The organism is Streptomyces sp. DSM 120436 (genome assembly GCF_055778765.1).
In genome coordinates, this window is sequence record NZ_JBSKBS010000001.1 from 4,721,753 (window position 1) to 4,776,668 (window position 54,916).

Here is a 54,916-nt window from a genome sequence, read left to right on the forward strand (position 1 = left end):
CCTTCCCGCACACCTCGACGGGCGCGGACAGGAAGCGGAACACGATGCGCCGCGGGCCGTCCGCCGCCGGCGGCAGCGACCAGTCGACGGCCTCCCGCCGTACGTCCTTCAGCACCGCGGCCTTGTCGTGCGGCGCCGCCGCGTCGATCGCCGCACCCACGGCGGGGTCGTGGTCGTCGACGAGCAGCTCGACGCCGGTCAGGTGCTTGAGGGCGTTCAGCTCGGTGCGCGTACAGGCCGCGTGCTCGGGGCCGCGCCGGCCCAGCACCACCACCTCGCGCACCTTGCTGCGCCGCAGCTCCGCCAGCGCGTGCGGGGCGGTCGCGGTCCCCTCGAGCGCCGCCGGGTCGGACACCAGCAGGCGTGCGGCGTCCAGCGCGACGTTGCCGTTGCCCACCACGACGGCCCGTCCGGCCGACAGGCCGAAGGCGTCCGGGGCGACGTCGGGGTGCCCGTTGCACCAGGCGACGAACTCGGTGGCGGCGACACTGCCCGGCCGGTCCTCGCCCGGGACGCCGAGCCGCCGGGACTCCGGCGCGCCGACGGCGTAGATCACCGCGTCGTGATGGGCGGCCAGTTCGTCCGCCGTCACACCCTCGCCCACCTCCAGGCCCAGGCACAGCCGCACCCGCGGGTGGGCGAGGAAGCGGGCGAAGCTCTCGCCGACCTTCTTGGTGGACGGGTGGTCGGGCGCGACCCCGTACCGCACCAGGCCGCCGGCGACCGGCAGCCGGTCGATCAGCGTCACCTCGGCGGGGGTGTGCAGCAGCAGGTCCCGCGCCGCGTACATCCCGGCCGGGCCGGTGCCCACGACCGCGACCCGCAGCGGCCCGAAGTCCGGCGGCAGCACCCGGTCGAACGACGGCGCGCCCCACGCGTGGAGCACGGGCCCCCGGCCGGCCCGCTCCGGCCGGTGCTCCCCGGTCTCGAAGTAGGCCGCGTTGATACGGGCGTACTCCCGCTGCGCCCCGGTCAGCCGGTCGACCGGGAAGACGGCGTCCACCGGGCAGGCGTCCGCGCAGGCGCCGCAGTCGATGCAGCTCTTCGGGTCGATGTGCAGCATCTCCGTGCTGCCGAAGGCGCGTTCCTCCGGCGTCGGGTGGATGCAGTTGACCGGGCAGACGGACACGCACGTGGCGTCGTTGCAGCAGGTCTGGGTGATCGCGAAGGCCATGGTCGTCCGCTCCGCTGAGGGCCCGGTGGGGCAGGCTGTACGTGGTCAGATGAGGTGGGCGCGCCGGTAGAAGAAGAGCGCGGGCCGGGTGAGCAGCCCGCACGAGGACAGGAACTCCATCAGGCCCGAACAGCTCGCCCGCACCATGGACTTGTGGTGCTCGTTGGCGCGGGCCTCGCGCAGCGCGCGCTTCTCGTCCAGGCCGGCGTTGGCGTACACCTTCCGGTTCACCATGCTGGTGACGATGACGTACGCGGCGATCGCGATCATCACGGCGTGGACGCGGCGGCGCACGCGCCCCGCACGGGCGAGGTGCTTGCGGGTTTCCTCGCGCGCGAACATCATGTGCCGCGACTCCTCGACGACATGGATGTTGTTGATGGTGCGGACGAACGGGACGACCCGCTCGTCGCGCATCCAGTCGCGCTGCATGACGTCGAGGACCTCCTCGGCGACCAGGATCGCCGCGTAGGCGGCCTCGCCGAAGGCGGTGGTCTTGAACAGCCGGCCCAGCTCGACCGCGACCCGGCCCGGGCGGTAGGCCGGGGCCCCGAGCTTCTTCGCGCCACGGGCGAACATGATCGAGTGCCGGCACTCGTCGGCTATCTCGGTGAGTGCCCACTGGAACGTGTCGTCCGTGGGGTCCTTGGAGTAGATGTCCCGCAGGATCATCTGCTGGAGGATCATCTCGAACCATATGCCGGTGCAGGCGACGGACGCCGCCTCCTGCCGCGTCAGCTCCTTGCGCTGGGCATCGCTCATCTCGTTCCAGTACGCCGTGCCGTAGAGCGTGCTCCACTCCGGGCTGGCGCCGTGGAATTCCTTGTCCAGCGGGGTGTCCCAGTCGACCTCGGTGAGCGGGTCGTAGGAGAGCTGCGCGGACGAGTCGAGCAGCCGGCGGGCCACGCCGTCGTCCGAGGGCCGGTCCGGGTGCTGTGCCCGGGAGGTGGTCAGGGCCATGCCGGGGCCTCCTCGAGTCGAGTCCGTACGCCATTACCGCGGGTAACCCACCCGCTTGCTGACGAACTGTATAGCAAGAACTTTCGGGTTCCCAGTCCTGTACCTGTCAAGCTCGTGTGAAGGCCCGCACGGCGCGTACGCCGTGCGGGCCGGAGTGGGACGGAGCAGGCGTCCGGTCAGAGACCGGTGACCTTGCCGCTCGCCGAGACCTCGTAGACGAGGGTGAGCGTGCGGTGCCCGCCCGGAGGGAGCCGCACCTCCCAGCGGGCGATGCCGTCCGGGTCCACCGAGTCCGGAGCGGGCGAGCAGTCGTCCCGCCGGACACGCACCTCCACCGCCGAGACCTCGGAGACCGGGACGCGCTCCCGGACGACGACCACCCGGTCCTCCCGCTCGTCCGGCGCGGAGAACCGGGACAGACGCAACCGCACGGTCCGGGTGAGCACGGTCCGCTGGGTGAGCCCCGTGGTGTCCCGGGTCTCCTCCGTCTCCCGTACGACACGGTGGTCGTCCCGGCTGCCGAAGGCCAGCTCGACCGCGGCTCCCGGAGCGGTGAAGTCCAGCGTGCCGCGCCCGACGAACCCGCTGCCGCGGATCAGGTCCACCGGCCCGGCCAGCAGCGCGTGCCCGGACCGGTTGTCACACCGCACCACCTGCGTGACCAGCGGGGAGAGCTCCGGGGCGCAGGCGTACTCGCTGCGCGCGGCCGTGGTGAAGGACGACACCGGCACCCGGTGGGCGCGCCCGTCGGCCGGCACGGATACCGGGCCGGGGGCGTGCAGGACGCGCACCTCGCCGCCGTCGTCCACACCCGGCAGCCCGAGCACGGGGGCCGGGCCCAGGTCCGCGACGTCCTCCTCCCGCAGGTCCACGCGGACGGTGCGGCGCTCCTCGGGGGAGCGGTCCTGCAGCGTCAGCCGGTCCTCACCCAGCACCGGCGGCTCCGTGGCCGCCGAGGAGCGCGCCGTGGACAGGGTCAGCCGTACGCCGGACCAGTCCTCGCCGGTGCGCTGCCAGACCATCGCCTCCGTCTCCAGGGTGAGCGTCTCCCCGTCCAGCGTGGCCCGGTAGGCAGGCCGCCACAGTGCGCACGGGGTGAGATGGCTCAGCCGCAGCTCCGCCGGTCCCGCACCGGACGCCTCCACGGTCAGCTCGACGTGCCCGGCCAGTTCGGCGGGCTCCGTCTCGGCCTCGGCGAGAGCCTGTTCGGCCTCGCGCAGGTCGTCGGAGAGGGCCGACAACCGCGCCTCCGCCGCGCGCAGCCGCTCGGCCTGCTGCTCGCGCTCCTCGTCCACCCGGTCCAGCTCGCGGGCCCAGCGGTCCCGTTCGGCCTCGCCGGCCCCGGCGCCCTCGCCGATCTCCCGCAGCAGATCGGCGGCGAGCCGGCCGAGCGCGTCCCCGCGCGCCTCCAGCCGGTCCCGCCGCTGCTCCAGCACCAGCCGCTCCTCCTCCAGCGAGGCCACGCGGCGGCGCAGCGGCGAGTCGTCGTCGGCGGGCTCCGGCCCGCGCGGCGTCCACGCGCGCACGATCCGCACGTCCAGCACGGTCGCCGGGAAACCGGCGGTCAGCTCGGCGTGCAGGGTCCGGTCGACGGCCAGGGCGCTCACCGGTCCCAGCCTCAACCGCTGCGTGCCGCTACGCAGCCCGAGCGTCGCGGTGCGCTCGACGTGCGCGCGGTCCTCGGTGCAGGTGACGGCGGTGACGGGGAGGGGGATCAGGGCGATCGGCTCCGATGACGTGGTCATCTCTGTGTCAGCTCCTGCGGTTGCCGCCGGTCAGGGCCTTGCCGGCCGGGATCCTGATCTCGTAGCCGCCGTCGAGGACGGTGGTGCCGCCGGCCGGCAGGTCGACCCGCCAGATCCGGGTGCCCGGGGCGTGCCGCTCCCGGTCCGCGGTGTCCTCGGGCACGGTCCAGTCGGCCCGTTCCTCGATCCGCACGTCCGCCTCGGAGGTGACCGGCACGCGCTCGCGCACCTCCACGCGGACCGGTGCCGGGAGCCGGTTGGCCAGCTCCACGTGGACGCGGTGGTCGAGCACGGTGACGTTGTTGCGCAGGCCCGCGGTCGACTCGGTGAGGTGCGTCCGCCGGGTCACGCCGATGGCCTCCGCCGGACCCAGCCCCAGCCGGCGCGCACCGCCCGGAGCGAGGGTGGGCAGTGCGGCGGTCGACTGGTACTCCCCGTCGACGCTCACCTCCACCGGGCCGGCCAGCAGCGCCTGGTCCGTGGCGTTGGACAGCACCAGCGTCGCGTACACGGTCTGCTCCACCGCCGGCACGCAGACGTACTCGGTGCGCAGACCCACCGGGATCTCGCCGACGGTGACGGTGTGCCAGGTGCCGTCCGACGGGATGTCGGCGGGCGCCGCGGCGTCGTAACGGTGGTCGAAGGAGCCCGCCGACTCGCGGGGCCGTACGGCGTGCCCGGGCAGCGGCAGCGTGGCCGGCTTCTCGGCGCGCCGCCGGTACTCGGCGGTCACCGCGTCGAAGTCCGAGCCGGGGAAGAGCAGGCCCCGGCGGTCCCGCGGCTCATCCGGCCCGCTCAACACCAGTGCCGCGTAGTCGAGTTCGGCGTCGTCCGGCCGGGGCGGCCCCGGCTCGGGCGCGAAGGGGACCGCACCCGCGGCCTCCGGTACGGCCGCACGGACCTCTCCGCCCGCGCGGGACACGGCGGCCGCGCGGGACACGGCGGCCGCGCGGGCGCCGGAACCGGGACGGGCCCGGGGCCGCGGCCGGTCCGGGACGGGCGCGGAACCCGGCGCGGCCGGGCCGCCGAAGCCCTGGGGCGCCGCGCCGTAGGCGGCGCCGGGGGCGGGCAGGGCGGAGGGCGCAGGCGGAGGCGGGGGAGTGGGCGGAGCACCGTGGGCGGCTCCGACGGCGCCGCCCGCCACCGCTGCTGCGAACACATCCGGTTCCGGCCGGGGGCCCGCCGCGTCGTACCCGGCGAACAGGTCGGTCAGCCCCGCCGGGGGCTCGCGCCACCCGGACGGGGCGGGCGCGGGCTGGCTGCGGCCGATACGCACCGACCGCAGCCGCGGCAGACCGGTACGGCGGCGCAGATCGGCGGTGGCGAAGGCGATCCGCACGCCCGTCCAGTCCTCACCGGACCGCTGGGCGACCGAGGCACGCAGCACCAGCCGTCCGCTGTCCTCACCCTGACGGTGGGTCAGCCGGTACGCCGGCGCCCACACGGCGCCGGGCACCCCGTACTCGATCTCGATTTCGACCTCGGTCTGCGTCTCACCCGGGTCCTGCAAAGTCAGCACCGCCGTGTACGAAGCGGCCACCCCGGACGCCGGCGCGTCGGTGCTCGCGCGCTCGATCCGGTCGTGGGCGAGCTCCATCTCGTGCTCGACACGGCGGAGTTCGTCCTCCAGCTCACGGAGCCGGCCGTGCAGGACCGTCAGGCGCTCGTCGACGAAGTCGGCCAGCTCCAGCCAGGCGTCCACCGGGGTGCGGCGGTGCGGGTCGTCCCGCTTGCGGCCGGGCGGCACCGGACGCAGCCCGCCGACCTCCTCGATCCTCGTCAGCTGCCGGTCGCGCCGGGCCCGCGCGACGTCGTACGCCTCACGCAGCCGGTCCACCTCACGCCGCGCCTCGTCCTCCGCGTCCGCGTCCACGGGCTCGGCGTCGATCTCCGCCCGCGCCTCGGTGACGCGCACCCCCGGCGCACCGAGGACGCGGGCGCGCAGCGAGTGGGGGTCGAGTGAGCGCGGCAGTCCCGTCACCCGTACCTGTCCGCCCGCCGGGACCGCGCCCCGGGCAACGCGGCGGCACAGCGCGCCCTGTGCGTACACCGTCACCGCTTCGAGTGCCGACTCCCACCTCGGTGCCGTCCCAGCCGTCATGTGCTCCCCCGCGCAGCCGTGTGCGTACCGAGGGCAGCCTACGCGGTGACGGCCCGGGCCGTGTCACCGGACAAGGCACCAGTACGTGCCGTGGTGACCGATCCCGATCCGGCTCTCGTGCGGCACCAGGGCGGGGTCGGGCCGGCCCACGGCCGCCATGGCGCAGGCGGGGTCCCCGACCGTGCCCGCGGCGGCCATGCGCCGGGCGGCGTCGGTCGCGGCGCGGGAGGTGTACCAGGTGGTCGTCACGGTGGCGGGGGCACCGGTCGGCTTCGGGGTGGCCGGAGGCTTCGGCTCGGTGGTGGTGGGGGCGGGCCCGGCGGTCGGCTTCGCGGTCGCCCCCGTCGACGCGGGCTCGGGTGTGGCCCTCCCGGCCGGCCGCTCCGGTGCGGAGGAGGCCGACGGGTGAGCAGTGCCGGACGGCTGGGGGACACGCGTCTCAGTCCCCGGCGGCGCAGGAGGAACACGGGTCTCGGAACCCGGCGGCGGAGGGATGCGCGGTCCGGGTGGCGTCGTCGTGGTCCCGGGGACCGCTGTTCCGGGGGTCGCTCCCGGAGGCGTGGAGGGCGCGGCCGGTTCGGGAGCCGCCGACCGGCGCGGGGCCTCGGGCGCCGCGGACCGTACCGGGGCCCGGGGTGCCTCCGGCGTGCCGGTGCCCGTTCCCGCCCCGCCCGTGGAGGCGGGTGGCGGAGGCACGAGCCCCGGCCCCCGGCTGGGCGGCGCGGCCTCGGAGGTGTCCTGCCCCCGCGGAGGCTCCGGCCGGGTGCTCGCACCGCCGTCCGGCACGGCCGGTCCGGTCCCGGTCCCCTGGTCCGGCACGCCCGTCGGCTGCGTCCGCCCCTGCCCCGGAGGCGACGGCCGCGTCCCCGGTCCTCCGCTCGGCTCGGCCGCCCCGCCGGGACGGGACGCCGTCGGAACGGGCGCCCCCGTGCCCGTCGGAGTCGCCTCCGCCGTGGACGGCGGGGAGGTCTCGGAGGTCGGCGTCGGCAGCGGGTCCAGCGTCGGGAGGGCCAGATCGGTCGAGGCGGACGGCCGCGGGCTCGGGGTGCCGTCGTCCTGCGCCACCCACACCCACACGCCGACGCCGCCCAGGACCAGGGCGGCGGCGCCGCCGGCGATCCACGGGGCACGCCGGGGCGGGCGACGGTGACGGTTCATGGTCCCCACTGTCCTACGCACCCCGACGAGCCGCCTGTCGCATGCCCCCGCTGCCGCCCCGCCCGTCCGCCCGGTGCGCTCGTACGGGTGACGGACACCGCCGACCGGCCGTCCCCGCACGGCCGGCACGCGTACCCCGCTCCCTTACCTCCGAGGTCATCGACCCCGCCCCCGGCCCGGTGCCACGATCACCGCGTACCACGACCGACCGACGCACCGTGGAGGACACCATGACCGCCTACGCCATCGCCCACCTGCGGCCGGCCGCACCGCACCCCGACATCGCGGAGTACATGGAGCGCATCCCCGCCACGCTGGAGCCGTACGGCGGCCGCTTCCTGGTGCACGCCACCGGGCACGAGGTGAAGGAGGGCGCCTGGCCCGGACACGTGGTGGTGATCGCCTTCCCCGGGATCACCGAGGCGCGGGACTGGTGGGACTCGCCCGCCTACCGGGAGATCGCACCGCTGCGCTCCCGGCACATCGAGGGCGACATCATCCTGATCGACGGCGTCCCGGACGGTTACGACCCGGCTGTCACGGCGGCGGCCATACGGGAGGAACTCGCCGCCACCGACTGACCCTGGCGCACCTGCGGGTTCACGACGACCGCACGCCTGCCGAACCGGGGCGCGGCGGTCCACAGCACGGTGAAGGACGCCGGGACGCGCTCCCGGCACGACTTCCGGATCAGTGAGCCGGCCGCACCACGCGCGTGCGCCGGCACGAGGTGTCGCACCACTCCGTCACCGCGCAGGAAGGCGGGTACGGCCTCGGACCCACGTCGGAGGGCGGCACCAGGGTGCGCCTGTCCGACGTGCTCGAAGGACACGGCGTCGGCAAGACGCTGCTCCCGCCGGCGGCGGGAGCAGCGCGCCGGGGCGTCCCCGCGTTCGGCCGCCGTATCGAGGAAGCCGCCGAGGCCTCGGCCTGACCGGGCAGCCGGACCGCCGCATCCTGCCGGGGGTCAGGGGACCAGCACCCAGACCGCCGTCATCAGCAGGAGGACGCCCAGGGCCGGCGCCGGAAGGCCCAGGATCGCCGTCACCACGCCCCAGCGCGTCCGTCCGCGCGGCACCTGTGCGCCGCCGGCCCGTGTCATGCCGCCTTGTGCCGCGTCCACGAGCTCACCTTCCGGTCAAGGCAATGACAGGCAGGCTGGTCCCTTCCGCGCTCACCCGGGTGCGGCCACCGCGTCCCCCGGCCGGCGTAGCGAGCCGGCGGCCGGCATGCCGTCACGGCTCCGGGTGGCATAACAGTGGGCCCATGACATCGAGACGAACCGCCCCTCAGGTCACCGAGCGCCGTGCGTCCGGAATGCGTGTCCGGGCCGCTCTGATGGTCCTGGCCGCCGCGACGGCCCTCGGCACGACCACGACCGAGGCCGCCGCCTCCTCCTCCGCCCGCCCCGGAACCGACTGGGACGCCATCGCCCAGTGCGAGTCGGGCGGCGACTGGAAGGCCAACACGGGCAACGGCCACTACGGCGGACTGCAGTTCTCGCAGTCGAGCTGGGTCGCGGCCGGCGGACTCACGTACGCCCCGCGTGCCGACCTCGCCACCCGCAAGGAGCAGATCGCGGTGGCCGAACGCCTCGCGCGGATCCAGGGCATGTCCGCGTGGGCGTGCGCACACGCGGGGCGTTAGACCCGCGCCGCGCGTCGGACACCCGCGCCGCGCGTCGGACGTACGCGGCGCGCCATGAGCCCGATGCCGGCCCTCACGCGCCCGGGACCGGGCCCCCGGCGGCGGGGACCGGGCCTCCGGCGGCCGGGTGCTGCGGCGCGGGCGGGAACGCGGATCCCGCCATCGCCTTGGCGTTCTGAGCGGCCGTCAGCCTGCGGACGAACAGCAGGGCCAGCACCGCGGAGACGAGGTCGAGGACCGACCCGGCCATCAGCCACCCCGCGGCGTCGAGGACCGCCTGCGGGTCCTCGGCCGCGTCGTACTTCTCCGAGGCGAGCCGGTCGAAGAGGCTCGACGCGATCCACATGCCCCACCAGGCGTTGAGCAGGCGGTGGTGCCGCAGCTCGGACGCGTAGGGGTCGGGCTGGCTGGCCCGCAGGACGTCCCGGGCGATGCCGCGCGGGATCCACAGGTTGGCCAACGGGATGAACCAGCCGCCGATCGCCCAGCCCGGCGTGCGGCGCTGCGTGTCCGGCGCGAACACCTCCGCGTTGTGACGCACCCGGTGGAACCAGATGATGAACAGCGTCGCCGTCCCGACCACGCCGATCAGGTACAGCAGGCTGGACGAGGCGACCGCCGTGTCCGCCCGGTCGACCGCGCCCATGTCGACGTCGCCCGCGCCGCCGGAGGTCACCTCACCCATCACCGACCGCATGTACGCCGCCGCCCCGAAGTGCATCACGTCGGCGACGATCACGACGGCCAGCAGCGCGGTCACGGCGTGCGCGAGACCCAGCGGTGAGCGCAGCACCGGTCCGGGCCCGGACATCGGTTTCACGGGCACGGGTGAAAAAGCCATGAAGGCCCCCCTGGGAAGTGCGGTGGAGTTGCGGCGCGCCCTCCCCGGGAACGCCGCGAGATGATCACAAACGAGTGATCGGCTTCCGGACCCTACCCCATCGCCGGTGCAGCGTGTCCATGACTATTGCGCGCGACGGCACGAGGCCGCCGTCGAAGCGCGCTTGAGTCTCCCCCCGGGGGAGGCCCCACGGTGGCGGACATGAACGACACCGAACTCGAAGGACGCGTCGCCGTGGTCGCCGGCGGCAGCAAGGGCGCCGGACTGGCGACGGCACAACGGCTCCGGCAGGCGGGAGCCCAGGTCGTCACCATCGCCCGTACGAAGCCGGAGGCGGGCGACGCCCTCTTCGTCCAGGGCGACCTGGGCACCGCCGAGGGTGTGGCCGCGTCCGCCGCGGCCGTCGCCGGACATGTCGGCGTCCCCGACGTCCTCGTGCACATCGTGGGCGGCTCCGGCTCCCCGGCCGGGGGCTTCGCGGCTCTCGACGACACGCTGTGGGAGCGCGAACTGGAACTCAACCTCCTGTCCGCCGTCCGCCTCGACCGGGCCCTGCTCCCCGGCATGGTGGCCCGCGGCTCGGGCGCCGTCGTCCACGTCACCTCCATCCAGCGCCGGATGCCGCTGCACGACTCGACCCTGGCCTACGCCGCCGCCAAGGGCGCCCTGACCACCTACAGCAAGGGACTCGCCAACGAGGTGGCCCCGGCGGGCGTACGGGTCAACTCTGTCGCACCCGGCTTCATCCGCACCGACGGCGCCGAGCAGCTGCTCGCCCGCCGGATGAGGGAGGGCGGCATCACCCGCGAGGCCGCCCTCGACGACCTGATGAGCGTTCTCGGCGGCATCCCCCTCGGCCGGCCCGCCGAGCCGGAGGAGGTCGCCGAGGTGATCGCCTTCCTCGCCTCACCCCGCGCCGCCGCGGTCGCCGGTGCCGAGTACACCGTCGACGGCGGCACCGTCCGCACCGTATGAGCCGGACACGAACGGCCGCCGGCACGGAGGAGGGAACCATGCGCAGCACCCCGCGGAGCGGGACCACCGGCGAGGCCCGGTCCTTCGTCGAGGAGTACGTCGCCGCGGCCGCGGCCGCCGGCCGCGCGCGGTACCTCGCGCTCTTCGACGACAATGCCGTCGTACGCGACGAAGGCCGCACCCACCGGGGACTCACGGAGGTGCGCCGCTGGCGGGACCAGGTCCCGCCCGTGGAGTACGACGTACGGGAGGTCACCGGCACGGCGGCCGCCTGCCGCGCTGTCGCCGAGGTGTCGGGGGACTTCCCCGGCAGCCCGGTGACGCTCCGCTTCGCGTTCGAACGTGACGCGCGGGGAAGGATCACCCGGCTGGAGATCACCCCCTGACCACGCACCGCCACCCCGGGACCGGACCCGTACCGGCCGGTCCCGGGCCCGGACCCGGCCGCCAGGAGCATCACCATGACGGAGCGACTCACCATCGGGGAGTTCTCCCGCATCACCCACCTCAGCATCCGCACGCTCCGCCGCTACCACGAGCAGGGCCTGCTGGTCCCCGCCGAGGTCGACCCGGTGACGGGCTACCGCTACTACTCGCCCGAGCAGGTCCGCCCGGCCCAGACCGTCCGGCGGTTCCGCGACCTCGACCTGCCCCTGGCGGACCTGCGGCGCTTCCTCGAGGCGGAGGCCGGCGCCCGCGGCGGGGCGGCGGACCGGGACACGGCCCGGCAGGTCGTGACCGCCCACCTGCGCCGGCTCGAGGACCGGCTCGGCCGCACCCAGCGCGCCGTCGAAGCGCTCCGCGAACTCCTCGACCCCGGCGCGGAACGGACGGTGACCCTGGAGGTCCTCCCGCCCCAGCGGGTCCACGCCGTGTCCCTCGACGTCCCCGAGGGAGCCGGCCTGGACTGGTACGACACGGCGATGCGTGACCTCGACGCCGCCGTCGGACACCGCCCGGTGCTCCCGCCGGGCGGCCGCTACGCGCACGAGCTGTTCACCGAGGGCCACGGCCACGCCACCGTCTACCTCCCCGCCGAGACACCCCTGCCCCCGGGGGCCCCGGCCACCGTGCGCGAGCTGGACCTGCCGAGCAGGACGGCCGTCGTCGCCACCCACTGCGGCCCGCACGACGACCTCGACCTCACCTACGGCGCCGTGGGCTCCTTCGCCGCGCGCCACGGCCTGCGCGCGCAGAACCTCGTCGAAGAGGTGTACCTGGTGGGGCCGCGCGACACGGACCAGCCGGAGCGCTGGCGCACCCTCGTGGCCTGGCTGACCGACCCCGACCGCACCTGACACCGAGACCGGCTTGCGGTCCCCGGTTCAATGGCCCCGTACCTCACAGGAACGACGGAAGGCACGCCGGGCCACGCACACCCGCGATGTCGACCAGGAACTCGTGGCGGCCGCGACGCACGTCGCCCGCACCCGCTGCCGGGGCGACAACCACACCATGGCCGCGGCGGCCCGCGCCACGGACGGCCGGATCGTCACCGCCGTGAACGCCTGTCACTTCACCGGCGGTCCCTGCGCCGAACCGGTCGTCGTCGGAACGGCCGCCGCACAGGGCGCCCACGACCTGGAGACGATCGTCGCCGTCGGCGACCGCGACCGGGGAGTCGTCCCGCCGTGCGGCCGCTGCCGCCAGGTCCTCCTCGACTGCTTCCCGGCCCTGAAGGCCGTCGTGGGCACGGCCGACGGCCTCCTCGCCGTCCCCGTCGCCGGCCTCCTCCCGCACACCTACGTCTGGGCCGACCACCAGCTCGACCCCTCGTCGTGGTCCGAGCCGAACATCGGCGACCCGCGCGGTGTCCCCGAGGGCCGCGGCGTCACCGGAGTGGAGGTCAGGGACGTCCACGCCGTCGGGGACCCGGACCCGACGGAGGCGGGGGAACGGCCCGCACCGACGAGCCCGGCGGCCACCGACGCCCCCGCCCCTCACAACCGCTCGCGCACCCACTCCGGGTCGGGATTCACGGACGCCTTCCCGTCCGGCAGGACGACCGTCGGCACCGTCTCGTTCCCGTCCGCGACCGCCCTCACCGCCGCCGCGGCGGCCGGGTCGCGCCAGATGTCGACCCAGTGCGCCCGGTGAGCGTCCCGGCCCAGCCGGCAACGCAGCCGCCTGCAGTACCGGCATCCCGGCCGCCAGTAGATCACCGGACGCCCGTCCTCCCGGCTGCGGCGCCGCGCCTCCTCCCCGCCGAGGGAGGCCGGGAAGACCAGCGGTGAGTTCACCACCGCGAACGCCAGGCACGCCAGCAGGGCCGCGATCGCCGGGACGGTGCCCCCGTCGGCGAGCAGGCCCGCCGCGCCCAGTGCCCCGGCCGCCGCGAGCAGCAGCGGCAGCAGCCATCCCCGTAGCAGCTCGTGCCCCTAGGACGACTCGCGGACGACCAGCTCCGTGGGCAGGGTGATCTGCTGCCGGGGCCCGTCGTTCAGGGTGATGTCGGTGAGGATGCGGGCCATCGTGCGGCCCAGTTCCTCCACCGGCTGACGCACCGTCGTCAGCGGCGGGTTGGTGTGCCGGGCGAGCACCGAGTCCTCGAAGCCGACCACGGCGACGTCGTCCGGCACCCGGCGCTTCCGCCGGCGCAATTCGGCCAGCGCACCGACCGCCATGAGGTCGGACGCGGCGAACACGGCGTCCAGATCCGGGGCGCGTTCAAGAAGCAAACGCATGGCGCGGCCGCCGCTGTCCTCGGAGAAGTCGCCCGCCTCGATCAGCGACTCGTCCGCCGCGACGCCCGCCTCCCGGTGCGCCGCGCGCCACCCCGCGAGGCGGGCACGGCCGACGTCCATGTCCTGCGGGCCGGTGATCGTCGCGATCCGCCTGCGGCCGCGGCCCAGCAGATGCCGTACGGCTTCGACGGCGCCCCCGGCGTTGTCGGAGTCGACGTAGCTCAGCTGCTCGCCCGCGTCGCGGCGGCCGGCGAGCACCGTGGGCAGGCCCGTCTCCTCGAGGATGCCGGGCAGCCGGTCCCCGGCGTGGACGGAGACCAGCAGCACGCCGTCCACCCGGCGGGTGGCCACCGACTCGGTGAGCTGGTCGCGTTCGGCCTGGTCGCGCACCAGCACGAGCTGCAGTTGTGTGCCGCTCTCGCCGAGCGCGCCGCTCACGCCGCGGATCAGCGCGGCGAAGAACGGCTCCGAGCCGAGCCGGCTCTCCGACTCGGGGATCACCAGGGCGACGGCGTTGGTGCGGTTGGTGACCAGGCCCCGGGCGACCGAGTTGGGGACGTAGTTCAGTTCTTTGATCGCCGCGAGGACCCGGGCCCGCGCCTCGGCGCTGACCAGGGCGGAGCCGTTGACGACGCGGGAGACCGTGGTGCGACCCACGCCGGCGCGGGCGGCGACGGTCTTGATCGTGGGACGGCGGTTGCCGGTCATGCACTCCCCCCTCAGCGGCCGCGGCGGCGTTCTCTGCCGCGGAGGTGACCTGCGGCAATTCTTGCAGACGCCTGCCTCGGCGGATCACCCCCAGGGTCCGGGAGGCGAACGGATGCCCTGCCTCGCACTCAGAAGTTGCTTTCAAGTTATTGACAGATTGCGTCGCTGCTACAAGTCTTCGTCACGCGGTGGGAACGTGCCCACCCAGAGTTGGGCACGTTCCCACCTCGACCAAGATCCGCTGTAGTCATCGCAGAACTCGTCACTCCGATGTGTCAGCGCCGTCGCTAGGAGGAGATCCATGGGCACTCTCGGTTCGTTGCGCAGGAAGGCGGTGGCGACAGCCGCGGCCGTCGGCGCGCTCTCGCTCGTCGTCGGCTGCAGCGGCGACAGCGACTCGGTCACGGGTGGCAGCAAGGACGGCGACAAGGTCACCATCACCATGGGCATGTTCGGCGTCATGGGGATCAAGGAGACCGGTCTGCTCGAGGAGTACGAGAAGAACAACCCCGGCGTCACGATCAAGGCCGAGATAGCCGGTGACGAGCAGACCTACTACACCGCGCTGCAGACCAAGCTCGCCGCCGGCAAGGGCCTGAAGGACATCCAGGGCATCGAGATCGGCCGCGCCAAGGAGATCACCGAGACCCGGGCGGACATGTTCGCCGACTTTGCGGACATCGAGGGCACCGACCACTTCCTGCCCTGGAAGCAGTCCCAGATCACCACCGAGGACGGCAAGGTGCTGGGCCTCGGCACCGACATCGGCCCGATGGCCGTCTGTTACCGCAAGGACTACTTCGAGAAGGCGGGCCTGCCCACCGACCGCGAAGAGGTCGGCAAGCTGTGGGCGGGCGACTGGAAGAAGTACGTCGAGGTCGGCCGCACCTTCAAGAAGAACTTCAAGGGCGACGGCGTCGCCTACACCGACTCGGCCAGCGGCCTGTTCAACGCCATGGTCTACGGCTACCCCGAGCAGTACTACAACGAGCAGGGCGAGCTGATCCACGACAAGAACCCGGCCGTGAAGGAGGCGTGGGAGCTGGCGTCGGACGCCGCCGACGAGGACCTGACCGCCAAGCTGCGCCAGTTCCAGCCCGGCTGGGACCCCGGTCTGTCCAACGGCACGTTCGCGACCGCGGTGTGCCCGGCCTGGATGCTGAGTCACATCAGCGAGAAGGCCGGTGAGGTCAACAAGGGCAAGTGGGACGTCGCCCGCGCTCCGAAGGGCGCCAACTGGGGCGGTTCCTTCCTCGGCGTGATCGAGAAGAGCCCGGTGAAGGAGGAGGCGCAGAAGCTCGTCGCCTGGCTGACCGCGCCCGAGCAGCAGGCCCGCATCTTCAAGGACCTCGGCAACATCCCGTCCTCGCAGAAGGCCCTCGAGGACCCGACCGTGAAGGCCGTGAAGAACGAGTACTTCAGCGGCGCGCCGCTCGGTGAGATCTTCGGCGCCGCGGCGCAGGAGATCCCGGACAAGCAGGTCCTCGGCCGCAAGGACGGCACCATCAAGGACACCTTCTCCCAGGGCCTGGCCCTGGTGGAGCAGGGGACGCCGCGTGACGAGGCATGGAAGACCACCGCGGAGCGCATCCAGAAGGCGGTCCGCTGACCGTCGCCCCGCGGCCGTCCCGGGCCCGCTGCCCCCAGCGGGCCCGGGACGGCTCCCCATCCGTTCTCAGGAAGGAAGTCCGGTGGCCACCTCCACCACCAAGGTCCTGGCCGGCGAGGAGCCGCCGGGCCCGTCCCGCTCGCGGGACGGCAAGGAGACCTCACAGCGGCGCGGCGCCTGGCTGCACCGCCTCGACGTCAAGGGCGCCCCGTACGCGTTCGTCGCCCCGTTCTTCGTCGTCTTCGCCGCGTTCAGCTTCTACCCGCTGATCTACACCTCGTGGATCTCCCTGCACGACGTGGAACTGGCCACGCTCGACGTCATGGAGTGGGTGGCGTTCGACAACTACGTCGACCTGTGGGGCGATTCGCGGTTCTGGAACGCCCTGCAGAACACCATCACCATCGGCGTCATCTCCACGGTGCCGCAGCTTCTGATGGCCCTGGGCATGGCGCACCTGCTCAACTACCGCATGCGCGCCTCGCTGTTCTTCCGCGTCGCGTCGCTGGTGCCGTACGCCACGTCCGTCGGTGCCGCCGCGCTCGTCTTCACCATGATCTTCGAGCGTGACTTCGGCATGATCAACTGGGCGCTCGGCGCGGTCGGCGTCGACCCGGTGAACTGGGAGGCCGACAAGTGGCCCGCCCAGGTCGCGATCTCCACCATCGTCATCTGGCGCTGGACCGGCTACAACGCCCTGCTCTACCTCGCGGCCATGCAGGCCATCCCCGCCGACCGCTACGAGGCCGCCTCCCTGGACGGCGCGTCCCGCTGGCAGCAGTTCCGGCACGTCACCGTGCCCGGCATCCGCTCCACCATCGTCTTCACCATCGTGCTCTCCACGATCGGCGCCACCCAGCTGTTCGGCGAGCCGCTGATCTTCGGCCAGGGCCCCAACGGCGTCACCGGCGGCGCGGACAACCAGTACCAGACGCTGGGCCTGCTGCTGTACGAGGAGGGCTGGAAGAACTACCAGATGGGCCGCTCGGCGACCGTCGCCTGGGCGATGTTCATGCTGCTGGTCCTCGCCTTCGTGGCGCATCGACTGATCAAGCGCCTGCGCTCCCGTACGTCCTGACCTGGAGACGCCATGACCATCCACAGCCTCCCGGCCCGGACGGACGCACCGGCCCGGACCGAACCCGAGAAGCCGGCCGGCCGCGGCGGCCGCCGTCTGCTGCGCGAACGCGCCGGGCGCACCCACCACGCCGGGCCGCTCGCCTACATCCTGCTCGCCGTCATGGCGGTCCTGTCCATCTTCCCGCTGTACTGGACGATGGTGGCGGCCTCCACCGACAACACCCGGGTCAGCCAGACCCCGCCGCCCTTCCTGCCCGGCCCGAACCTGTTCAGCAACCTCGCCCGCGCCTGGGACGAGGCGGCCATGGGCAAGGCGATGATCAACAGCACGATCGTGGCCGGGGTGATCGCCCTGTCCACGGTGTTCTTCGCGACGCTCGCCGGGTTCGCCTTCGCCAAACTGCGGTTCAAGGGCCGCAACGTCCTGCTCATGCTGGTGATCGGCACCATGATGGTGCCGCCGCAGCTCGGTGTCGTCCCGCTGTTCATGATGATGTCGGAGCTCGGCTGGTCGCAGCAGCTGCCCGCCGTCATCTTCCCCACCCTGGTCAGCGCCGTCGGCGTGTTCTTCATGCGGCAGTACCTCTCCGAGGCGCTGCCCGACGAACTCGTCGAGGCCGGCCGGGTCGACGGGGCGCACTCGCTGCGCATCTTCTGGAGCATCGTGCTGCCCGTCGCACGGCCCGCCATGGCCGTGATCTTCATGATCACGTTCGTGCACGCCTGGAACGACTTCTTCTGGCCGTTCGTGGTGCTCGACATGACCAACCCGACCGTCCCCGTCGCGCTCACCCAGCTCAGCGCGGGCTACGTCCGCGACCAGTCGCTCATCATGGCCGGCGCCCTGCTCGGCACCCTGCCGCTGCTGGCGATGTTCATCGTCTTCGGCCGCCAGATCGTCAGCGGCATCATGGCCGGCGCCGTCAAGGGCTGACCGTTCCCCGCAGGCCCCGATCCGACCCCCTCACCGGGCTCTTCGCCCACCCCGCGAACGGCCCCCACCACCCCGAAAGGACTTACGTGGTCACCGCAGCACAGCAGACCGCGTCCACCCCGGACGCCGCCCGCACCTTCCCCAAGGGCTTCCTCTGGGGTTCGGCCACCGCCTCCTACCAGATCGAGGGCGCCGCCTCCGAGGACGGACGCACCCCGTCCATCTGGGACACCTACGCCCGCACCCCGGGCCGGGTCCGCAACGGCGACACCGGTGACATCGCCACCGATCACTACCACCGCTGGCGTGAGGACGTCGCCCTCATGGCCGAACTCGGCCTGGGCGCCTACCGGTTCTCCCTCGCCTGGCCCCGCATCCAGCCCACCGGACGCGGCCCCGCCGTGCAGAAGGGCCTCGACTTCTACCGGCGGTTGGCCGACGAGCTGCTGGAGAAGGGCATCCAGCCCGTCGCCACCCTCTACCACTGGGACCTGCCCCAGGAGCTGGAGGACGCCGGCGGCTGGCCCGAGCGCGCCACCGCCGAACGCTTCGCCGAGTACGCCGCCCTCGCCGCCGACGCCCTCGGCGACCGCGTGCGGACCTGGACCACCCTCAACGAGCCCTGGTGCAGCGCCTTCCTCGGCTACGGCTCCGGCGTGCACGCCCCCGGCCGCACCGACCCGGTCGCCGCGCTGCGCGCCGCCCACCACCTCAACCTCGGCCACGGCCTCGCCGTCCAGGCCCTGCGCGACCGCCTCCCGGCCGCCGCCCAGTGCTCGGTCACCCTCAACGTCCACCACGTCCGCCCGCTCACCGGCAGCGACGGCGACGCGGACGCGGTGCGCCGCATCGACGCGCTCGCCAACCGCGTCTTCACCGGCCCGATGCTGCAGGGCGCCTACCCGGAGGACCTGCTCAAGGACACCGCGAGCCTGACCGACTGGTCCTTCGTCAAGGACGGGGACCTCGAGCAGATCAACCAGCCGCTGGACTTCCTCGGCGTCAACTACTACACGCCGACCGTCGTCTCCGAGGCCGACGGCAGCGGCACCCACACCTCCGACGGCCACGGCAACAGCCCGCACAGCCCGTGGCCGGGCGCCGACCGGGTCGCCTTCCACCAGCCGCCCGGCCCCACCACCGCCATGGGCTGGGCCGTCGACGCCACCGGCCTGTACGACCTGCTGCGCCGGCTGTCGCACGACTTCCCGAAGACGCCGCTGGTCATCACCGAGAACGGCGCCGCGTTCGACGACTACGCCGACCCGTCCGGCGCCGTCAACGACCCGGCACGCATCGCCTACGTCCGCGACCACCTGGCCGCCGTCCACCGCGCCATCCTCGACGGCTCCGACGTCCGCGGCTACTTCCTGTGGTCCCTGCTCGACAACTTCGAGTGGGCGCACGGCTACAGCAAGCGGTTCGGCGCGGTGTACGTCGACTACCCGACGGGCACCCGCATCCCGAAGGCCAGCGCCCGCTGGTACGCGGAGGTCGCCCGCACGGGCGTCCTGCCGGCGGCCTGACCTCAGCTCCGCGAGCCCGACTCCCTGCCCGTGGGGGGACAGGGAGTCGGGCTCGCGGGTGTCATCGCGCGCCGGCGCGGCTCCGGAGCACCTCGACACCGTCGCCGTCGAGTTCGTCGCAGTACGCCGCGCGCCCCGTCATCGCCATGACGAGGGCCACGGTTCGCCCGGACACGAGGGGGCCGTCCCCGGCCCTGAACGGCCCGTCGTCGGCGACGAGCCGCAGCCCGCCGATGCGCCCCTTGGCGACGACCACGAGGTCCGTGCCCCGGTAGTACTCGGCGACGGCCGTCACGGTCTCGACCGGGTAGGCCCGCCGTATGCCGAGCGGGCGCCGGACGTCCTCCCCGTGCACGACGGTCTCGCCGAGCATGGCGATGGCGGGCAGGGGAGGCTTGGTCGTACTCGACACCGTGCGCCGGAAGCGGCCGAGGGTGTCCGCCGGACCCGAACCGAGCTGCTCCGCCAGCCGCATGGCCACCTGCCTGTCGAAGTCGAACCGACAGCGCAGGACGCCGGCCAGCCACCTCGCGGTGTTCAGGCTCGCCCCCGCGGTGAGATGCGCGAGCACCTCACGCACCGACAGCCCGTCACAGAGCGAGGGCGTTGCCCACTCCTCGGTGCCGAGCCCTCCGAGATCGTCGGCGAGCGCGGCCCGCTCGGCACGGATCATGGACCACACGGTGGTGTCGGGAAGGCGGCGGCCGGTCGCCGGACCCGGACGAGTCGTCATGGGGGCGGTGCTCCTGTCGGTGAGGACGTTCACGCGTTCCAGGGGGTGACTCCCGCCCCGGACGGAACTCATCGCCGCCGAAGCAGCAGGATGCGGCACATGGACGTCGTGACCCGACCGCATCACCTCCACACAGGCGACGGCACCGTGGCACCGGACGACGAGGCCGGAGCCCCCGTCATGGACGGAAAAGCCTGCTTCACCGGCGAGTGCGCGCCGTCCACCGACCACGCTCGGGACAACGTCCGCGACGTCGTCCGCCCAGGGAACCCAGAGGCACTGGGGGAGCGGTACGCGAGGTGGGGGGTGGCCGGTCGGCCTCAGGCCGGCTTGCGCCACACGGAGATGTGCTTCGGGGAGTCCTGCGTGAACGGTGAACCGTCCCAGTCCGCGACGCGGCGCTCCAGCTGAAGCCCGGCGATACGGGCCATGAGGTCGAGCTCCGCCGGCCACGCGTAGCGGTGACGGGAGGCGTCGCGACGGTAGTGGTCACCGTCTCCGTCGCGGGAGAAGTGGTGCGAGACGAGGATCTGCTCGACGGGGTCGACGGTGTCGAACCCGAGGTGCCGCTCGGACACGTCGAACGGCACGGCGACCTGCCCGGGCGGCAGGAACCGCAGCGGCGGCACGCCCAACTCGATGACGAACCGGCCGCCGGGTTCCAGATGACGCGCGGCGTTGCGGAAGCACTCGACCTGCTCGTCCTGCGTGAGCAGGTTCGAGATCGTGTTGTAGACGAGGTACACCAGGGAGAACTCACCCGGCACGACGGCCGTGGCCATGTCCCCGATGACCACCGGGAGCGTGTCCTCGTCGACCTTGCGGCGCAGCACGGCCACCATGTGCTCGGACAGCTCGACGCCCGCCACCGGCACACCGCGTCCACGGAGCGGCACGCCCACGCGCCCGGTCCCGATGGCGAACTCCAGCGCCCTGCCCGCGCCGGCCAGCCCGGCGAGGAAGTCGACCGTCGCTCCGAGGACGGCGGCCGAGGTCATCCCGGCCTCTTCGGCGTCATAGCGTTCGGCGGCCTCGCGGCCCCACATCTCACTGCTCGTCACGGTCGGCCACTCTGCCGCGCGCCGGGAGGCGCTGTCGACACAATTACGTGCGCCGGGCCGGCGCGGCGCCGTGCGGCGGACGGTCCGGTCAAGCGTCTTTGCGCAGGTGAGCCAGTGTCTCGTCCCTTGCCGGATACGGAAGTTCACGCGGCCGGAGCTGCCGGGCGAGGTCCAGTTCCCCGTCGCGTACGTGGGCGTGGACCGTGTGGGCCAACGGCGTGACGTCGGTGACGGAGACGATCCACTCGTCGGCGTGGAGACGGGCCGCTTCGCCGGAGAGGCCGAGCTGGAGGGACCGGTACGGGAGCGGCCGGAGACGCAGCTCGCGCTCCGGGTCCCACTGCACCCGGGCCGGCGCCCTTCTCAACGCGCGTCACCACGCGGCATGGCCGGTGGGGAGCCCTCGCCCGTGGTGGGACAGGCAGGCGTGACGCAGCGCCCACTCGAAGCCCTCACGGCTGATCTCGACGGCGAGGACGGTCCCCTGCCCCTCCTTCGTGCCCCACCCGCACCGGTACATCATCCAGAGGAACGACGGCTTGATCCACGTCATCCGGTCCCGCTTCCACGCGGCCGGAAAACGGCCGTCGCGCGCCGCCGGCACCCCGATCTCCGGCGGGTACGCCTGAGAGACCGTGATCGTGCGGTCCGTGTCCGATGTCTTGGCTCTGTCACCCGACCAAGAATGATCACACTGCCGTGCGCGTGCCAGTGATCAACGGCCGCGCATCCCGAGCCACTGCTCCGCGTCCCACGCCCGGAACCGCTCCACCTCCGTGAAGCCGAGCCCGGCCGCGAGGCGGAGTGAGCGGGTGTTGGCGGTCTGGGTGGCCAGGACCACCGGCTCGCCGGGGAGCACGCCATCGAGCCAGTCGAGTGCCGCCCCGCACGCCTCCGTCGCGTACCCGAATCCCCAGGCCCGCGGCAGGAACAGGTAGCCGAGATCGACCTTGCCCACGGCAGCCGGGCGGTGCTCGGTCGCCCTCCTGAGCAGGATCTGCCCGATCATCGTCCCGTCGAGCTCGACGACAAAACTCCCCGGCGCCCGCCCGGGCACCTCGGGCATCTCGCGTTCCAGCTCGCCCCGCGGCCTGGCACCGCCGAGATACCTGTGCACCTCCTGCGAGCCGTACAGCTCGACGAACGCCGCCCGGTCCCGGGCCTCCGCCGCACGCAGCACCAGCCGCTCGGTGCGGATCGGTGCGGGCGGCCAGGGGACGGGTCCGAGATCGTTCATGCCGGCCAGCCAAGCAGTGTGTCCGGCCGCGTTCAAGAGCCAGACAGGGTGCGGGGCACCAGGGAAGACGGCGGTCTGGTTGCCGCAGGCGCGGCGACCGAGGGTGAGAACCGAGCGATGACCACGCCCGATTCCACGAAAGCAGACCCGACATGCACATCGACGACACCACCAGCGCCGCCGTCCTGGAACAGCTCCGCCGCCGTCCCGCCGAGGACCGGCGCATCCTGTTCACCGGCGCCACCCTCGTCACCATGGACCCCGCCCTCGGCGTTCTCGACCGGGGCGACCTCCTCGTCGAGGGCGACACCGTCACCGCCGTGGGACCGCGGCTCAGCGCCGGTGACGCCGTCGTCGTCGACGTGACCGGCTGCGTCCTCACCCCCGGCTTCGTCGACACCCACCGGCACGCCTGGGAGGCCCAGCTGCGCCGGATCATGCCCGACGTCGACGACCTCGGCGGCTACGTCATGTCCACCCTGGCCGGCTACGCCACGGTGTACCGGCCGGAGGACATGTACACCGGCACCCGGCTCGCCGCCCTCACCGCTCTCGACAGCGGGATCACCACCCTGCTCGACTTCTCCCACAACTCCCGCACCCCCGCCCACTCCGACGCCGCGATCGAGGCTCTCCGCGACACCGGCGTCCGAGGCGTGCACGCCTCCATGGGGCCGCACTTCGGGGAGTGGGACCGGCAGTGGCCCGGCGACCTGACGCGTCTGAGGGACCAGTACTTCCGCAGCGACGACCACCTGCTCACCCTCCGCCTGGCGACGCTCGCCACCGACGAGGTCGCCGGACCGGCACTCGCCTACGGCCCCGAACTCGCCCGCGTCGCCCAGGAACTGAACATCGGTGTGAGCGTGGACGCCGTCTTCGGCGCCACCTCCTCGGAGGCGATCCTGCGCTGGGCGGAGGACGGCGTCCTCGGCCCCGACGTGACGTTGATCCACGCCACCGGGCTCACCCCGCAGGCGTGGAAGGCGATGGGGGAGACCGGCGCCACCGTCGCGCTCGCCCCCACCTCCGACGCCCAGATCGGACTGGAGACCGCGATCCCCGCCGTGGACGAGGCCCTGTCCGTCGGCATCCGCCCCGGGCTGAGCATCGACGTCGAAGTCGCGCTCGCCAGCGACATGTTCACGCAGATGCGGGCCCTGCACACCATCCAGCGCATGCGCGCCGTCAACGCCGCCTACGGCACCGACCGGCAGCCCCGCCGCATCACCACCCACGACGTCCTCGACTTCGCCACCCTCCAGGGCGCCCGCACCAACGGCCTCGCCGGCGTCACCGGTTCACTGACCCCGGGCAAGAAGGCCGACCTCCTGGTCATCAGGGCCGAGGACCTCAACAACATGCCGCTCAACGACCCGATCGGCACCGTCGTCCTGGGCTCCGACGCGCGCAACATCAGCGCCGTCCTCGTCAACGGCGAGCCCCGCAAGTGGGACGGCCGCGTCCTCGACGTCGACCTGGCCGCCCTGCGCGACGAGGTCCACGCCTCCCGCGCGTACGTACGGAACGCCTTCAGGGACACCGCCACTGCCTGAGGAAGCCCAGGTCGTGGGGCCCGGGGTCTCCCTGTCCTGGGTGCGACCCACCCCCCTTCGGCCCCACCACGACACCCTCCCGAGCCCTAGCCTCGACCTATGAGCACGCACGACGACCCCGTCACCGAGAACGCGCTGGGCGGTTTCCTCCGCGCCCGGCGCGCCCGGCTGCGCCCCGAAGACATGGGCATCCCCTCGTCGGGGCGCCGCCGGGTGCCCGGCCTGCGCCGTGAGGAGGTCGCCACGCTCGCCGGGGTGAGCACCGACTACTACACGCGTCTGGAGCAGGGCCGTGAACGGCGCCCGTCACCGCAGGTACTCGACGCCGTGGGGCGGGCCCTGCGGCTGGACGACGAGGCGGTGGCCCACCTGCACCGGGTCGCCGGTCCGGCGGCCCGCCGTACCCGTCCCGCACAGCGCGCCGAACGCGTCGCACCGCACCTGCGGCGCCTGCTCGACTCGTGGAGCGGCACGCCCGCCTTCGTCCTGGGCACCGCCCTCGACGTCCTGGCCCGCAACCGCCTCGCGGACGCGCTCTTCTCCGGCTTCACCCACCCCGACAACCTGCTGCGCATGACGTTCCTGGACCCGGCGGCGCGCCGTTTCCACCGCGACTGGAACCGGGCCGCCGAATCGGCCGTCGCCGCACTGCGGCGGGCCGTCGGCACCGGACCCGACCACCGGGCGCTGAGCACGCTCGTGGGTGAACTGTCCATCAAGAGCCCCGAGTTCCGTACTCTGTGGGCGCGTCACGACGTACGCGGCAAGACCCGTGAGACCAAGCTGCTCCACCACGCCGAGGTCGGCGACCTGGAGCTGCACTACGAGTCGTTCACCGTCAACAGCGCCCCCACCCAGCAGCTCGTCGTCTACCAGGCCGAACCGGGCACCCCCTCCGCCGACGCCCTCACCCTGCTGGGGTCCCTCAGCGCCGGGCCCGCGCCCGTTCCGGACACGGCCCGTGACTGAGAACCCGCCGGCCCGGCGACCGAGCCCGCACACACGGCGCGTGCCCGCACCTCCGGGCCACCAGTAGGTTGGAACCATGAGCGACAGCACTCCGCTGGGAGACTTCCTCCGAGCGCGACGCGAAGCCGTCAAGCCGCAGGACGTGGGGCTCCCGGAGCACGGCCGCCGACGGGTCAAGGGGCTGCGCCGCGAGGAGGTCGCCCTGCTCGCGGGCGTGAGCTCCGACTACTACACGCGCCTGGAGCAGGGACGGGAGGCCGGCCCGTCGCCCCAGGTGCTCGACGCGATCGCCGCCGCCCTCCGCCTCGACGACGAGGCCCACGACCACCTGCGCCGGCTCACCCGCTCGTCCCAGGAACGCCGCGGCGCCCCCGGGCGGTACGACCGGGTCAGCCCCCAGCTCCTCCGGCTGATCGACAGTTGGCCCGACACCCCCGCCTTCGTCCTGGGACCGGCCCTGGACGTCCTGGCGCACAACGCGCTCGCCACGGCCCTGCACAGCGGGTTCCAGCGGTTCGACAACCTGGCCCGCATGGTCTTCCTGGACCCGGCCGGACGCGCCTTCTACCGGGACCGGGACGGGGCCGCGGACTCCTGTGTGGCCGAACTGCGCGCGGCCTACGGACACGACCCCGATTCGCCGCGGATCACCGAGGTCGTCGACACGCTCCGCGCCAGAAGCCCCGAGTTCGCGCAGCTGTGGGCGCGGCACGAGGTGAAGCGGAAGACGCGGCAGGCGAAGAACCTCGTCCACCCGGACGTCGGCGCCCTGGAGATCCAGTTCCAGGCCTTCAGCGTGAACGACGCCCCGCACCAGCAGCTCGTCGTCTACCAGGCCGAGCCGGCCGGTGCCACCGCCGCGGCCTTCGCCGCACTCCGGTCCCGCGCCGGCCACGACGCCGAGGAGCCCTCGCGCGCGCACAGCGACACCTGACCGCGCGGGCCGCCCCTGGGGCGGCCCGCGCGGTCAGGTGTGCTTCCGCGAGCTGTCAGCCGCGCGACCGGCGTCCGTCCTCCCGGGCGCGCTCGTCGCCCTCGCGGTAGAGCACCAGGTGCTCGTGGAAGAGGATGCCGTCACGGACGTCGCCCGTGGCGGTGAAGCCGGTGTCGTCGACGTAGTCGATGTGGCTGCCGGTGACGGTGTAGCGCCCGGTGTAGGCGCTCTCGCGGGTGCCGCGGGCCTCGTCGTACCGCCCCTCCGGCAGCAGTTCCTGACGGATGTGCCCGTCCGCGGTCACCCACATCCCGACGTACGGGTGCGGGGCGCGGGTCGTGTCGTTGCCGGTCGTGTCGTTGCTGGTCATGACGCCAGCGTCGACCGGGCCGCCGGCGGCAGCCAGGCCGCCGTTCCCCTGGGTGCGGCACACCCACCCCCGCGACCGTGGGTGCTCCGCACCCGGGCACACGGCGGCCTGGTTCCGGTTCCGCCGCGCGACGAACCTGGTGGTCGTACCGACCGATCACCCGACACCACCCCGAGGTGCACCATGACCGCCACCACCGCCCCCGCGACCTGGAACCGGAAGGCGCTCGACGAGATCCTCAGCAACGACGGCGGCCGTCCCGTCCTGTTCACCAACGCCCGCGTCATGACCCTGGACCCGCTGATCGGGACCGTGACCGGCGCCGACCTCCTGCTCGTCGGCCCGCTGATCGTCGGCGTCGGCCCCGGCATCGTCACCGCGGCGGAGGACGACAACGCCATCGTCGTCGACTGCACGGGCACGACCGTCGTCCCCGCCGTCGTGGACGCCGTCGCGCTGGCCGGCGGGCGCGGCGCCCGCCCCGAGTACGTGGCGACGCTGGCCCCGGGCAACACCGCCGACTTCCTGGTGGTGCCCGACGAACTCGCCGACGACGTCCCCGGCGCGGTGGCCGCCCTCCTGTCCCGGCGTGCGCGGGTCCGCGCCCTGGTCGCGGCCGGCCGCCCCGTCCTGTGGTCGGGCGCCGACGTCCCCGGCCGGGCCACCGCCCCCCGGGCGGGCGTCCCCGCCGCTCCCGATCTGACCGGCAGCCCGCGGCTCGGCGTCTGGATCGACCGGAACGACTTCCTGCACCAGGAACTCACCGCCGACGGCCGCTACGACGAGACCCGCGGCGGCCGCCCGCACGCCTATCAGGGCCGCTTCTGGATCGACGGCGACCGCATCGACTACCTGGACGACCTCGGGTTCTGGGCCTACGGAGAGTTCAGGGGCGACGAACTGCACCACGCGGGCTACGTCATGAAGCGGGGCTGATCCGCCGTCCCCGCGGAGGGCGACGGCGGCGGGGAGCGCCCCCGGCCCGCCTGTTGCGCGAACAGGCGGGCCGAGGGGCCGCGGCGGGCAGGGCACGCGACATGCCGAGGCCATGCTTCTCCCGGGTGTACGACTCCTACTCGGACCCGGCCGCCTCCGACACCACCTGGCTGGGTGTCGGCACCGCGTGACCCCGTGGCGTCGCCGGCGCACTGACGGCAGGGCCGGGGCGGGTGTCCACGGCGGACTCGGAGGGCCGCGGTGCGACGGTGGGGCCCGTCGTGGGCGAGGGGGAGCCGGTCGGGGGCGGCGGTGCCAACGGGACCGTCGGCGAGACCGGCCGGTCGGAGGTCGTCACGTGCTGCAGGGGCAGCGCGACCAGCACGGCGACGGCGCAGGTGAGACCGGCGCCGACCGTCGTACGGACCAGCCGTCGCCGGGCCGCACGGCGGCGGATCGCCTCGAACCGGCCGGGGGGCGGGCCGAGACGGTCGGACGTGGGCCGCAGGAGTTCGGCGAGCGGGTCGTCCGGCTCGAACTCGGGACCCTCGTCAGCGTGAGTGATCAAGGTTTCTCCTCAGGTGGGCACGGAGCAGCTCCCTGGCCGCGTGAAGATCGGCCTTGATGGTTCCTTCCTTGCGTCCGGTCACCGCGGACACCTCCCGGACCGGCAGGTCAGCGTAGTAGTGCAGCAGGATCGGCACCCGCAGCCGCTCCGGCAGCGCCTGCACCAGCAGTCGCACCGACGGGTCGGACGGCTCCGCGTGCGGACGTACGGCCGCCTCGGTGCCGACCCGGCGCACGGTCGTGCGCTCGCGTTCGAGTCTGCGCCAGTGGTCGCGCACCAGGTTGGCGGCGGTGACGTACAGGAAACCCCGCGGTTCCGTCACGGACGTCCAGCGCGACCAGAGCCGGGTGAACGCCTCCGAGGCGATCTCGTGGGCTGTCTCGTCGTCGTCGACCAGACGGCGGCACCAGCCGGCCAGGCGTGGGTAGAGGGCGGCGAAGAGCTCGGACGCTGCCTGCTCGCGGGACCGTTTCAATGCTCTCCATGGTCGGGGCGGCCCCGGTGACGGGGTACCGCTCGCGGACGGGACGACGGGACGACGGGACGACGGGGAACGGGGGCGGCCGGATGCCGGGCCGCCGGTGTGGCGGCCCGGCACGCCGTGCGGGGTCAGGGGGCGGTGGCACGGAGTGCCGCGAAGACGATCACGTTGTCGCGGTACTCGCCCTCCTCCAGCGGGCCGCCGCACGTGATGAGCCGCAGCTCCGGTCGCGCGGTGTCGCCGTAGACGTCCTCCGTCGGGAAGTCGGCCTTGGCGACCGTGCGGACCGAGGCGACGGCGAACTCCGCCGCCGAGCCGTTCTCCAGACGCACCGTGATCCCGTCGTCCCGCCGCAGCCGGGCCAGGTCACGGAAGACTCCGTCGCCGTGGGCGCCGACCGTGACGTGGCCCAGGATCACCGAGGGACCCGGCCGGCCCGGCGTGGGGGAGTGCCGGTACCAGCCGGCCGGGTCGTCCGCCGTGACCGGGGGGACCTCCACCGTGCGGTCCGGGGCCAGCCCCAGCCGTACGACCCGGGTGTCGACCCCGATGGCGGGGATCTCCAGACCGACCGGGACCGAACGCACCAGGGGACGCGGCCCGGAGGCGGGGGAAACCGCCGCCGGTGTCCGGGGCCCCGGCGGTTCCGTCGTGGCCGGCCGGTCGGCGGCGGGGCCGGCCCCGCCGCCGCAGCCCGCGGCCAGGCAGGCCGCGGCCACGGTGACGACGGCGCGCCTGGAGAACGGTGTCATGCCCCGGACGCCCGCCGGCGCACGAGGAAGACCGCCGCGCCGCCCGCGGCGAGCACCGCGGCGGCGCCCCCGCCGATCAGCAGGCCGTCGCCGCCGGACTGCGCGGCGACCGGGGCGTCGCCGGTGTCCGGGGCTCCGCTCGGCACCACGGTGACCCCGTCGGCCTCCTCCGCCGGCGCCTGGGTCGGCTCGGCGGCCCCGGGCTCGGCCGGAACCGGGCTCGGGTCCTCGGACACCTGGTCGCCGGAGCCGGCGGAGACCGCCGCATCGGGGACGGGGGAGGGGTCGTCGGCGAACGCCGGCATCGCGGTGGCCAGCACGGCGGTGCAGGCGAGTGCCGCTCCGCTCAGGACGTTTCGGCGCATGGAACGCTCTCTTTCCTGGGTCCGCCCGCACGGTCGCCCGGCGGGCTGGGGGATGGATCGTGCGGAGAGACGAGGGAGCGGAGGCCCAGGTTGCAAAGAGAAGGTAAAGGCGCGAACGCCGGTGGCGGCGGGCTCAGTCGAGGATCGCCGTCGCCTCCACCTCGACCAGCACGTCGGGCTCGAAGAGGTGGTCGACGCCGATGAGGGACGCGGGCGGGAGCGGCAGCGGCAGGCCGATCTCCTCGGCGACCTCCTCGACCCCCGCCATGAACGGGCCGATCTTCTCCGGCGCCCAGTCGGTGACGTAGAAGGTCAGACGCAGGACGTCGTCGAAGGAGGCGCCCGCGCCGCGCAGGCCGCGCGCCGTGCCCCGGAGCGCGTGGGCGACCTGCCCGGCGAGGTCCCCCGGGGCGAGCGGAGCCCCGTCGGCGGTGCGGGCGACCTGCCCGCTGACGTGCACGTGACGGGTGCCCGTCCCCACGGCGACGTGCTCGTACGGGGTGGGCTGCAGCATGCCTTCGGGCGTGAAACGGCGGACGGCCACGGGGGACTCCTCGTGTCGAAACAATAGGTATACCTTTGATACTTGGTAGAAGAAGGACACTTCAAGGAGACCAGGTATCGTGCCGGAAACCGAAGGCGGCCGCGCCGGCGGCGAGTTGAGGATCGAGACCGCACACCGCGAGCTGCTCGACCAGGTGCTGGACAAGTGGTCGCTGAGCGTCCTCAACGAACTCTGCGAGCGGCCCCGCCGGTTCAACGACCTGCGCCGCGCCATCCCCGCGGTGACCCAGAAGTCCCTCACCGCGACCCTGCGCCGGCTCGAACGCAACGGCATCGTCGAGCGTGAGGTCGTCAGTTCCCGTCCCGTCGCCGTCGAGTACCGCATCACCCCGCTCGGCAAGACCATGCGGCGCCCGGTCGACGTGCTGCTGGAGTGGGCCACGGCCCACCTGCCCGAGATCGAGCGGGCCCGCCGCGCCTTCGACCTCGACCTCGACCTCGAGTGAGGCCGAGGACTCCCGCGGCCCGCGCCGGCGCCGGGAACAGGGCACGGGCCGCGTCCCGGGTGCACCACTGGCCGCGGAACGCGGCGCGCGACGCGTGAAGGAGCGATGCGTGGCGATCCGGCGGACGGACGACGTGGCCGTCGTCGACGACCTGGACGACACGATCACCCGTCTGCGCCGCCACGGAGCCGAACTCCTCGGCGAGGTGGTCCAGTACGAGAACGCCCACCGTCTGCGCGGCCCCGCGGGCGTCATCGTCGCGCCGGCGGAACGGATCGCCTGACCGCCCCGCGCGCCGAGGGCGCCCCACCGGCCGTCGAGACCCTCACCGAACCACCTTGACCTCAACCTAAGTCGAGTTCCTACGGTCGTCCTCGAGAGCCTCGGCATTCGGTCGCGGCGCCGCACGAGGAGGTCTGTCATGGACGAGCGCACGGCCGAGGCGGAGATCCCCGACCGTTACCACTACGCGGTGGTCCCGCACATCATGGTCGACGACGCCGCGGCCGCGATCGACTTCTACCGGCGGGCGTTCGGCGCGCGTGAGGACTTCCGGCTGGAGGCGCCGGGCGGGGGAGTGCTGCACGCCGAGATCACCGTGGGACGGTCGACGCTGATGCTGGGCGACGCGAGCGTGAAGGAGGCGGAGGACGCCTCCTTCACCGCGCCCGCCTTCCTCGGCGGCGGCACCTCCGTCACGCTGCACGTGTTCGTGCCGGACGTCGACGCGCTGGCCGCGCGGGCGGAGGCGGAGGGCGCGGAGATCCTCCAGCCGCCGACGGACATGTTCCACGGGGACCGCACGGTGATCCTCCGCGACCCCTCGGGACACCTGTGGGTGTTCCTCACCCACCTCGAGGACGTGAGCGAGGACGAACTCCGGCGACGCCTGGCCGCCGCCGGAGGGTGACCGCGGCGGCGGAGCGGCCGTTCAGGCGGCCGCCGCGTCCTCGACCGCCACGCCCAGCCGCTCGGCCACGGTGGTGAGCGCCGGGCCCAGCGGCAGCCCGACCCGCGCCAGGGCGTGCCGGTCGCCGCGGGTCTGGTCCCGGTTGACGATCAGCACGGGCTTGCCGCTCTCCGCCGCCAGCCGGACGAACCTCAGCCCCGACATCACCGTCAGCGACGAGCCCAGGACCAGCAGGGAGGACGACTCCCGGACCATCCGCCGGCACAGCTCGACCCGCTGCGGCGGCACGGTCTCCCCGAAGAACACCACGTCCGGCTTGAGGACGCCGCCGCACACCGCGCACGGCACCACGCGGAAGCCGACGACCTGGTCGTCGGTGAGGTCGGCGTCGCCGTCGGGGTTGATCCCCGCGGCCACCGGCGAGAAGCCGGGGTTGGCCGCCTCCAGCCGCTCCGCGAGGTCACCGCGCGGACTCATCCGCCCGCACGAGAGGCAGACCACCCGGTCCAGACTCCCGTGCAGTTCCACCACGCCCTCGCTGCCGGCGGCCTGGTGCAGCCCGTCGACGTTCTGGGTGATCACACCCGACACCAGGCCGTGCCGGGCGAACGCCGCCACGGCCCGGTGCCCGGCGTTGGGCCGGGCGCGGCCGAAGGTGCGCCAGCCGAGATGGCTGCGCGCCCAGTACCGCCGCCGGGCGGCGGCCCCGCCGACGAACTCCTGGAACGTCATCGGGGTGTGCCGGCTCAGGCTCCCGCCCTCGCCGCGGTAGTCGGGGATGCCGGACTCCGTGGAGATGCCGGCCCCGGTGAGCACCAGCACGCCGCGGGCGCGCAGCGCGTCGACGACGGGGTCCAGGTTCGTGGTGGCCGGCGGCAGGTCTCCCGCCGGGGTCCAGCTCAAAGTGGGGCGCACGCGCATGTCATCCAGGGTACGGAACCGCTGCGAACCCTCCGCCGGTCCTGTGATCCGTAGCCCGCGGGCGCCTGCGAAGGACCTGGGTGACGAGCGGGAGCCGAGGGCGCCGGAGCGGAACCGCGACATACCGCTCCGCGTCCCAGGCCGCCGCGGGCGGCGCGGGATCCGCCCGCGGGTCATCGCGGGCGGACCGGCGACGAGCCCTCACCGGAGCCGGACGGTCACGCCTGGTCCAGCAGCCGCTCCGCCATCGCGCGTGCGTCCCGCAGACAGCGGCTGTCGCCTTCCAGACCCGCCCGCACCATCGCCCCCTCCAGCAGGAAGGCGATCTGCCGTGCCGTGGTCCGGGCGGCATCGGGGCGGCCGGGCAGCAGCGCCGTGACGTGCTCCGCGATCATCCGCTCCACCACCTCCTTCTGCCGGCGCACCTGCGCCCGCCCCTCGTGCCCGGTGGGCATCTCCGCGGCCGCGTTGAGCAGTCCGCACCCCCGGAAGCCGCCGGTGGCGGGGGAGTCGGCACCGGCGATGTAGGTGTCGAAGACGGCCAGCACGCCGTCGCGGGGGTCAGGCTCCGGCCCCACGCGCTCCCGGTACCGCGCCAGCCAGTCCTCGTGCCGGTCGTCCAGATAGGCGCGGACGAGATCGGCCTTGGAGGAGAAGTTGTTGTAGAGGCTCATCTTGGCCACGCCGGCCTCGGCGGTGATGGTGTCGATACCCGTGGCCGTCACGCCCTCCTGGTAGAAGCGCCGTGCGGCGGCCCGCAGAATCCGCTCGCGCGCGGGCCGTCGCCTCTCCGGCCTCGCCGGTTCCGCCGACTGCCGCCGTCCCGTCATGACGCACCCTTCCCTATGTAGACTGGTCTACATAGTCTACAGGGCGGAGCGGCGACGCCCCACCCCCGAGGAGGGCACGATGACGACCCTGACCGACCACCTCATCGTCGACGGAGTGCGGCTGGCCTACCGCGACAGCGGCAGTGGCAGCGGCGAGCCGGTGGTCTTCCTCCACGGCACGCCCTCCCACTCCCACGAGTGGCGTGACGTCGTCCCCCGCGTCGAAGCGGCCGGCCACCGCACCATCACCTACGACCTGCTCGGGTACGGCCTCTCCGAACGCCCCGCGCACCGGGACACCTCGGTCGCCGGCCAGACCGGCCTCCTCGGACACCTCCTCGACGCCCTCGACGTCGACCGGGTCACCCTGGTGGCACACGACATCGGCGGTGCCATCGCCCTGCGCTTCGCCCTCGCGCACCCCGGCCGGGTACGCCGACTGATGATCATGGACTCGGTGAGCTACGACTCGTGGCCCTCGCCCACCTGGCGCCGCGTCATCGACGAGGAGCTGGACGCGTACGCGACCATGGCGCAGGAGGACTTCGACGCCCTGCTGACCCGCCAGCTCACCATGACGGTCGCCGACAAGTCGCTGATGACCGGCGACGTCCTGCGCGCGTACCTGGCGCCCCACGGGTCGCGGCTCGGCCGCACCTCCTTCTTCGAGCACCAGGTCCGCCACTACGACGCGCGCTACACCCAGGAGATTTCCGGCCGGCTCGGGGAGCTGACCATGCCCGTGCGCATCCTGTGGGGTGCGGAGGACGAGTGGCAGCCCGTGCACTACGCCGAGCGGCTGCGGGACGACATCCCCGGTGCGGAACTCGTCGTCGTGCCCGGCGCCGGACACTTCCTCATGGAAGACGCACCCGACCGCGTCGTCCACGAGATCCGTGAGTTCCTCGCCGAAGCCGAAGCCGAAGCCGAAGCAAGGGCTGGAGCCGTGGCCGGGGCCGAAGCAGGGGTCGACGCACCGGCGTCATGAAGCTCACCGTCCCGTTGCCCCGTCGACCGGTTCGCGCGGGATGTCCGCGTGCCCCGCGTGCCGCCCGGTCTCCTCGATCATGTGGGTGAGGGCCCAGCGGACGCTGGGGGCGGGGCGCCCCGGCCGCGGCCGGGGGAGGGGCGCGGCGGGATCCGCGCATCGGTCGAGGACGCCGTTGGCCCGCTCGACCGCCTCGCGGTACCGGGCCACGACGTCGGCCACACCGTCCTCGGAACCGGCGTGGAACGTGGACGGCCAGTCCGTCACCGTCTCCCCGAGGAACAGCGACCGCTCCACCCACGTCAGGTGGGTGAGCAGGCCCAGCAGGTTCGTCCCCGACGGCACCATGGCGGCGCGTGCCCGAGGTTCCGGCGCGTCCTCGACCTTCGCGGCGACGGACGTCCGCAGATGGTCGAGGAAGGCGCGCAGCACCTCGGTCTCGCCGCCGCCCGTCCGGGGCGGCGGAGTGCCGCGGCGACGGCGGCGGTGCGCGGGGGAGGGCATCACGTTCTCCTTCACGAGCCGGGGGCGGCCGCCGGCTCAGGCGGTGCGCCGGACGAGCAGGACATGGTCGGTCACCTCGGCCGTGCTGCCGTCCGGGCCGGTCGCGGTGCGGCGGGGCGCGTCGGCCCGCTCCACGGTCCAGACCGCCGGATCGAGCCCGGTACCCCTGGCGACCTCCTGCGGGCTCGGGTGACGGATGGCGGGGTCCTGGTTCCAGGACCAGGGCGCGGTCGAGCCGTGGTCCACGACCAGCAGGCGCCCGCCCGGCCGTAGCGCGTGGGCGGCCGAACGCAGCACGGCCGACCGGTCCAGGTCGTACGGGGTGTGCAGATAGTGGGCGCTGACCAGGTCGAACGTGCCGGGCGGGAACGACGTCCGCAGGTCCAGCCGGACTGCGGTGAGCCGGTCGTGGACGCCGTGCGAGCGGGCCAGGGCGGTGAGCCGTTCGACCGCGACGGCCGAGATGTCGGCCGCGGTGACCCGCCATCCCCGGCGGGCCAGCCACAGCGCGTCGCCGCCGTTTCCGCACCCCAGGTCCAGGGCGTCGCCGGGCGGCAGACCCGTCACCGTCTCCGTCAGCCGGACATTGGGCGGCGGCGGGCTGTCCGTCGCGGGCCGGGCGGCGTGCACGCCGTCCCAGAACGTGACCGCATCGGTGCTGCTCGTCGGAGTGTTCACCGGAACTCCCTCAGGTCGTCGATGAGCTCAGTCTCGGCAGCCACGCACCGTTCCGGCACGGAATCTTGCCGTTGTGGCAAGCTGGCCCCGTGAACGGCAGAACGGATGACGACGTGCTGGACGCCGTGGGCGCACGGCTCCGCGCGCTGCGCCGGGAACGCGGCCTCACCCTCGCCGGCGTGGCGGCGGCCACCGGCGTCTCCGAGAGCACCCTGTCCCGGCTGGAGAGCGGACAGCGCCGGGCGACGCTGGAGCTGCTGCTGCCGCTGTCCCGCCTGTACGACGTGCCGCTGGACGACCTGGTGGGGGCGCCGCGCACCGGTGACCCGCGGATCCACCTGAAGCCGGTCACCCGGTCCGGGATGACCTACGTGCCGTTGTCGCGTCGCCCGGGCGGGGTGCACGCCTTCAAGTTGATGATCCCCGCCCGGCCGGAGCCCGCCGAGCCGACCCCGCAGACCCACGAGGGCGCCGAGTGGCTCTACGTCCTCAACGGCCGGCTGCGGCTCCTCGTCGGGGAGCGTGACCTGACGCTGTCGCCGGGCGAGGCGGCCGAGTTCGACACCTCCCTGCCGCACTGGCTGGGCAGCGCCGACGGCAGGGCGGTCGAACTCCTCGTCCTCTTCGGCCTCCAGGGCGTCCGCGCCCACCTGCGCACCGGCCCGCGCACCGGACGCGACAAAGCGTGAGCGAGCGTGCGGAAGGCCCCCGTCCTCGAACGGGGGCCTTCCGCGGGTGCAGGCCGGTGCCTGCGGGTGTCACATCACACCGTCGAATACGCCTTTAGGCGTGGGCGTGACCGCCTCGGTGGCTGCGACCGGTGAACATCCGGTACAGGGCGAGGAGAATGACAGAGCCGATGATGGCCGCGATCCAGGTCGACAGGTCGAAGAAGCCGTCGATCGAGTCGACCCCGAAAATCACCTTGCCGAGGAAACCGCCGAGCAGACCACCGGCGATACCGATGAGCATGGTGATGATGATGCCGCCCGGGTCCTTGCCCGGCATGAGCGCCTTGGCGATGGCGCCGGCGATCAGACCGATGAAAATCCAAGCGATAATGCCCATCACTGACTCCTTTGACGTCGGTTCGTCAAACGTGTATCCGCGAATCGGGCGTCCTAACAAAATCAGTTCGCGGTGACGTCGGTGTGCAGCAGATGGTGATCGGAATACCGACTGGGCCGCACCTCGTGCCCCAGCGCCGAAATGCCGCGCAGGAACACGTAGTCGAACTTGCTCTGCCAGTCCGTCGTCGGCTCGCAGGCGCCGGCGCCCGGCGGCCGGCACCCGGCGTCCGTGTCCTCGGCGAGCGCCCACATCGGAGCGAGTTCGGGGGAGTCCGGTACGGCGTTGAAGTCCCCGAGCACGATGGCCCGCTGGTACCGGGCGACCCGCGGGGCGAGCACCGCGGTCTGCTTCTCGCGCACCGCCTCCTGACGCCGTTGCGCCAGATGCGTGTTGAAGACCCGTACGGTCTGTCCGGCGACCTCCGTGGTGACGGCGAGGTAGCCGCGGTCCTCCGAGCCGCCGTCCGGATACTCCTCCGTGACGACGTCGGTCATCGGGGCCGCCGACAACAGAGCCTGCCCGTAACCGCCCGGCTTCCACGGAGCGCCGCCGCACCGGCTCCAGTTGCGCAGCACCGGGCCGTACTCGACGTGGTAGTCCAGCCCGTGCAGGTTGGCCAGGTGGTCCCTGATCCGTTCGACGTCCCGGACGCACGCCTCCTGGAGGCCGACGACCTGGGGCGCGTACGCGGCGATCTCCGCCGCCCGGTCGACGTTGCTCTCCTCACAGGGGTTGCAGAGGTTCCACGTCATGACCCGGTGGGGCACCACGTCCTTCGCGGCGTCCACCGGCACCGTCCTGGCGAAGGGGGCGCCGGCGGGCGTGCTGGGGCCGAGCAGCATCATGCAGGCCGCGACGACGGCGCCCGCGAGCAGCCACGCACCTCTACCGAGCACCCCCGCCTCCTCTGCGCGGCCCCGCACCGCTGTTCGGTGCCTCCTGCACCGAGGGTAGGCGACGGGGGTGTCAGCAGCGTGTGAGGACCGGCCGACCGCCCGTCCGCCGGGAGTTGACGAACCCTGGGCGCGGCCGACGCGGCGTCACACGCCGGGTCGGCCGCTCGCCGCCAGGCGGTGGAAGGCCACCGGAGCCGCGCCGACGGCGTGCGGCGCCGGGCGGCCGGAGGCGTCGGGCTCGTTCCACCGCCGGAGGTCGACGGCGACACGACCACTGACGGCCGCCGTCGGCACGCGCCATCGCCGGCGTCCCACCCGCCCCACACCGTGCCGCCGTGCCCCCGGCAGGGGTCCTGTCCCGGGCTCGGGGACTCCAGCGGGTGCGGACCGAGGCCGTGGTCGATCGTCCGTCCCTGCTGGGAGAGCACGGGCACGGTGCGCCGCGTCTCGGCCGGCGAGGACGGGGCGGCGATCTCCCCGGCCGGCGGCATCGCGCAGAAGCGGTCGAGGTCCGCGACCGTCGAGACCAGCGACGCCGCGGGGTCCACCCACGACAGGGCGTGGACGCTGTGGTCACGCGGGGGAGGCGATCATCTCGACCACGTCGAGGCGGCCGTCGAGCGCGGCCGGCCCCGTCCGGGGCGAGCGCCGCCTCGCCGAGCAGGGCCCCGACGGCCAGGCCGGACGCCGACGGGATCCCCGGGCCGGTCCTGACGTGCCGCCCCAGCCGGAGGGGGGACCGGTCCGGCACGGACCGCCTCCGCGGGGCCCGGGAACGGGATCGCGCCTCACGCCACCGCCGGACGCGGACGGCGCGGACGCCCGCGCGCACCGCCGGACGATTCGGCGTCCACATGCCTTCACAGTGCACCTTTTCCTGCGCCGGACGGCCCCCGGCAGGACGATTACGCCCGATTTGGAGCGTTCCGTGGCCATGTCCGACCATGTCTCCGGCCCGGCGATCCCGGGCACCCGTTCGACGAGAGGCGCACCACCCCATGCACGTCACCGGAACCGTCCCCCCACCGGCTCCGGCCCCGCAGGACACGTCCGGCGGCCCCGCCCGCCCCGACGGCACGGGACGGCGCACCCGCCGCTTCGGACTGCCCGTCGCCACCGCGCTGGTCATGGGCAACATCATCGGCGGCGGCATCTTCCTGCTCCCCGCGTCCATCGCCCCGTACGGCACCATCAGCCTCCTCGCCTTCGGCGTGCTGACCGTCGGGGCGATCGCACTGGCCCTGGTCTTCGGGCGCCTCGCCGAACGGGACCCCCGCACCGGAGGCCCGTACGTCTACGCCCGTGAGGCCTTCGGCGACTTCGCCGGGTTCCTCGCCGCCTGGGCGTACTGGATCACGACCTGGGTGTCCAACGCGGCCCTCGCCGTGGCCGCCGTCGGCTACCTCGACGTGCTGATCCCGGTGGGCGAGCACCGGTGGACCGCCTGCCTCGCCGCACTCGTCGTGCAGTGGCTGCCCGCCCTCGCCAACTTCGCCGGCACCCGCTACGTCGGGGCCGTGCAGGTGGTGTCCACCGTGCTCAAGCTGGTGCCGCTGCTGCTCGTCGCCGTCGGCGGACTGTTCGCCTTCGACGCGGACAACCTCGGACCCTTCCGGGCGGGCGGGGAGAGCGCGATGGGCGCGGTCTCCGCCGCGGCCGCCATCCTGCTCTTCTCCTACCTCGGCGTGGAGTCCGCCGCCGTCAGCGCGGGCGAGGTGCGCGACGCCCGGCGCACCGTGGGCCGCGCCACCGTCATCGGCACCGCCGGAGCGGCCGTCGTCTACCTGCTGGGAACACTCGCCGTCTTCGGCACGGTCGCCCACGACCGGCTCGTCGAGTCCGGCGCGCCGTTCTCGGACGCCGTCACCACCATGTTCGGCGGTGCCTGGGGCGGCTGGGCGGTGGCGCTCGCCGCGCTCGTGTCGATGACCGGCTGCCTCAACGGCTGGACCCTGCTCAGCGCCCAGACCTCCTACGCCGCCGCCGAGGACGGGCTGTTCCCGCGCGCCCTGGCCCGCAAGCGGCGCGGCGTGCCGACGGTCGGCGTCGGCGTCACCGTGCTCCTCGCCTCGCTGCTCACCGTGTACAACTACGCCTCCGGCACGGCCCGGGTGTTCGAGACGCTGGTCCTGGTCACCACCTTCACCGCGACCGTGCCCTACCTGCTCGCCACGGCCGCGCAGCTCTTCCATCTCGTCTCCGGGCAGCGGGACCGCGTCGACCGCGGGCGCCTGGTCCGCGACCTGATCGTCGCCTCGGTCGCCGCCGCGTTCTCGCTGTGGCTGGTCGCCGGCGCCGGATACCAGGCCGTCTACCAGGGCGTGCTCTTCCTCTTCGGCGGCGTGCTGGTCTACGCCGTCATGGCCGCCCGGAGGCAGCGGGCAGCGAACGGCACGGCCGAGCGGTGACCGGCAGGAGCGCGGGCTCCCGGTAGCGGACTCGGGCACATGGGGCAGCTTCCGCGCGAGGGCGTCGCCTCCGGGCGGTCCGGCAGTTGATCCAGGACACGGCGCACGTCCCCGTCCCTCCCGGCGGAGCCCGCCGGCGATGCACGAACCCGCCCACCCGTCGCCCCGGCCGGACGCCCCGCGGACCGGCGAACGGCGCCTGCCGGAACCCCGCCTGCTCAGCGGCGTCCGCGGGCTGCTTCCGGCCGGTGTCCTGAAGGCCGCCCCCGACTTCCCGGACGGACAGACCCGGCACCGACCCTACCCGTCGGACTCCGCGCCGGCCGTCGACGAGGGCGCGGGCGCCGCCGTACGCCGCCGCGCGGTCCGCAGCACCACGGTGGCCGTGACGCCCGCGAGCGTGCCCCACAGCACCGCCGCGCTCGTCCCGTCACCGAGGCCGGACGCCGCCCGGAGCAGATGCCAGTACGTCGTCCCGCCGTCGGCGGCCACGCGCCACAGGTGCCGCACGAGCAGCCCGAGGACGACGGCGCACACCGCGCCCGCCGCCATCGCCGGGACCGAGACCCGGGTGAGCGCCCCCGGCAGCCACCGCAGCGCGCACCACACCACCACGAGCAGCAGCACGTCCCCGAACCGCACCAGCAGCCAGTCCCCGAACCCGGCCCCGGACGGGCCGGCCCAGGCGCCCAGCAGCAGCCACTGGCGCAGTAGATCACCCGGCTCGCCGAGGCGCCCGTCACCCGTGAACACCGTCTGGATCCGTGCCGCGTTCGCCTGGTACGACAGCACGACCACGGACACCGCGACGACCACGGTCCCCGCGGTCGCGGCGACGACGGCGGCCCGCGCCGGGACGTCCCGGCGCGGCTGCGGCTCGGTGTCCTTCAGCGCCAGCCGGGTCACGCACACCGTCCACGCCGCCGCGGCGAGCGCCAGCGGCACCAGCACCGTCCGTCCGGACGCGGAGAGCGCGGCGAACTGCGGCAGGAACCGGTGACTGCCGCGTCCGCCGGACGCGATCATCCAGGGAGCCGACACCGTCACCGCCAGGGTCCCCGCCACCACGCCCCAGGCCCACAGCGCGAGCAGCGCCTGCCAGATCCGGCCGCGCTCCGCCGGGAGCCGCCGGACCAGCAGCAGGGCCCCGGCGGCGTAGAACAGGAACACGGCGACGAAGCGGATCTGCATCGCCGTGTCACGCAGGGCGAGATAGCTGGGGCCGTCGGCGGTCACCGCGACCGGACCGCCGGGCCGCGGGTCGTACGCCCACGGCGACAGCCAGGTCCGCAGCGCGGCGGCCGTCTCGACGCCCAGCGCGCCGGTGGCGCCGTCCAGGTCCAGCGCGTCGGCGCTCGCCCCCGCCCACCACAGCAGCAGCGTCAGCATGAGCCCGCCCGCCACGGCCGGTACCGCCGCATGCCGGTACTCCATGTCCCGCCCCCGTACCCCGTGTTCCTCATCGGCGCCACGAACTCCCCGTGGCTCGGGGGACCTTACGCGCCCACGATCACGTGGGGATCACGGTGCCCCCGTGAAGCCTGGTGCACGGCCCGGTACGCGGCACGGATCCGGAAGCGTGTTCGCGCCGGGAGCGGGAACGAGTGGTCGCACGGACCGCCCGGTCCGCGGTTCACCGCCCCACCGGAACACCCCTGGAGGTTTCCATGATGGTCGTCGGCATCGTCGCCGTCTGCGTGGTCATCGCCCTGCTCGCCTTTCTCGTCCCACGCCTGTCCCGGCACCCGCAGAACGGCACGCAACGCACCCTGGGTTTCGGCTCGCGCGCCGGTTCCAAGGCCCCGGGTCCGCTCGGCCGGCTCCTCAGCAAGCCCTTCAGCTCCAGCTCCCGCGCCGTCGGCCGCAGCGGCTCCGCCGGCCGCCGGGCGCGCGGCAAGATGCCGTTCTGACCCGGGGCGGAAGCCCAGGTCACGACGTCCGGTCCGGTACCACCGCCGCGTACCGCGGCCGGCCGGCGGGCCGGTGGAGACCGGGAGCGTCACGCCGCCCGGCGTGCCCGTGAGCCCACCGGCCCGAGCGTGCCGTCCGGGCCGTCGGCCGGGAACGGTCGCGTGCCCCGGCCCACGCTCACGAGGTGGATGAGCAGGACCACCTCGTCGATCAGCCCCCCGGCGGCCGACCGCCGCACCCATGGCCCGCTGCCGTGCGCCCGGAGCTCACCGGACGTCCGCTCCTTGCGTCACCGCACGGCTGCGGCGGGGGCTCCGGAGCGTCGTGCACGCCCGGCCCGGACCGGTGAGCGTCTTCACCGCGACCCCTCGTCCGCCGGACCGGGGCCCTGCACGGCCCCGCCGACGGAGACGTCGGTGACGGAGGTCGGCGTCACGGTGTCCGCCCCCGGTCGCCGGGCGGCGTCGTCGCCGCGTCCCCCGAGGGGACTGCGCCGGCCCGCGGCACTCCTCGCGGAGCCCGTACCCCTCCGGCGCCGGGCGACCCGACGGACCGGAGCCTGACGGCGCATACTGACGGTGACGCGCCGGCGCCGACGGGAGACCGCACATGAGCCTATCGCGGGTCGACCACCAGACCCTCTTCTCCGTCCTGCCCAGCCCGTACCTGGTGCTGGACGCGGACCTCATGGTCGTCGACGTCAACGAGATGTATCTCAAAGTGACCGGCCGTACCCGCGACGAACTGGTCGGCCAGTACCTCTTCGACGTCTACCCGGACAACCCCGAGGACCCGGCGGCGGACGGCATCCGCAATCTGAGCGCCTCCCTGCAGCGCGTCCTGCGGTCCAAGGAACCCGACGCCCTCGCCGCGCAGCGGTACGACCTGGCGGTGCCCGGCCGGCCCGGAGCCTTCGAGGAACGCTGGTGGTCGCCGGTCAACACGCCCGTTCTCGGCCCCGACGGCGAGATCGAGTGGATCGTCCACCGCATCGAGGACATGACCGAGTTCCTGCTGTCCCGCCCCGTCCACGACACGCCGACGGGCCGGGTGCGAGCCCGGGCGGTGACGGAGGCGGAGCTGTACGCGAAGGCGCGGCAACTGCAGGAGACCAACGAAAAGCTCCGCGCCGCCCACGACTGGGAACGCCGCACCGCCCTGGCCCTCCAGGACGTCATGCTGCACGCCCCGGACCTGGCCGCGCACCGCGGCATAGCGGTGCGCTACATGCCGGCCACCCGCTCCCTCAACGTGTGCGGCGACTGGTACGACGTGGTGGACCTGGCCGACGACAGCTTCACGGTGGCGGTCGGGGACGTCGTCGGCCACGGCCTGGAGGCGGCGGCCGTCATGGGCATGCTGCGCAGCGCCCTGTCCGCCGCCGTGCGCGCCATCCACGAACCCGGCGCGGCGATGGACCTCCTCAGCCGGTACGCCCAGACCTTCGAGGGCGCGCTGGCGACCACCGCGGCCAAGGCCGTCGTCGACACCCGCGGCCGACGCATCACCTACACCTGCGCCGGTCACCCGCCACCGGTGCTGGGACGACGGGACGGCACCGTGATCCTGCTCGACCAGGCCACCGACCCGCCGCTGGGAGTCCTCACCAGAGAGACCCGGCGTCCGCAGGCCACCGTCCCCTACGCGCCCGGCGACACCCTGGTGCTCTACACCGACGGGCTGATCGAGCGCCGGGGCGAGGACATCGACGCGGGTCTGCTGCGCCTCACCGACACGCTCGCCCGTCACGCGGACCTCGACCCGGAGCCCCTCGCCGACACCCTGCTCACCCGGCTGGGCGTGGCCGACGGCGGCCGCGACGACATCGCCCTGATCGTCGTGCGCCTGTAGACCCGGGGCCCGAGTCAGCGCGCACCCGCGGGGACGCCTCCACGCGCCGTCCGGGCCGCCTGCCGCGCCCGGCGCCGTCCGGTCGCCGCGTACCACTGCACGGCGACGACCAGCGCGAGGAACACCTCCACGGCGTCCCCGCCGTAATACATGAGCTGCGCCCCCGCCTCCAGATCGGCCGCCGCGAACGCGGTCCCCGGCGGCCCGGCGACGTACAGACTCTTGGCGAGCACGGCGTGCGCCGCCCCCGCCGCCAGCAGCGTCACCGCCCGCAGCCGCAGACCGCACCGCCCGCGCACCGGGTCGAGCCGGCAGACGGCCATCGCGAGGAGCAGACCGGCCAGCAGCATGTGCAGCTCCAGCAGACCGCCCAGGAGAGGGTGCCGGTGGGCGACCGCCCACAGGTCCGTGCGGTACAGCAGCCACAGCCCGCCGAGGTCGACGGCCGCGGCGACCGGGGGGAACATCAGCCACCCGGCGGCGGGGGAGTGTGCCGCCCGCAGCAGACCCCGGCGCGGTACGCCGGGCGGCAGCAGTCGCAGGAGCAGAGTGAGCGGACGGCCGACCACCAGCAGTGCGGGCCCCGCCATGGCCACCAGCAGATGACGGCCGACGTGCCCGGTGAACGGCCCGCCCGGCACCGGACCCGTCAGCCCCCACACCACGGCCGCACAACCGACGGCGAAGACGCAGTCCCGCCGCCACGGCCAGGCGTCACCGCGCCGCCGCAGCCGGGCGGCGCCCATCGCGTACACGACGGCTGCGAGCACACAGGCGAGCGCCAGGGGCGCCGCGAGCGGACCGGCCGTCACGACGGCCGCCGCCTCCCTGCCCGCCGGGCACGCACCAGCAGGAAGCCTCCGACGAGCAACAGCAGCAGCCCCGCCAGGTTCCACGCCCAGTCGTACGGAGTGACGTCGACGCCGTAACGGACCTGGTGCACGCGCAGCACCTTGTGGTCCACGATCCCGTCGAACAGCTGGAAGGCGCCCGCGCCCAGGAAGGCCCCGCTCCACGCGTGCCCCGGCGCCAGCGCCCGGCGCCGCCGCAGATCCGCGAAGAGGAAGAACCCGGCGACGAGCGCCAGCAGTGAGGCCGTGTGCAGCAGTCCGTCCGACATCAGAGCCACATCCGACGTGGAGCGGTCGTAGAAGTGGTGCCAGTGCAGGATCTGATGGAAGACGATCTCGTCCACGGCCGCCATGACGGCGGCCCCGATGACCGCGCACACCAGCAGCGATCGTCGGGGCTCGGTACGTCGTGCGGTGGCCGCGTCGGGCCACGGGTCAGGGGTGCTCACGGTGCAATCCGTCCTTCCGAACGATCGGCTGCCGCTCGCCGTCTACCCCGCGCGGCGCCGGCCAGCCCGGCCGGCCGGCGCCCGCCGTGGGGTTCAGCTCCCGCCCATCGCCTTGCGCACGGTGTCCTTGGTGCGGTCCATGAGGGCGGCCACCGGACCCAGCGCCATGTTCTTCGCGCCGGACTCGACACCCGGGTGGGGCCGGGTGGGAGCCATCGCCTCGGCGGCCTTGATGGCCTTGGCCATGGCGGCGAGGCCGGTGACGTCGGTGCTGCGCCGGATGTGGGTGAACTCGTAGCGTTCCTCCGCCCGGGCGTGCATCTGCACGTCCCGCCGCAACGCGATGAGCTGCGGCAGGAAGTCGGGGCCGTCGGGGTCCATCTCGTCCAGGGCGGCCAGCATCTCCTTGGCCTCCCGCTCCTCGGCGAGCCGGTCCTCGACGATCTGTCGGCCGCCGTCGACCGACCGCCGGACGAAGGGGTGGATGACCTCTTCTTCGGCGGTCTCGTGCACGGCCAGCAGCCGCACCAGCCGCCGGAAGGCGTCCCGCCGTTCCTCGCCGCTGGTGGCCTCGACCTCGTCGAACAGGTTGCGGATGTCGCCGTGCTGGCGCATCAGCAGGGAGACGACGTCGTCGTCCTGGGAACGGTCGTCCCCGGCCTGCGGAGTCTGCAAGTCGGACATGCGGTCCCCTCCCTACTTCTCGCGCTGGGCGGGGTCGGGGTGCTCGCCCTCGGTCTGCACGCGGTACTCACGGCCGAACATGTCGTCGTGCTCGTGCATCACCCGGTCGCTCGGCGGGTTCTCCCCGCCGTGGATGCCCTCCTGCATCTTCTCGAACCGCTCGTGCGCCTCGCGGACGTAGCCCGCGCCGAGGGTGGTCAGGTCCATCTGGGTGTCCAACAGCTCCCGGATGTAGGCCTTGTTCGGCTCGAAGGTGATCACGTTGGGCAGCTCCGGCGCCAGGATCTCCTGCGGTTCGCGGCCGTCGTGGCGGCGCATCAGGTCGCAGGCGATGCGCAGGTGCTCCAGCTCCATGTTCAGGTGCAGCTCCCAGATCGCCTTGACCTTGGGGTCGCTCTCCTGCTCCATGAACGAGTGGTACAGGTAGCACTCGTTGTACTCGTGGTTGACGAGCTGTTCCCACCACGTCTCGCCCGGGTCCACCAGGGACTCGTAGTGGGTGACGTGCTCCTCCTCGATCAGCCCGATCTCCTGGTAGAGCTGACGGGCGATCGGCTCCATGTAGGTGGGGCCGGTGTTCATGTAGAAGTTCATCGTCTGCTGCTCCGTCGACATGATCGTCAGCGCGTGCAGCTTCGACAGCGGGTCGGCCTGGTCCCTGGCGTACGGGTCGCGGACGTTGTCGACCGGGTCGCGGTGGTGGTACCGCGTGGGCCGGCCCGGCATGACCTCGGTCAGGTTGTCGACGATCGACTCCGCCTTGCGGTGCTCGATCATCTCGTACAGGTTCGCGTACCGGTACAGGTGGTCGAAGTCCTCCAGCACACCGAACTGGTAGGCCTGCTGCAGATACGGGTCCGGCTCCATCCGCGCCACCCAGGCGGTCAGGTCCACGGCCACCTGCTCGTACGCGATGGTCGTCTCCAGCACCGAGGAGACACCCGGGAGCAGCCAGTTCACCGCCTTCTGCTGCTGCGCCTCGATGTACCGGGTCTGGGCCAGCTGCCGCTTGATCTCCGGGTCGACGGTGTGGCGGGCGAGCTGGTGGCTGAACAGGATCGCCTCCACCTCGATCCCGTTCATCGTGATGATCCGGCACCGGGTGTACGGGTCGCAGCGGTCAGGGTCGATCGGCTCCACGTTCAGCTCACGCCAGCTGCGCAGCTGACGGTCCAGCGGGATGCCGCGCTGCTCCAGGGGGTTGAAGGTCATGGGCACGCTCCTCGTCGAGGGGCCGGACGCACGGACGGCCTCGCACCGGGCGGGGCGCCCGGGGTCCGGCAGGGCACCTCCTCATGCTGAGCGCGACCGGGCGCGCCCGCCACGCCACACGCCCGTCGGGTGCGGACGTGCCCCGGATGCCGCATGCGGATGGCCGAAGCGGGGACGCTGTGCAGAATGACCGCGTGTTTCGGCCCGGACCGGGCGGTGCTTTCCAGGTGCGGCATCGCCCTGCCATGACCGCACCATGAAGCGGGGGCTTCCGCGGAGGGAGCGGCGGCCGTACGAGGTTCATGGGTACCGAAGACCGCGTCCGTCCTGCTTGTGACGCCCATCGGCGGCCGCTTCGATCCACTGCCCCGCGCGGCTCAGGCCCCGCGGGCCGCGACGCCTCGGTTCGTGCACCGCGCCACCGCGCGCACCGGGCGGGGCGGGACCCGCCGGGCGTCCGTGTCACCGGTGACACGGACGCCCGGCCTCGGGCGGGGGCTACCCGAGCGTGAGGGCGTAGAGCTGCACCCGGGGATCGTTCCGCAGACCGAGCGAGCGCACCGTCTTCGACGCGTCGAGGGCCACGGACGCGGCGAGCAGACGGACCGGCGGGCCGTCCACGCCCTGCCCCCGTTTGATCCGGTGCGGCATCTCCAGCGCCACGGAGCCGCCCGTGGGCGCGGATCCCGCCCAGTCGCCGACGGTGACCGGCAGCTCGGCGGTGGTGCCGTCGGTGTAGCGGACGGTGAGGCCGGTCGTCACCGGCCCGTGGTGGGACGCGCCGACCAGCCGCAGCGTGCCGTACGAACCGGCAGGCAGCAGGAGGGACTGGCCGCGCGCCTCGACGAAGTTGGCGGCCGTGCCGGACGGGTCCGGGGCGTCGTAGGTCACGCCGTCCCACACCACCGGCCCCGCGCCGGGCAGCAGGTCCCCGTCGTAGCTCCACCCCGCGCCGTCGAAGTCGCCCTCGTCGGGCGCGGCGACGGTCGCGGTCCCGTCGTGGTTCAGCTCCCGGCCGAGGTGGACGGCGCACCGCTCACCGGCCGCCCCGGCACAGCGCGCGGCCTCACGCACCTCGACGGTGGCGACCCGCTCCACCTTCTGCACCCCGCCGGCGCCCGCCGTGATCCGCACGGTGTACGTGCCCGGCGCGGTCCCGGCCGGCACGCGCACGTCCACCGTCGCGGTCCGCTGCACCGGCAGCCGGTGCGACGCCAGGGTGAACGGTCCGGACGTCCTCACCGCCCACCCGCGGGGCGCCTCGGCCCCGACCTCCACCCGCAGCGCGCCGGGCGCCTGGCCCAGCACGTCCATCCGCAGCCGCACGTCCTGGGCGTCGTCCGACGTCGGCACCACGTCGGCGGACGTGCGCAGCGAGGCGTCGAGGCGGCGGCGGGAGTCGGCGGCCGCCCGGTTCACGGACGGCGGCTCGGCGCCCCTGCCGGTGCCCCACGCCGACGGCTTGTCACTCATCTCGAAGGCGAGCCGCCCGCCTTCGGCGACCGCGTCCCAGTCCAGCCAGGTGGCGCGCAGGTCCTTCCCGCCGAACTCCGCCCGCTCCACGTACCGCCGCGTGTCGCTCGCGCCCGGCGCCTCCACGGTCAGCGTGCCGCCCTGCCGCTTCCCGTACGCGCCGATGCGGATCTCCGCCGACGGGAACTGCGGGGACGACACGGCGAGGAAGCCGCCGCCGTTCGTCGTCGGGTACAGGCCCAGGGACGAGAAGACGTACCAGGCCGACATGGTGCCCAGGTCGTCGTTGCCGGTCATGCCGTCCGGCCCGTCGGTGAACAGGGTCATCGCCGCGCGGATCACGGTCGCCGTCTTCGCCGGCGCGCCCGCCCACAGATACATGTACGGCGCGTGCAGGTCGGGCTCGTTGTTCGGGTTGTAGGTCGGCTTGCCGTAGTAGTCGTACGGCGCCGAGATCCAGTCGTGGCGGGCGGTCCCGGCGGGGTCCTCCAGCAGCTTGTCGTAGGCGAAGAAGGCGTCGAGCCGCTGCTCGGTCCTCTTCCTGCCGCCCATCAGCTCCACCAGCCCGGCCGGGTCCTGAGGCACCAGCCACTGGTACTGGTAGGCGCCGCCCTCGTGGAACTGGTGCCCCGCCTCGACCGGGTCGTACGGCGTCACCCACGTGCCCTCGGTGGTGCGGGGCCGGAAGTGCTGGAGGGAGGAGTCCCACAGGTTCCGGTACCACTGCCCGCGCGCCGCGAACATCCGGGCGTCCGCCGTGCGGCCCAGCCCCTCGGCCATCAGCGCCAGCGACGCGTCCGCCGCCGCGTACTCCAGGGTCGCCGACGCCGGGTGACGGCAGTCGTTGTCACCGCCCTTGTCCGGGCAGTCCTTCCCCGGCTCGAGCCCGCTGGGCACGTACCCGCGCTCCAGGTAGGCGGCGATGCCCGCACGCCCGTTGTAGGGCGAGCCGTCCGGCGGCGTCCGCAGCGCGTTCTTCCGCAGCAGCGCGTACGCCTCCTGCTCGTGCCCGGCGAGCAGCCCCTTGGACCACGCCTCGACGAGGAAGGGGGTCACCGGGTCGCCCGTCATGATGTTGGTCTCGCTGTTGGCGAGCGACCAGCGCGGCAGCCAGCCGCCGTCCCGCCCGGTCGCGACGACCGACAGCGCCACGTCCCGCGCCACCCTCGGCTCCAGCATCTGCAGCAGCTGGTTCTGCGGCCGGTGGGTGTCCCACAACGACAGGTTCTGGTACGGCGTGAACCCGGACGCCGTGTGCACCTTCCCGTCGAAGCCCGCGTACCGGCCGTCGACGTCCCCGGCGAGGTTCGGGTGCAACTGCGCGTGATAGAGCGCCGTGTAGAAGGCGCGCCGCCGTTCCTCCGGCCCGCCCCCGACCTTCACCGCGGCGAGCTGCCGTTCCCAGGTGGCCCGCAGCGCTTCCCGCGTGGCGTCGAAGTCGTAGGAATCCGCCGTCTCCGCCTCCAGGTTCTTCCGGGCGCCCTCGAGGCCCGTGTACGACAGGCCGACCTTGACGACGACGTCCCGGTCGTCCTCGGCGTCGAACGTCACCCAGGCGCCGTTGCCGCCCTCACCGGCCGCGTCCCGTCCGCCCGGACGGGGAGTGGAGCCCCGCCAGGTGCCGTGCGAGACGAACGGCCGGTCGAAGGTGGCGGTGAAGTAGACCGTGTGCCGGTCCTTGCCCGCGCAGAAGTCGCCCGCCTCGATCCGGCCCTCGACCGTCCGGTCCCCGACGACGTGCACCTCCGAGCCGTACACCCGCTGGTTGGCCTTGCCGGTGTTGAACAGCACGTTGGCCCGGCCGGTGGCGGGGAAGGTGTAGCGCTGCCACCCGGTGCGCGGGGTGGCCGTCAGCTCGGCGTCGATGCCGTACGTCTTCAACCCGACGCGGTAGTAACCGGGTTCGGCCCTCTCGTCGTCGTGCGAGTAGGTCGAGCGGTACGCGTCGGGATCCACGGTGTCGACCGCACCGGTGGTCGGCATCAGCGGCAGCTCGCCCATGACGGAGCAGCCGACGCCGGAGAGGTGGGTCTGGCTGAACCCGTGGATCCTGTCCTGCTGGTAGTCGTAACCGCCCTGCCCGCCGGTGTCCGGGCTCACCTGCACCATCCCGAAGGGCGCGCTGGCTCCGGGGAAGGTGTTGCCGAAGTTCTGGGTGCCGATGAACGGGTTGACCAGGGAGGTCAGTTGCCCGTCGGACGACGTCGACGGCAGGGCGAGGGCCGGCGCGGGCGCCAGACCGGCCCCGAGGACGGCGAGGGCGGCGAGGACCGTCGAGGCGCGGTGGCGCCATCTGCGCAGGGGTGGGTGCATGGAAGCGGTCTCCTGTTCCTCGCCTGTCGTGCCTGGCCGGCGGAAGCGGACTAGATCACGGTGCTGACATCGTTGTCAATACCCGTGACGCAAGCGGCTGTTCAGCAGCGCGGCGGGAGGGCGCGCCGGTCCGGTGGCGGCGGTCAGGCCGGGGGCGGGTCCGCCGGGGCGGCCCGCCGGAGCACCATGAGCGAGTCCTCCGCACCCGCCACCATCGCGAACGGGAACCGGTCCGACTCCAGGCAGAGCACGACGTCTTCGGGGGTGGAGCCCTCGCGCACCCCCTGCCTCAACTCGGCGGCGGAACGCGACGCGCCGGCGCGCCGCAGGTACGGGCCGGCGTCCACGGTGCCCCCGCCGGCCCTCCGCGCGATGTACTCGGCGCACGCCAGATCCTCCTCGGCGCGACCGCCCCCTCCGGTGACCACGAACGTGACGCGCTCGCAGGCGCGCTCCCGCAACAGCCCGGCCGTCGCCCCCGCCACCACGAAGCTCGCGCACAGCACCAGGGAGGCGTCCTTGACGGCGAGGGCGCCGACGGTGCCCGCCGTGGTCTTCTGGACGACGGTGCGCCCGGCGAGGTGCGTCCCGCGCAGCAGGGCAGGGGAGTTGACCAGGTCGAATCCGGGTGCGGGCGGCCCGTCCTTGAGGGTCAGCCAGTCGGGATGCCGCGCCTTGAGCGCCAGCGCGTCCTGCAACGACTCGGCGAGGACGACCCGTTCGGCGCCCCGGGCGAACGCCCAGGCGGCCACCGTGTACGCCCGCATGACGTCCACCACCACGGCCACGTCCGGTACGTCCGTCAACTCGGCGATGCCGAGGAAGCGAGACTCCATCCGGACATGATGGGACACCGCGGGTGCCGGGGCACGCGACTTTTCACGCCGTCCCCGGACGCGGGTGGACCGGCGATTCGGGGGCGGCGGAACGGAAGACGGCACGGGGATGACCGCCCGCGTGCAAGGATGCCGTGTGTGACCGGATTGTCTTCCCCGCCCGTCGCCGAGGGCACTGCCGACCGCCCCGGTCTGGGGTCCCGCCTCGCCGCCGTCCTGGTGTTCGGGGCCTCGGCCGCGGTGCTGGTCGTCGAGATCGTCGCCCTGCGCCTGCTGGCCCCGTACCTGGGCCTCACCCTCGAGACCAGCACCCTGGTGATCGGCATCGCCCTCACGGCGATCGCGCTCGGCTCGTGGCTGGGCGGGCGCGTCGCCGACCAGATCGACCCGCTGCGGCTCATCGGCCCCGCGCTCGGCGTCTCGGGCGCGGTCGTGGCCCTCACCCCGGCCGTGCTGCGCGGCATCGCGGAGTGGGCGCGCCCGCTGCTGATCCTCGTCGCGGCACTGACCATCCTGGTGCCGGGCGCGCTGCTGTCCGCGGTGACGCCACTGGTGACCAAGGTGCGGCTCACCCGCCTCGCCGAGACCGGCACGGTCGTCGGCCGGCTGTCGGGCGTCGGCACCGTGGGCTCCATCGTCGGCACCGTCCTCACCGGCTTCGTGCTCCTGTCGAGACTGCCGGTCAGCGGCATCCTGTTCGGTCTCGGCGCCCTGCTGGTGATCGCGTCGGTGCTGGTCACCTGGCGGCTGCGCGCCCGGAGCGGCGCCGCGCCCGCCCTCGCCCTCGCCCTGGCGGCGGGCGGCCTGACCGCCTCCGTCGCGCCGGGCGGCTGCGACGTCGAGACGCGGTACCACTGCGCCGAGGTCGTCGCCGACCCCGCCCGCGACGGCGGCCGCACGCTCGTGCTGGACGGCGTGCGGCACTCCTACGTCGACGCCGACGACCCGACCCACCTGGAGTTCACCTACGTCAAGGCCGTCGCGTCGGTGGCCGACGCCGCCTTCCCCGAGGGCAGGCCCCTCACCGCTCACCACCTGGGCGGCGGCGGCCTCACCCTGCCCCGCTACCTCGCGGCCACCCGCCCCGGGACGCGCAGTGCGGTGTCCGAGATCGACGACGGCGTCGTACGGATCGACCGCGAGCGGCTCGGTCTGCGTCCGCAGCCCGGCGTCGACGTCCGCACCGAGGACGGCAGACTGGGGCTGAAGCGTCGGGACACCGACGCACTCGACCTCGTCGTCGGCGACGCCTTCGGAGGCGTCAGCGTCCCGTGGCACCTCACCACGGTCGAGGCACTGACGGAGGTGCGGCGCGTCCTCGCCCGGGACGGCCTCTACGTCGTCAATCTCATCGACCACGGCGAGCAGGCCTTCGCGAAGGCCGAACTGGCCACGCTCCGCGAGGTGTTCGACCACGTCGCCCTCCTCGGCGAACCCGTCGACATCGGCCTCGCCCGCACCGGCGCACCCGCGGGCGGCAATCTCGTGGCCGTCGCCTCCGACCGCCCCGTCGACCTGGCCGCCGTCCAGAAGGCGCTCGACGCCCGCCGCACCGGCTGGAGGACCGCCACGGGCGAGGCCCTCACCACCTGGACCGCCGGCGCCCCCGTCCTCACCGACGACTACGCCCCCGTCGACCAGCTCCTCCAGCCCCATGCCACGCGGAGCCGCCGCTGACCGCCCGCGTGCCGTTTCCGTCCAAGACGGCCGCCCCCGCCTCCCCCCAGCGTGGACGCCACAGCTCAGCGGGCCTGTGGAGGCGGCACGGGCGCCGACCCGGCCCGGGTCCCGTGACCGCCGCGTACGCCGTCCCGTCCTGCTGCCGGAGAACCAGCCCCAGCCGCGCCCCGGCGACGGACGTCATGCTGGTGACACGCTCGCTGGTGCACGTCCACACGGTGTCGACCCACGGAGAGTCGGACCGACGCGTCTCGAACTGCAGCCCCACGCCCGCAGAACCCGCCGGTAGGCGTCAGTCCGGGGGCGCGGGGAACTGCGCGACCGGCCACGACGAACCCGACTCCGGCGCGCTGCCCGGGCCCGGTCGCTGGGCGAGCCCTTCCGCCACCAACCCCCTCAGCACGGCCTCCCCCAGTGCCTCCACCGCGGAGCGAGGCCGCACCATCACGGTGAACTCCTTGATCGACCCGTCCTCGTCGAAGTGCAGCAGATCGATCCCGTGGATCTCCTTTCCGCCCACGGTCGCCCGGAAGACCAGCACGGCCGACGGCGACGTCATCCCCTCCGCGCTGGTCTGCGCCGCACCCGTGCACTCACCGACGTACCGGAAGTCCTCGAAGGTCCGCAGCAGGACGCCGAAGAGCCCCATGACCGTCGCCCTGCCCTCGAACGGCGTGAATTTCACGGGGCTGTACAGGCGGATGTCGTCGGTGAACAGCTCCTCCAGCGCAGCCGGATCGCGAGCGTCGACGGCTGCACGGAAACGGTCCGCGGTGTCCACGGCGCCACCACCTCAGGTAGTCATGGGTATGAATAGTCAGAAGAATGACTATCATGGGCGGTCCGCGAGATGACAGAGGCAAGGCAGCCGCAGGCGGAAGGGATCGCATGGCACTCAGGCACGCCGTGCTGGCGGCGCTGCTCGACGGCGAGCTCAGCGGCTATCAGCTGGCCAAGGCGTTCGACGTCGGCGTGGCCAACTTCTGGTACGCCCAGCCGCAGCAGCTGTACGCCGAGCTCACCCGGCTGGAGCGGCAGGGCCTCGTCGCGGGCCGGGAGGTGGTGCAGGAGAGCCGCCCCAACAAGCGGCTGTTCCACGTCACCGACGCAGGACTCGCCGAGCTGGAAGCCTTCACCGCCGCCTCCGCCAAGCCCGCCTTCGTCCGCGACGACCTCATGGTCAAGGTCCAGGCGGCCGACAGCGTCGACACCGCCACCCTCGTCGGCCAGCTCGCCGAACGCGCCGAGATCGCCCGCGCCCGTATCGAGCTGTTCGAGGCGCTGCTCCGGCGTCTGCGCGGCGACCGCAGCGAGGAGGACTTCCTCCGCCACGGCGACCGCATCGGTCCCTACCTGACCTGTCTGCGCGGCGTGGCCTTCGAGCAGGAGAACCGCGACTGGTGCCTGCGGACCGTTGCCGTCCTGGAAGAGAGACGGCACAGCCGTGCCCGGAACTGAGGCGACCTACCTCCGCTACGTCGCTCTCGGCGACAGCCAGACCGAGGGCGTCGGCGACGGCGACGACGTCACCGGTCTGCGCGGCTTCGCCGACCGCCTCGCCGAGCACCTGGCCCGGCACGAGCCCGCCCTCCAGTACGCCAACCTGGCGGTGCGGGGCCGCCTCGCCGCCCAGATCCACACCGAGCAGCTGCCCCCCGCCCTCGCGCTGCGGCCCGACCTCGCCACCGTCGTCGCAGGCGTCAACGACCTGCTGAGACCCCGCTTCGACGCCGACGAGGTCTGCGCTCACCTGGACGCCATGTTCGGGGCGCTCACGGAGCAGGGCGCCCGGGTCGCCACGCTCACCGTCCCGGACCTCTCCCGCCTCTGTCCCGTCGCACGGCCCCTGATCCCGCGCGTCACGGCCCTCAACGAGGGCATACGCCGCACCGCACGCCGGCACGGAGTCGTCGTCGCGGAAGCGGCCCTCCATCCGGTCGCGGGCGACCCCCGGCTGTGGAGCCCCGACCGCCTCCACGCCGGCCCCCTGGGCCACGAGCGCATCGCCGCCGCCCTCGCCCACGCCCTACGGCTGCCCGGCGGCGACGACGCCTGGACCCGCCCCCTCCCGCCGCAGGCCCTGCCCACCGGTTTGCGCGCCGTCGGCACCGAACTCCGCTGGCTGGCAGGCTTCCTGGGGCCGTGGCTGCTCCGCCGCCTGCGGGGCCGCTCGTCCGGTGACGGCCGCACGGCCAAGCGCCCGCTCCTCCACCCGGTACTGGACGACCGCCGCCCTGTGACGGACGGCTGACCGGCGGCACACGGGACCTCATGCGCTCGCGGCGGATTCGGCCGTGCCGACCGGCCCCCTCGTGAACGGGTGCCGCGGGCCGGCC

General features: G+C 73.6%; 58 protein-coding genes and 2 pseudogenes (1 of these 60 only partly in view). 27 read left to right on the forward strand and 33 right to left on the reverse strand.

The window, feature by feature from the left end; translation table 11 throughout:
• The 5 genes from ACWH4W_RS20935 to ACWH4W_RS20955 form a co-directional block, all read right to left on the reverse strand.
• On the reverse strand, positions 1–1,174 hold the 5' portion of the coding sequence (locus tag ACWH4W_RS20935; RefSeq protein ID WP_473077237.1) for an FAD-dependent oxidoreductase. The gene continues 344 nt to the left of window position 1, outside the view; 1,174 of the gene's 1,518 nt are visible here — the first part of the coding sequence; it begins with the start codon at positions 1,172–1,174; its stop codon lies off the left edge, out of view.
• A gap of 45 nt (positions 1,175–1,219) precedes the next feature.
• Positions 1,220–2,134 carry an AurF N-oxygenase family protein gene (locus ACWH4W_RS20940; RefSeq protein ID WP_473077238.1) on the reverse strand — a complete coding sequence of 305 codons (915 nt, stop codon included), beginning with the start codon at positions 2,132–2,134 and terminating at the stop codon, positions 1,220–1,222.
• 176 nt (positions 2,135–2,310) lie between these two features.
• Positions 2,311–3,879 (reverse strand): DUF4139 domain-containing protein, encoded by a 1,569-nt coding sequence (locus ACWH4W_RS20945; RefSeq protein WP_473077239.1) that lies wholly within the window; start codon positions 3,877–3,879, stop codon positions 2,311–2,313.
• Positions 3,880–3,886: 7 nt separating this feature from the next.
• Positions 3,887–5,980 (reverse strand): DUF4139 domain-containing protein, encoded by a 2,094-nt coding sequence (locus tag ACWH4W_RS20950; protein ID WP_473077240.1) that lies wholly within the window; start codon positions 5,978–5,980, stop codon positions 3,887–3,889.
• Between the two features lie 63 nt (positions 5,981–6,043).
• Entirely contained in the window at positions 6,044–6,229 is a 186-nt protein-coding gene (locus ACWH4W_RS20955) for a hypothetical protein (protein ID WP_473077241.1), read from the reverse strand.
• A 1-nt stretch (position 6,230) separates the two neighbouring features.
• Between ACWH4W_RS20955 and ACWH4W_RS20960 the strand changes: the two genes are divergently transcribed.
• From ACWH4W_RS20960 to ACWH4W_RS20970, 3 genes are all read left to right on the forward strand, one after another.
• Positions 6,231–6,389: a hypothetical protein gene (locus ACWH4W_RS20960; RefSeq protein WP_473077242.1), complete on the forward strand. Its 159-nt coding sequence runs from the start codon at positions 6,231–6,233 to the stop codon at positions 6,387–6,389.
• 979 nt (positions 6,390–7,368) lie between these two features.
• Positions 7,369–7,719, forward strand: a complete 351-nt coding sequence (locus ACWH4W_RS20965) for a DUF1330 domain-containing protein (RefSeq protein WP_473077243.1) — start codon at positions 7,369–7,371, stop codon at positions 7,717–7,719.
• Between the two features lie 134 nt (positions 7,720–7,853).
• Positions 7,854–8,072, forward strand: a complete 219-nt coding sequence (locus ACWH4W_RS20970; RefSeq protein WP_473077244.1) for an SRPBCC family protein — start codon at positions 7,854–7,856, stop codon at positions 8,070–8,072.
• Between the two features lie 33 nt (positions 8,073–8,105).
• Here ACWH4W_RS20970 and ACWH4W_RS20975 read toward each other — a convergent pair whose 3' ends face one another.
• On the reverse strand, positions 8,106–8,261 hold the full coding sequence (locus ACWH4W_RS20975; RefSeq protein WP_473077245.1) for a hypothetical protein: 156 nt from the start codon (positions 8,259–8,261) through the stop codon (positions 8,106–8,108).
• 143 nt (positions 8,262–8,404) lie between these two features.
• Here ACWH4W_RS20975 and ACWH4W_RS20980 point away from each other — a divergent pair, with 143 nt between their 5' ends.
• The gene (locus tag ACWH4W_RS20980; protein ID WP_473077246.1) at positions 8,405–8,785 is read left to right on the forward strand and encodes a transglycosylase family protein; all 381 of its coding nucleotides are present in this window, start codon (positions 8,405–8,407) and stop codon (positions 8,783–8,785) included.
• 73 nt (positions 8,786–8,858) lie between these two features.
• Here ACWH4W_RS20980 and ACWH4W_RS20985 read toward each other — a convergent pair whose 3' ends face one another.
• The gene (locus ACWH4W_RS20985; RefSeq protein ID WP_473077247.1) at positions 8,859–9,626 is read right to left on the reverse strand and encodes a DUF4328 domain-containing protein; all 768 of its coding nucleotides are present in this window, start codon (positions 9,624–9,626) and stop codon (positions 8,859–8,861) included.
• A 201-nt stretch (positions 9,627–9,827) separates the two neighbouring features.
• Between ACWH4W_RS20985 and ACWH4W_RS20990 the strand changes: the two genes are divergently transcribed.
• From ACWH4W_RS20990 to ACWH4W_RS21005, 4 genes and pseudogenes are all read left to right on the forward strand, one after another.
• Positions 9,828–10,601 (forward strand): SDR family oxidoreductase, encoded by a 774-nt coding sequence (locus ACWH4W_RS20990; protein WP_473077248.1) that lies wholly within the window; start codon positions 9,828–9,830, stop codon positions 10,599–10,601.
• A 38-nt stretch (positions 10,602–10,639) separates the two neighbouring features.
• Positions 10,640–10,987: a nuclear transport factor 2-like protein gene (locus ACWH4W_RS20995; protein WP_473077249.1), complete on the forward strand. Its 348-nt coding sequence runs from the start codon at positions 10,640–10,642 to the stop codon at positions 10,985–10,987.
• 75 nt (positions 10,988–11,062) lie between these two features.
• Positions 11,063–11,899, forward strand: coding sequence for a MerR family transcriptional regulator (locus ACWH4W_RS21000; RefSeq protein WP_106410967.1), 837 nt, complete (start codon positions 11,063–11,065; stop codon positions 11,897–11,899).
• Positions 11,900–12,002: 103 nt separating this feature from the next.
• Positions 12,003–12,371: pseudogene (locus ACWH4W_RS21005) on the forward strand (cytidine/deoxycytidylate deaminase family protein); the annotation flags it as partial.
• A gap of 170 nt (positions 12,372–12,541) precedes the next feature.
• On the opposite strand, the gene ACWH4W_RS21010 reads toward ACWH4W_RS21005, so the two are convergent.
• Positions 12,542–12,970 carry a glutaredoxin domain-containing protein gene (locus tag ACWH4W_RS21010; RefSeq protein ID WP_473077559.1) on the reverse strand — a complete coding sequence of 143 codons (429 nt, stop codon included), beginning with the start codon at positions 12,968–12,970 and terminating at the stop codon, positions 12,542–12,544.
• Between the two features lie 9 nt (positions 12,971–12,979).
• A complete protein-coding gene (locus ACWH4W_RS21015; RefSeq protein WP_473077250.1) occupies positions 12,980–13,993 on the reverse strand; it encodes a LacI family DNA-binding transcriptional regulator in 1,014 nt (337 codons plus the stop codon).
• A 301-nt stretch (positions 13,994–14,294) separates the two neighbouring features.
• Between ACWH4W_RS21015 and ACWH4W_RS21020 the strand changes: the two genes are divergently transcribed.
• The 4 genes from ACWH4W_RS21020 to ACWH4W_RS21035 all read left to right on the forward strand — a co-directional run bounded on the left by ACWH4W_RS21020 (position 14,295) and on the right by ACWH4W_RS21035 (position 19,142).
• On the forward strand, positions 14,295–15,602 hold the full coding sequence (locus ACWH4W_RS21020; RefSeq protein ID WP_473077251.1) for an ABC transporter substrate-binding protein: 1,308 nt from the start codon (positions 14,295–14,297) through the stop codon (positions 15,600–15,602).
• Between the two features lie 82 nt (positions 15,603–15,684).
• On the forward strand, positions 15,685–16,680 hold the full coding sequence (locus ACWH4W_RS21025; RefSeq protein WP_473077252.1) for a carbohydrate ABC transporter permease: 996 nt from the start codon (positions 15,685–15,687) through the stop codon (positions 16,678–16,680).
• A gap of 12 nt (positions 16,681–16,692) precedes the next feature.
• A complete protein-coding gene (locus tag ACWH4W_RS21030) occupies positions 16,693–17,616 on the forward strand; it encodes a carbohydrate ABC transporter permease (protein ID WP_473077253.1) in 924 nt (307 codons plus the stop codon).
• 86 nt (positions 17,617–17,702) lie between these two features.
• Positions 17,703–19,142, forward strand: coding sequence for a GH1 family beta-glucosidase (locus ACWH4W_RS21035; protein WP_473077254.1), 1,440 nt, complete (start codon positions 17,703–17,705; stop codon positions 19,140–19,142).
• 61 nt (positions 19,143–19,203) lie between these two features.
• Here the strand turns inward: ACWH4W_RS21035 and ACWH4W_RS21040 are convergent, their stop codons facing one another.
• The 4 genes and pseudogenes from ACWH4W_RS21040 to ACWH4W_RS21055 form a co-directional block, all read right to left on the reverse strand.
• Complete coding sequence (locus ACWH4W_RS21040; RefSeq protein ID WP_473077255.1) at positions 19,204–19,875, reverse strand: maleylpyruvate isomerase family mycothiol-dependent enzyme; 672 nt, start codon at positions 19,873–19,875, stop codon at positions 19,204–19,206.
• A 320-nt stretch (positions 19,876–20,195) separates the two neighbouring features.
• The gene (locus tag ACWH4W_RS21045) at positions 20,196–20,936 is read right to left on the reverse strand and encodes a class I SAM-dependent DNA methyltransferase (protein ID WP_473077256.1); all 741 of its coding nucleotides are present in this window, start codon (positions 20,934–20,936) and stop codon (positions 20,196–20,198) included.
• Between the two features lie 88 nt (positions 20,937–21,024).
• Positions 21,025–21,648 (reverse strand): annotated as a pseudogene (locus tag ACWH4W_RS21050) (DUF4291 domain-containing protein).
• A 3-nt stretch (positions 21,649–21,651) separates the two neighbouring features.
• Positions 21,652–22,173: a GNAT family N-acetyltransferase gene (locus ACWH4W_RS21055; protein WP_473077257.1), complete on the reverse strand. Its 522-nt coding sequence runs from the start codon at positions 22,171–22,173 to the stop codon at positions 21,652–21,654.
• Between the two features lie 152 nt (positions 22,174–22,325).
• Between ACWH4W_RS21055 and ACWH4W_RS21060 the strand changes: the two genes are divergently transcribed.
• The 3 genes from ACWH4W_RS21060 to ACWH4W_RS21070 all read left to right on the forward strand — a co-directional run bounded on the left by ACWH4W_RS21060 (position 22,326) and on the right by ACWH4W_RS21070 (position 25,632).
• Positions 22,326–23,729: an amidohydrolase family protein gene (locus ACWH4W_RS21060; protein WP_473077258.1), complete on the forward strand. Its 1,404-nt coding sequence runs from the start codon at positions 22,326–22,328 to the stop codon at positions 23,727–23,729.
• A gap of 99 nt (positions 23,730–23,828) precedes the next feature.
• Positions 23,829–24,698, forward strand: coding sequence for a helix-turn-helix transcriptional regulator (locus tag ACWH4W_RS21065; RefSeq protein ID WP_473077259.1), 870 nt, complete (start codon positions 23,829–23,831; stop codon positions 24,696–24,698).
• 76 nt (positions 24,699–24,774) lie between these two features.
• Positions 24,775–25,632: a helix-turn-helix transcriptional regulator gene (locus ACWH4W_RS21070; RefSeq protein ID WP_473077260.1), complete on the forward strand. Its 858-nt coding sequence runs from the start codon at positions 24,775–24,777 to the stop codon at positions 25,630–25,632.
• Positions 25,633–25,687: 55 nt separating this feature from the next.
• Here ACWH4W_RS21070 and ACWH4W_RS21075 read toward each other — a convergent pair whose 3' ends face one another.
• Positions 25,688–26,002, reverse strand: coding sequence for an Atu4866 domain-containing protein (locus tag ACWH4W_RS21075; RefSeq protein WP_473077261.1), 315 nt, complete (start codon positions 26,000–26,002; stop codon positions 25,688–25,690).
• A 183-nt stretch (positions 26,003–26,185) separates the two neighbouring features.
• Between ACWH4W_RS21075 and ACWH4W_RS21080 the strand changes: the two genes are divergently transcribed.
• Positions 26,186–26,938, forward strand: a complete 753-nt coding sequence (locus tag ACWH4W_RS21080; RefSeq protein WP_473077262.1) for an Atu4866 domain-containing protein — start codon at positions 26,186–26,188, stop codon at positions 26,936–26,938.
• Between the two features lie 136 nt (positions 26,939–27,074).
• On the opposite strand, the gene ACWH4W_RS21085 is transcribed toward ACWH4W_RS21080, so the two are convergent.
• The 5 genes from ACWH4W_RS21085 to ACWH4W_RS21105 form a co-directional block, all read right to left on the reverse strand.
• On the reverse strand, positions 27,075–27,506 hold the full coding sequence (locus ACWH4W_RS21085; protein WP_473077263.1) for a hypothetical protein: 432 nt from the start codon (positions 27,504–27,506) through the stop codon (positions 27,075–27,077).
• The gene (locus ACWH4W_RS21090) at positions 27,490–27,981 is read right to left on the reverse strand and encodes an RNA polymerase sigma factor (protein ID WP_106410951.1); all 492 of its coding nucleotides are present in this window, start codon (positions 27,979–27,981) and stop codon (positions 27,490–27,492) included. Before ACWH4W_RS21090 ends, ACWH4W_RS21085 begins: the two co-directional genes overlap by 17 nt.
• Before the next feature lie 134 nt (positions 27,982–28,115).
• Complete coding sequence (locus ACWH4W_RS21095; RefSeq protein WP_473077264.1) at positions 28,116–28,739, reverse strand: class F sortase; 624 nt, start codon at positions 28,737–28,739, stop codon at positions 28,116–28,118.
• Positions 28,736–29,104, reverse strand: a complete 369-nt coding sequence (locus ACWH4W_RS21100; RefSeq protein ID WP_473077265.1) for a sortase-dependent protein — start codon at positions 29,102–29,104, stop codon at positions 28,736–28,738. Before ACWH4W_RS21100 ends, ACWH4W_RS21095 begins: the two co-directional genes overlap by 4 nt.
• 133 nt (positions 29,105–29,237) lie before the next feature.
• Positions 29,238–29,648, reverse strand: a complete 411-nt coding sequence (locus ACWH4W_RS21105) for a Rid family hydrolase (RefSeq protein ID WP_473077266.1) — start codon at positions 29,646–29,648, stop codon at positions 29,238–29,240.
• 79 nt (positions 29,649–29,727) lie between these two features.
• Here ACWH4W_RS21105 and ACWH4W_RS21110 point away from each other — a divergent pair, with 79 nt between their 5' ends.
• From ACWH4W_RS21110 to ACWH4W_RS21120, 3 genes are all read left to right on the forward strand, one after another.
• Positions 29,728–30,114 (forward strand): winged helix-turn-helix transcriptional regulator, encoded by a 387-nt coding sequence (locus tag ACWH4W_RS21110; protein WP_473077267.1) that lies wholly within the window; start codon positions 29,728–29,730, stop codon positions 30,112–30,114.
• A gap of 109 nt (positions 30,115–30,223) precedes the next feature.
• The gene (locus ACWH4W_RS21115) at positions 30,224–30,397 is read left to right on the forward strand and encodes a VOC family protein (RefSeq protein ID WP_473077268.1); all 174 of its coding nucleotides are present in this window, start codon (positions 30,224–30,226) and stop codon (positions 30,395–30,397) included.
• 138 nt (positions 30,398–30,535) lie between these two features.
• Positions 30,536–31,024: a VOC family protein gene (locus ACWH4W_RS21120; RefSeq protein ID WP_473077269.1), complete on the forward strand. Its 489-nt coding sequence runs from the start codon at positions 30,536–30,538 to the stop codon at positions 31,022–31,024.
• 21 nt (positions 31,025–31,045) lie between these two features.
• Here the strand turns inward: ACWH4W_RS21120 and ACWH4W_RS21125 are convergent, their stop codons facing one another.
• The gene (locus ACWH4W_RS21125) at positions 31,046–31,945 is read right to left on the reverse strand and encodes an NAD-dependent protein deacetylase (RefSeq protein WP_473077270.1); all 900 of its coding nucleotides are present in this window, start codon (positions 31,943–31,945) and stop codon (positions 31,046–31,048) included.
• A 218-nt stretch (positions 31,946–32,163) separates the two neighbouring features.
• Complete coding sequence (locus ACWH4W_RS21130) at positions 32,164–32,775, reverse strand: TetR/AcrR family transcriptional regulator (protein ID WP_473077271.1); 612 nt, start codon at positions 32,773–32,775, stop codon at positions 32,164–32,166.
• Positions 32,776–32,854: 79 nt separating this feature from the next.
• On the opposite strand from ACWH4W_RS21130, the gene ACWH4W_RS21135 reads away from it, so the two are divergent.
• The gene (locus tag ACWH4W_RS21135) at positions 32,855–33,763 is read left to right on the forward strand and encodes an alpha/beta fold hydrolase (RefSeq protein ID WP_473077272.1); all 909 of its coding nucleotides are present in this window, start codon (positions 32,855–32,857) and stop codon (positions 33,761–33,763) included.
• Between the two features lie 3 nt (positions 33,764–33,766).
• Here the strand turns inward: ACWH4W_RS21135 and ACWH4W_RS21140 are convergent, their stop codons facing one another.
• Both ACWH4W_RS21140 and ACWH4W_RS21145 read right to left on the reverse strand, forming a co-directional pair.
• Positions 33,767–34,267: a DinB family protein gene (locus ACWH4W_RS21140; RefSeq protein ID WP_473077273.1), complete on the reverse strand. Its 501-nt coding sequence runs from the start codon at positions 34,265–34,267 to the stop codon at positions 33,767–33,769.
• A 36-nt stretch (positions 34,268–34,303) separates the two neighbouring features.
• Entirely contained in the window at positions 34,304–34,945 is a 642-nt protein-coding gene (locus tag ACWH4W_RS21145; RefSeq protein WP_473077274.1) for an SAM-dependent methyltransferase, read from the reverse strand.
• Between the two features lie 89 nt (positions 34,946–35,034).
• Between ACWH4W_RS21145 and ACWH4W_RS21150 the strand changes: the two genes are divergently transcribed.
• On the forward strand, positions 35,035–35,634 hold the full coding sequence (locus ACWH4W_RS21150) for a helix-turn-helix domain-containing protein (RefSeq protein WP_473077275.1): 600 nt from the start codon (positions 35,035–35,037) through the stop codon (positions 35,632–35,634).
• Between the two features lie 94 nt (positions 35,635–35,728).
• Here the strand turns inward: ACWH4W_RS21150 and ACWH4W_RS21155 are convergent, their stop codons facing one another.
• Positions 35,729–36,013 carry a GlsB/YeaQ/YmgE family stress response membrane protein gene (locus ACWH4W_RS21155; RefSeq protein ID WP_290010432.1) on the reverse strand — a complete coding sequence of 95 codons (285 nt, stop codon included), beginning with the start codon at positions 36,011–36,013 and terminating at the stop codon, positions 35,729–35,731.
• Between the two features lie 62 nt (positions 36,014–36,075).
• Positions 36,076–36,912, reverse strand: a complete 837-nt coding sequence (locus ACWH4W_RS21160; RefSeq protein WP_473077276.1) for an endonuclease/exonuclease/phosphatase family protein — start codon at positions 36,910–36,912, stop codon at positions 36,076–36,078.
• Between the two features lie 998 nt (positions 36,913–37,910).
• Between ACWH4W_RS21160 and ACWH4W_RS21165 the strand changes: the two genes are divergently transcribed.
• Positions 37,911–39,320, forward strand: a complete 1,410-nt coding sequence (locus ACWH4W_RS21165) for an amino acid permease (RefSeq protein WP_473077277.1) — start codon at positions 37,911–37,913, stop codon at positions 39,318–39,320.
• Positions 39,321–39,620: 300 nt separating this feature from the next.
• Here ACWH4W_RS21165 and ACWH4W_RS21170 read toward each other — a convergent pair whose 3' ends face one another.
• Complete coding sequence (locus ACWH4W_RS21170) at positions 39,621–40,754, reverse strand: hypothetical protein (protein ID WP_473077278.1); 1,134 nt, start codon at positions 40,752–40,754, stop codon at positions 39,621–39,623.
• A gap of 233 nt (positions 40,755–40,987) precedes the next feature.
• Between ACWH4W_RS21170 and ACWH4W_RS21175 the strand changes: the two genes are divergently transcribed.
• Both ACWH4W_RS21175 and ACWH4W_RS21180 read left to right on the forward strand, forming a co-directional pair.
• Complete coding sequence (locus tag ACWH4W_RS21175; protein WP_473077279.1) at positions 40,988–41,230, forward strand: DUF6411 family protein; 243 nt, start codon at positions 40,988–40,990, stop codon at positions 41,228–41,230.
• A gap of 610 nt (positions 41,231–41,840) precedes the next feature.
• Entirely contained in the window at positions 41,841–43,082 is a 1,242-nt protein-coding gene (locus tag ACWH4W_RS21180) for a PP2C family protein-serine/threonine phosphatase (RefSeq protein ID WP_473077280.1), read from the forward strand.
• A gap of 14 nt (positions 43,083–43,096) precedes the next feature.
• On the opposite strand, the gene ACWH4W_RS21185 is transcribed toward ACWH4W_RS21180, so the two are convergent.
• The 6 genes from ACWH4W_RS21185 to ACWH4W_RS21210 all read right to left on the reverse strand — a co-directional run bounded on the left by ACWH4W_RS21185 (position 43,097) and on the right by ACWH4W_RS21210 (position 50,900).
• Positions 43,097–43,894: a cytochrome c oxidase assembly protein gene (locus tag ACWH4W_RS21185; RefSeq protein WP_473077281.1), complete on the reverse strand. Its 798-nt coding sequence runs from the start codon at positions 43,892–43,894 to the stop codon at positions 43,097–43,099.
• Positions 43,891–44,382, reverse strand: a complete 492-nt coding sequence (locus ACWH4W_RS21190) for a DUF2243 domain-containing protein (protein ID WP_473077282.1) — start codon at positions 44,380–44,382, stop codon at positions 43,891–43,893. Before ACWH4W_RS21190 ends, ACWH4W_RS21185 begins: the two co-directional genes overlap by 4 nt.
• A gap of 93 nt (positions 44,383–44,475) precedes the next feature.
• Positions 44,476–45,066 carry a hemerythrin domain-containing protein gene (locus tag ACWH4W_RS21195; RefSeq protein ID WP_473077283.1) on the reverse strand — a complete coding sequence of 197 codons (591 nt, stop codon included), beginning with the start codon at positions 45,064–45,066 and terminating at the stop codon, positions 44,476–44,478.
• A gap of 12 nt (positions 45,067–45,078) precedes the next feature.
• Positions 45,079–46,278, reverse strand: a complete 1,200-nt coding sequence (locus ACWH4W_RS21200) for a hypothetical protein (RefSeq protein WP_473077284.1) — start codon at positions 46,276–46,278, stop codon at positions 45,079–45,081.
• A 498-nt stretch (positions 46,279–46,776) separates the two neighbouring features.
• Positions 46,777–50,064: a GH92 family glycosyl hydrolase gene (locus ACWH4W_RS21205; RefSeq protein ID WP_473077285.1), complete on the reverse strand. Its 3,288-nt coding sequence runs from the start codon at positions 50,062–50,064 to the stop codon at positions 46,777–46,779.
• 143 nt (positions 50,065–50,207) lie between these two features.
• On the reverse strand, positions 50,208–50,900 hold the full coding sequence (locus ACWH4W_RS21210; protein ID WP_473077286.1) for a 2-phosphosulfolactate phosphatase: 693 nt from the start codon (positions 50,898–50,900) through the stop codon (positions 50,208–50,210).
• 138 nt (positions 50,901–51,038) lie between these two features.
• On the opposite strand from ACWH4W_RS21210, the gene ACWH4W_RS21215 reads away from it, so the two are divergent.
• Positions 51,039–52,577 (forward strand): fused MFS/spermidine synthase, encoded by a 1,539-nt coding sequence (locus tag ACWH4W_RS21215; RefSeq protein WP_473077287.1) that lies wholly within the window; start codon positions 51,039–51,041, stop codon positions 52,575–52,577.
• A gap of 295 nt (positions 52,578–52,872) precedes the next feature.
• On the opposite strand, the gene ACWH4W_RS21220 is transcribed toward ACWH4W_RS21215, so the two are convergent.
• Complete coding sequence (locus ACWH4W_RS21220) at positions 52,873–53,361, reverse strand: nuclear transport factor 2 family protein (protein WP_473077288.1); 489 nt, start codon at positions 53,359–53,361, stop codon at positions 52,873–52,875.
• A 107-nt stretch (positions 53,362–53,468) separates the two neighbouring features.
• Here ACWH4W_RS21220 and ACWH4W_RS21225 point away from each other — a divergent pair, with 107 nt between their 5' ends.
• Together ACWH4W_RS21225 and ACWH4W_RS21230 are read left to right on the forward strand one after the other, a co-directional pair.
• The gene (locus tag ACWH4W_RS21225; protein WP_473077289.1) at positions 53,469–54,038 is read left to right on the forward strand and encodes a PadR family transcriptional regulator; all 570 of its coding nucleotides are present in this window, start codon (positions 53,469–53,471) and stop codon (positions 54,036–54,038) included.
• Positions 54,025–54,831, forward strand: a complete 807-nt coding sequence (locus tag ACWH4W_RS21230; protein ID WP_473077290.1) for an SGNH/GDSL hydrolase family protein — start codon at positions 54,025–54,027, stop codon at positions 54,829–54,831. Before ACWH4W_RS21225 ends, ACWH4W_RS21230 begins: the two co-directional genes overlap by 14 nt.
• Positions 54,832–54,916 lie beyond the last annotated feature (85 nt).

Coding starts and splice junctions, on each gene's coding strand:
- ACWH4W_RS20940 (WP_473077238.1), bottom strand. CDS start 2,134: ATGGCCCTGACCACCTCCCGGGCACAGCACCCGGACCGGCCCTCGGAC.
- ACWH4W_RS20945 (WP_473077239.1), bottom strand. CDS start 3,879: ATGACCACGTCATCGGAGCCGATCGCCCTGATCCCCCTCCCCGTCACC.
- ACWH4W_RS20950 (WP_473077240.1), bottom strand. CDS start 5,980: ATGACGGCTGGGACGGCACCGAGGTGGGAGTCGGCACTCGAAGCGGTG.
- ACWH4W_RS20965 (WP_473077243.1), top strand. CDS start 7,369: ATGACCGCCTACGCCATCGCCCACCTGCGGCCGGCCGCACCGCACCCC.
- ACWH4W_RS20980 (WP_473077246.1), top strand. CDS start 8,405: ATGACATCGAGACGAACCGCCCCTCAGGTCACCGAGCGCCGTGCGTCC.
- ACWH4W_RS20985 (WP_473077247.1), bottom strand. CDS start 9,626: ATGGCTTTTTCACCCGTGCCCGTGAAACCGATGTCCGGGCCCGGACCG.
- ACWH4W_RS20990 (WP_473077248.1), top strand. CDS start 9,828: ATGAACGACACCGAACTCGAAGGACGCGTCGCCGTGGTCGCCGGCGGC.
- ACWH4W_RS20995 (WP_473077249.1), top strand. CDS start 10,640: ATGCGCAGCACCCCGCGGAGCGGGACCACCGGCGAGGCCCGGTCCTTC.
- ACWH4W_RS21000 (WP_106410967.1), top strand. CDS start 11,063: ATGACGGAGCGACTCACCATCGGGGAGTTCTCCCGCATCACCCACCTC.
- ACWH4W_RS21015 (WP_473077250.1), bottom strand. CDS start 13,993: ATGACCGGCAACCGCCGTCCCACGATCAAGACCGTCGCCGCCCGCGCC.
- ACWH4W_RS21020 (WP_473077251.1), top strand. CDS start 14,295: ATGGGCACTCTCGGTTCGTTGCGCAGGAAGGCGGTGGCGACAGCCGCG.
- ACWH4W_RS21030 (WP_473077253.1), top strand. CDS start 16,693: ATGACCATCCACAGCCTCCCGGCCCGGACGGACGCACCGGCCCGGACC.
- ACWH4W_RS21040 (WP_473077255.1), bottom strand. CDS start 19,875: ATGACGACTCGTCCGGGTCCGGCGACCGGCCGCCGCCTTCCCGACACC.
- ACWH4W_RS21055 (WP_473077257.1), bottom strand. CDS start 22,173: ATGAACGATCTCGGACCCGTCCCCTGGCCGCCCGCACCGATCCGCACC.
- ACWH4W_RS21060 (WP_473077258.1), top strand. CDS start 22,326: ATGCACATCGACGACACCACCAGCGCCGCCGTCCTGGAACAGCTCCGC.
- ACWH4W_RS21065 (WP_473077259.1), top strand. CDS start 23,829: ATGAGCACGCACGACGACCCCGTCACCGAGAACGCGCTGGGCGGTTTC.
- ACWH4W_RS21070 (WP_473077260.1), top strand. CDS start 24,775: ATGAGCGACAGCACTCCGCTGGGAGACTTCCTCCGAGCGCGACGCGAA.
- ACWH4W_RS21075 (WP_473077261.1), bottom strand. CDS start 26,002: ATGACCAGCAACGACACGACCGGCAACGACACGACCCGCGCCCCGCAC.
- ACWH4W_RS21080 (WP_473077262.1), top strand. CDS start 26,186: ATGACCGCCACCACCGCCCCCGCGACCTGGAACCGGAAGGCGCTCGAC.
- ACWH4W_RS21095 (WP_473077264.1), bottom strand. CDS start 28,739: ATGACACCGTTCTCCAGGCGCGCCGTCGTCACCGTGGCCGCGGCCTGC.
- ACWH4W_RS21100 (WP_473077265.1), bottom strand. CDS start 29,104: ATGCGCCGAAACGTCCTGAGCGGAGCGGCACTCGCCTGCACCGCCGTG.
- ACWH4W_RS21120 (WP_473077269.1), top strand. CDS start 30,536: ATGGACGAGCGCACGGCCGAGGCGGAGATCCCCGACCGTTACCACTAC.
- ACWH4W_RS21125 (WP_473077270.1), bottom strand. CDS start 31,945: ATGCGCGTGCGCCCCACTTTGAGCTGGACCCCGGCGGGAGACCTGCCG.
- ACWH4W_RS21130 (WP_473077271.1), bottom strand. CDS start 32,775: ATGACGGGACGGCGGCAGTCGGCGGAACCGGCGAGGCCGGAGAGGCGA.
- ACWH4W_RS21135 (WP_473077272.1), top strand. CDS start 32,855: ATGACGACCCTGACCGACCACCTCATCGTCGACGGAGTGCGGCTGGCC.
- ACWH4W_RS21140 (WP_473077273.1), bottom strand. CDS start 34,267: ATGCCCTCCCCCGCGCACCGCCGCCGTCGCCGCGGCACTCCGCCGCCC.
- ACWH4W_RS21155 (WP_290010432.1), bottom strand. CDS start 36,013: ATGGGCATTATCGCTTGGATTTTCATCGGTCTGATCGCCGGCGCCATC.
- ACWH4W_RS21165 (WP_473077277.1), top strand. CDS start 37,911: ATGCACGTCACCGGAACCGTCCCCCCACCGGCTCCGGCCCCGCAGGAC.
- ACWH4W_RS21170 (WP_473077278.1), bottom strand. CDS start 40,754: ATGGAGTACCGGCATGCGGCGGTACCGGCCGTGGCGGGCGGGCTCATG.
- ACWH4W_RS21175 (WP_473077279.1), top strand. CDS start 40,988: ATGATGGTCGTCGGCATCGTCGCCGTCTGCGTGGTCATCGCCCTGCTC.
- ACWH4W_RS21180 (WP_473077280.1), top strand. CDS start 41,841: ATGAGCCTATCGCGGGTCGACCACCAGACCCTCTTCTCCGTCCTGCCC.
- ACWH4W_RS21195 (WP_473077283.1), bottom strand. CDS start 45,066: ATGTCCGACTTGCAGACTCCGCAGGCCGGGGACGACCGTTCCCAGGAC.
- ACWH4W_RS21200 (WP_473077284.1), bottom strand. CDS start 46,278: ATGACCTTCAACCCCCTGGAGCAGCGCGGCATCCCGCTGGACCGTCAG.
- ACWH4W_RS21205 (WP_473077285.1), bottom strand. CDS start 50,064: ATGCACCCACCCCTGCGCAGATGGCGCCACCGCGCCTCGACGGTCCTC.
- ACWH4W_RS21210 (WP_473077286.1), bottom strand. CDS start 50,900: ATGGAGTCTCGCTTCCTCGGCATCGCCGAGTTGACGGACGTACCGGAC.
- ACWH4W_RS21225 (WP_473077289.1), top strand. CDS start 53,469: ATGGCACTCAGGCACGCCGTGCTGGCGGCGCTGCTCGACGGCGAGCTC.